The sequence below is a fragment of the Micromonospora sp. NPDC005413 genome (assembly GCF_040606435.1).
Classification (GTDB): Bacteria; Actinomycetota; Actinomycetes; order Mycobacteriales; family Micromonosporaceae; genus Micromonospora.
In genome coordinates, this window is record NZ_JBEXEV010000036.1 from 1 (window position 1) to 56,506 (window position 56,506).

The following is a 56,506-nucleotide window of genomic DNA, read 5'->3' on the forward strand; positions in this document are numbered from 1 at the left end:
GTGGCGCTGTTGCAGCAGGAAGAAGAGGACACCGGGCGCGTCCGGCGGACCGAGTTCCACCACGGGGTCGATCGCGGTGATGGCCTGCGCGGACGCCCCGGCGGCGGCGCGCTCGCCGAGCAGGGTGTCGACCGCCTCGCTCAGCCAGGTCTCGGCGATCGCCGAACGGCCACCGGCGTCCAGGGCCGCACTCACGTAGGCGGGGGCGTCGGGCTGCACGAGCAGGAACGGGCGCAGCGCGGTCAGCTCCGCCATCGCCTCGTCGTCCTGACCGCCGGCCCGGAACAGCGCCCGGGCCCGCAGAGCCCGGGCGAACCCGGCTCGGGGATCATCTCCGGACGGGTACGCCGCCAGAGCCTGCTCCGCGTACCGCAGAGCGGCATCTGGTCTTGCCCGGATCTCGGCGATCTCGGCGGCCAGGGTCAGGGCGTCCCCGGCGTCGTCCGGATCCTCCAGCCGGCCCTGCTCCGCCGCCTCGGCGAGATCGGCGGCGATACCGAGCGGGTTGGCCGTTCCGAGCGCCGAGCGGCGAAGTTCGGCGAGGTCAGCCTTGGTGAGTACGTCTTTCGTCGACACGACCTCACGGTACGTCGGCGGGCTCCCGGCATGCCGGCAGATCACGTGTTACGCCGCTCTCATGGCCGGCCGACCAGGACCGTTTCGGTGGTGCCTTGCCACTCGGTGCCCCAACCGGAGCGGCCTCTGGTTCGTCCAAGATGCTGAGGACAACACCGAGGGGACCCCTGTTGTGGCCGGTTGGGAGCGAGTGCTGACGGATCTCGTCAGCACCAGAGGCGTGGCGCTGAAACGCTATGCCTTCCTGCTGTGCGGCAATGACAGCGATGCCGAAGACCTGGTGCAGGACGCGTTGGTGCGGGCGTTCACCCGGCCGCGACGCGACGAGATTGACAACCCGGAGCAGTACGTTCGCAAGGCCGTACTCAACCTCTACCTCGACCGGGTCCGCCGGCGCGGCGTGTGGCGGCGGGTGATGCCGCTCGCGGCCGCACCGGACCGGACCGACGACGACTCACGTGCCGTCGACGCCCGCCACGACCTCCGGGCGGCGCTCCTGGCGCTCACCCCGCAACAACGGGCGTGTGTCGTCCTCTATTACCACGTCGATCTACCCATTCCAGAAATCGCCGCGCAACTCGGCTGCGGCGCCGGCACGGTGAAACGCCACCTGCACGACGGGAGACGCCGCCTGGCCGGGCTGCTGCACGACGACACCAGGGAGGACGACCGTGCCGTCCGATGATCGTCTTTGGCGGGAACGTCTGGCAACCCTGGCAGACCGGGCTGCTCCGCCGTCGTTCGCCACCGATCGCCTGCGCGCACGTGTCCGGCGACGGCGCAATCTCCTAGCGTCCGGAACCGGTGCGGCGTCGATCATGGTGGTCTTGCTGGTGACGGTCGCTGCGGCCGGGATCGTCGGCGGCGGTGATCCAAGCACCGGCACGGGTGCGACGCCGGGGCCGTCGGCTCCCACCGGGCCCACCGCCACCACCGGGAAAGAGCCTGAGGTGTACGTCTGCGGCGACCGCTACGACCACCCTGGTTCACCTCCGGGAGGCATCCTCACGGCGGAGGTGTCCTCGGTAGCCAAGGTGAATGGCGACTCCGGTCCCGCAGTAACGGTGACATTCGCTGCCACGCGGGCGGTCCATGTGGCCTCCAGTCCTCCATCGCTCCTTCAGGTCCTCTATCTGAAGGACGGCGTCATTGTCGGCGGAGGGCCGATGGTCAACAAGCCGGGCGACACCAGCGCCCAGGGTGTCGACGCGATCCGTGATGGGTTCGATCTCGCTCCCGGCAAACCTCACGAACAGCAGCTCGGTCCGCGCGAAATGTTGTGCCCGTCCCTGACCTGGTCCGCGATCTGGGCCAGGCCAGACCGCTACGAGGTCGCGTTGGTGCTCGGCCCGGTCGAAGACCGCAGGGAGGAGCTCGTTCTCGGTGTTCCGCTCCCGCCCACTGTCGCCTCGCTGGTGGTGACAGGGGCACTGCCGAGCTGAAACGACGCTCTCCCCGCGCAGCCCTGACCGCAGGGCCCCGCGGGGCCGGCGCCGGATGTGCCGGTGAGCGTCATGACTCACAGGCATATTGATACCTCAGAGTCATCACGCTCGTCACGGCGTCCGCTGCTCCGCATCTTCAGGCCGTGCTGCCAACAGAGCAGGTCGGGTTGGTCAGAACTCCTCGTACACCGCCGGGTCCTGGTCCGCGAGCCGCCCGTCGGGGCGGCCCAACGCCGTGATCGCTTCGACCTCGCCGTCGGTGAGCTTGATGCCGAAGACGTCCAGGTTCTCGATCTGCCGCTGCGGGGAGGCGGCCTTGGGCAGCGGGATCACCTGGCGGGCCACGTGCCAGGCGAGGAGGGTCTGCGCCGGGCTGACGCTATGCGCGGTCGCGATCTCCACCACGACGGGGTGCTCCTGCAGGTCGTTGCCACGGCCGAGCGGGCTCCAGCCCTGCACGAGGATCCCCTGCTCCCGGTGGTAGTCGATCGCCTCCTGCTGTGGGAAGTACGGATGCACCTCGATCTGGTTGACCACCGGAGCGACCCCGGTCTCGGCCACCAGCCGATCGATGTGCTCGGGCAGGAAGTTGGAGAGGCCGATGTGCGTGACCAGACCACGCTCGCGGGCCTCGATCAGCGCCCGCCACGCCTGCACGTACAGGTCGACCTTGGGGTTCGGCCAGTGGATCAGATACAGGTCGACCCGGTCGAGGCCGGTGCGGAACACGCTCTCCTCGATGGTGGTCAACGCCTCGTCGTAGCGGTGGTGCCGTCCCGGCAGCTTCGAGGTGACGACCAGCTCATCCCGTACGTCGCCGGCCGAACGGGCGGCCCGACCCACCGCGCCCTCGTTCTCGTAGTTCACCGCGGAGTCGATCAACCGGTAGCCCGCCCGGATCGCCTGACCGATCGCGTCGACACCCGCCGAGCCGCTCAGCCGGTACGTGCCGAGGCCGATCGCCGGCAAGGCGGTGCCGTCAGCGGCCGTCAGGTGGGGAATCGTCATGAATGGGACCCTACCCGTACGAGCTGCGCGCCGACGAAGGCTCGATACTGAACGCCCTGCGGTTACCGGGTGATCGCCCGCTCCGTCGAGGAGTCGCTGCCTAGCAGCGGGTCGGTACGCCGCTCGGTTTCGGGTAGATCCATCGCCGCGGCCAGGAGATTGGCGAGCCGGCGGGCGTCGTCCAACCCTTGCCCCTTACCAGCCCAGTCGTCGAAGGTGAGCCTGATGTTCTCGTCGGTGGTGATGACGTCCAGAACGGGGCCTCGCTTGTCCCTCTCGCGGAACCGCACGTAGCGAACGTCCGCGAGAGGGAATTCGCGCTCGATCGTGCCTTGTTTGCGAACTGAGCTTTGTGTCGAGATGAAGAGACGTGCGGGTGTCACTCCGAGGTAGGCGTCCTCGCCGACGAGGCGGTCAAGATTGACGTCGGCGATGGCCAGCAAGGGTTCCTCGCCAGGCACGACCCACCGGAGGATTCGCAGCACCTCATCTGGCACAGCCTCGGCGAATACTGTGAGAGGCGGATCCAGCGGAGCGGGTTGCGTGCGAACACGGTTGCGAAGGGCCGCCACCCGCTCGGCCAACGCCTCGGCCATGCCAACGGCGTCTCGGATATTCTGACGCTTGGTGGTGAACGGCAGACTGCGTTCGGCCGGGAGTTCGGCCATCAAACGGCACTGACGTTCAAGGCCGGCGAGGAGATCGCCCACGTCGTCCATGGCTCGACTGTGTTCGCGCTGAGTCTCGGCGACCAACTCGGCCAGCAGTCGTTCGTTCTCGGCAGCATTCGCCTCGTCGCGGTTGATGTGACCAGCGCGCAACACCTGATAGCGATACCAGGACCACTCCGCCATGAGCATGCCGTGAGCGTCGGCGACAACCTGCTCGACGTTCTGCTGAATGTAGGCGCGACGGCTCTGTCCGTCGGTATCGAGCGCTGTGATGTGCCCGCGGACGAGCGACGTGAAGAGGAGCCGCTGCTTGCGCAGATCAGCATCCCTGCTCGCAATGGAGGCGAAGACGTGGTCGTTGACGCTACCGACCGCCTGGGACTCACGCACAGCACGCATCGTCGTCTCGTGCAGGCCGAGCAGCGTCGCCCACTGATCCTCGTGCAGGGCCCGAAGAACGTCACGAGTTAGTTGGACGTTCTCGTCTATACGACGCGAGATCGACGCCAGCTGTACCTGCAGCGCCAGGAGCGCGGCGGCCGGCCCGAGAGCGGTGAGTATGGATGCGGTCTGCGCCCCAGTCACAGGTGCCCAGCGCACCAAGTTCGAGATCTTCCCGTTGCTCGTGACGAGCGCACCCAGGTTCCAGCCGCCCGACGTCATCGGTTGCGCCGTCTTGAGCGCCTGCAACGTCTCGGGCGCCAAACGCACCAGCCCCTGCACGGTGGTCGCACCCTGTGCGCCCTGCGCCGCGAGATTGCCGATGCCCGAGGCCATCGCGAGCTTGTCGGTCAGGCCTTGGCTTGCTTGAGCACTCATCATTTCGAAAGGGATCAAGTCGAAGCCGTCGGGCGGCTGGTCCGCGAAGAGCACGGCCACTCCCGGCTCGATCTCGACCAGGCTGATGGTCGGCTCATCGTCAGGGGGCACAGTGGCGTCGAGGGTGCCGTCGTCAACGGGTGTGGAGAGTTCGTTCTCGGATCCCTCGGCCTCAGGTGCCATCTCAAATCCTTCATGATCGACAGCGGGAGCATCACAGTAGGTGTCAACGTGATCACCCCGGCTCATCCGGAGCGGCACCTCATCGCGCGTATTGTCCAAACGCGAGTGGCTGAACAGATTGAGCGTGTGGTGCGAGCGGGTCGGGTCGCCACAGTGACGGGCGCCGGCCGCTGTACTCACGGGGTCGACGTCGGCGTCGGAGTTGCCGCGCCGATTACACCGCCGAAGAAGACCAGGACCGTGAGCGCGATCATCGGGCCGACGAAGACGTAGCCGAGGATCAGGCCCGTCACGGCCATGCCCCGCCCGGACTTCCGGCCGTCTCGAGTCTCGTGCAGGCCGATGTGGCCGAGGATGACCGCGAGGACGCAGGGCAGCCCGAACAGGCACCAGCCGCCGAGGAAGCCGAGGATGCCGAGGACCATCGACGCGGTGGCGAGGTCGGACGAGGGCGCGGCTTGTACGACCATCTGGGGCGGCAGCGGCTGGTACTGAATCGGCGGGTAGAGGCCGGCGGGCACGGCGGAAATCGGCGGCTGCGGGCGGGTCGGGTCGTATCCGGGCTGGTAGGACAAGGTGGTATCCCTCTTGGGTGGTTGAGTCATCTGTCGGGGGTCAGTTCGTGGTGCTGGCGGTCGGCTGGAGTCGTGCGAGCAGGGCGCTCACCTCGGTGTGCAGGCGTCGCAGTTCCGCCGCCGTGGGGGCCAGTTCGTAGCAGTGGTGGTGCGTGGCGGTGGAGAGCGTCGCCCAGGCGAACGCCACCCGGCGGGCGGTTTCGGTGCCCGGGCCGAGCCGGCCACGCAGCATCAACTGCTTCGCGCGACCCTGCCGGCACGCCGCCACGGTCGGCTTCACCCGCTGCCAGTAGCCGTCGATGCCACCTTCCAGGGCGAGCCGGATCAGGCAGGCGCAGGCCCGAGGCCACCAACCGCCGGTCACGGCGACGGCTCCCAGCAGACCGGCCCCGCGCAGCAGCTGATCGGCCGCCGCCAGGCAGCGCTGCGGCGTCGGCGCGGTCATCGCAGCGCCTCGGCCAGCAAGTGGGCGTCCGCGACCAGGCCCGGCAGGTCCGCCAGGTATGCACCGTGCACGCCTTCCCGGCACGCCTGGTACGCGTTCACCGCCCGTCGTCCGTGCCTGCGGCCGAGCCAACCGAGCACGTCACCGCCCTTCTCGGCGTCGTCGAACGCCGCCAGGGCGACGGTGGTGGCGACCCGCCGGGACGCGTCGTCGATCGCCTTCTCGATGTCGGCGTGCGGAACGCCGCGCGCCACCCGGTTCCGCCACACCGACCGGTGGCAGGCCGCCTCCACCGCAGAGCGGCACAGCTCAGCGACCACCGGCCCGCGCACCTCCGCGGGGATGTCCTCGTTGCGGGCCAGCGCGGACGCGTCGTCCAGGTAGCGGGTCACCGGATCGGAACCGGGCCGCAACGTCACCACCGACCTCTCCGCCCGGTGCGCCTCGATGATGCGGGCGTCGCCGAGGCCGAGCCGGGTGACCGCGTCGGGCAGGCGCGTGTCGTGGGTGAAGACGACCACCTGCCGCTGCTCGGCCAACTCGGCGAGGACCCGCGCGAGACCGTCCACCTTCGATGGATCCATGCTCTGCACCGGGTCGTCGACCACGATGAACCGGAACGGGCTCTCCGGGGCACAGCTGCGCGGCAGGAACGTCGCCAACCCGAGCGCCTGCATCTCACCCTGGCTCATCACCCCCAGCGCGGTGCCGTTGTCGGCGCCGTCCACGCTGACCGGGAAGACGACCCGTCGCCGGGTGTTCGCGCCTTCGAGCGTCATCGCCCCCAGCTCGACGTTGCTCTCCTGCCGCAGCTGAGCCCAGATCCGCTGCGAGTGCCCGGCGAACGGCGCGACCCGCTCGCTGCGGATCTCCGTACCGGCGTCCCTCAGCCAGCCGCGCGCGGCCTTCAACCGGGTCAGGGCCGCCTCCCGCGCCGGCATCCCGCCGGCGGCGGCCACCCACTCGCGCACGTCGGCCGCCGCCGCCCGCCAGCCGGTGTCGCGCTGCCGCAGAAACCCTTCGGCGTACGCGCGGGCCGCGTCCGCCGCCTCCACCACCGCCGGGTACCGCGCGGCCAGGTGGTCGGCCAGGTCGGCAGGCTTCCCGGGTACGCGTCGCAGCGCGGACACGGCGTCGCGCAGCACCCCGACCGGCGGCTCCGACCCGGGCCCCTCGGGCACCGCGAGGTCGTCGATCAGGTGGTGCGTCTGCCGCAGTAGAGCCGTCAGCCGGGTCCCCGCCGTCTGAGCGGCGACGCTGCGCTGCCGGAGGTCGGTCAGCGCCTCCGCGGCAGCGGTACGCCACCCACCGTCCAGAGTGCCGGTTGCGCAGACCGGGCAAGGCCCGTCGCCGTCGTCCTCGTGGTGTTCGAGGGCGAGGCGGAGCAGTTCGGCGCTGCGCAGCGCGGCCCGGGACCGGCCACCGTCGTACCGCAGAGCCTCGGCCGCCGCCTCCCGCAGCTGACCCGCCAGCCGGGTCACCTCGTCGACCGGCGGCGGCGCCAAAGCGGCGAGTTCCCGGCAGAGCAGCACCTCCCGGTCAGTGGTCGCCTCGTCCGGCTCATCGAGGATCGCGGTCACCGCGCCGAGGTTGACCCCGCCTCGCCCGCTCAGCAGTGCGGCGGTCCGCCGGGCCCGGTCGTCGGCGATCTCCCCAAGCGCGTTGGCCAGGGCGGTGCGCTGTGCGCGTACCTCCTTGATGGTCGTGTCGTGCGGCCGGGCGGCGCGCAGCAGACGCTGGTCGGCGTCGGTGAGCGCGTCCAGCCCGAGGATCGCGAAGAGCGCGTCGAAGAGCTGGCTCTGCGTGCCGGCGGCGAGCTTGCCCAGCTCGGCGGCGGTGAGGAACGGCCGGTACAGCTCCAGCGGGCGGGCCAGACCCAGCTCAGAGAGGCCACTGTGCCGGTCCCGGGCGCTGCTGACGGTCACCTCCGCGTCGGCCAGCTCGGCCCCGACCGGCCAGGCCCGGGTCACCCGGGTCGGCGTGCTCACCCCGTCGACGCGCAGCTCCACGCCGACCCAGCACGGATCCTGGGTGTGCAGGTTGCGCCACCCCGTACGCCAGACACTGGTCTTGTCGGCCCACCGGGCGCTGTCACCGGTGAGGGCGAGCTCGACGGCCTCGGCGAAGCTGGACTTGCCGGAGCCGTTGCGGCCGACGACCAGGGTCAGGCCCGGACCGGGGTCGACCTGGAGGGTCCGCTCCGGGCCGACGCCGCGGAACCCGGCGACGGTCACCGACTTCAACCAGATCTGCTCCGGTGGACCGTCGCCGGTCGGGGAGCGGGGGTCGAGCCGGGTGGGGGTGCCGGCGAGCGCGGCGGTCAGATCGTCCTCGCTGGTCAGGGCGGCGAGGACGAGCTCGGCGGTCTCGGTCGGGACGTCGTTGTCGGCGGCCAGCCGGTCGAAGATCAGCTCGATCAGGGGCGTGGTGGGCTGCGGAGGCTGGGTCATGGTCGTCTCCAGGCGTGTGGTGTCCGCGGGCCGACGGGTCGTCGGCCCGCCCGGGATGAGCGGTGGAAGTGGGGAGGCCGCTGACGGCCGGGCTGGGGCAAGCAGCGGAGTCGGGAGGGTGGTGGCCGTCGGACGCTGTAGAGCTGATGTCGCAAACGAATCAGTGGCTCAACGTCGGCTGCCTTAGCTATGGGCGCCCCGGCGAGCGGTCAGTGCGTGGCGTTCGCGTGCCAGTCGTGCAGGAACGCGTCGACCAGGGCGTGCGCCCGAGGACGCAGGTCGAAGGACTCCTCTCGCCGCCGGCGGGCCATGCGCGACAGGCCGTCGGCGGCCTCGTTGAGGGCGTGGCCGCTGTGCCCCTTGACGTGCGCGAACGTCAGGTCGGGACGGCGAGCCACCTGCTCGGCGAGCCGGACCAGGGTGGGCTGGTTAGACCAGCGGCGCTCCCTCAGGCTGTAGCCGGCCGGCATCGCACCGGTCTCGCCGGCTTGCCAGCGGTGTAGGTACCGCACGGCCGTCAGGCTGTCGAGCAGCACGGTCACGCCCGCTGGCACCTCGTCGTACCCGGTGAGCAGGTAGTCGACCGCGCGCAGCTCGTTGATCAGCACCCGGGAGACGCCGGTCGGGTCGAGCCGGCCAGTGCCCCGGCCAAGCAGGCCGTAGTGGCCGTCGCTGACGACGTACCCGATGCCGCCGACGCGGCCCTTCCAGCTGGCGTCGGTCGCGGCGACCAGCGGCGCGGACGTGGTCGCCCAGCGGACCACCCGGCCGCGACCGCGCTGCTGGTCGTCGCCGGACCGGCGGTGGATGCCGTGGTCGGCGGCCAGCCGCTCGGCGGTGTCGAGCAGCTCGCCGGCGGAGGTCAGCTCGTCGTAGTGGGTGGCGGTGAGGGCCAAGCGAACGGCGTCGCCGATGCGCTGGCAGTCGTCGCAGCGGGTGGGATGGGTGAAGGCGCGCAGGTTGAGGGCGCGGTCGTGCAACGGAGGGGGAAGCAGGGCCAGGGTGCGGAGGAACTCATCGGGACGCACGACGCCTCCTGACGTCTTGTGATGGGGACACGCTCACGGAGTTCTCACAGCTCCGACACGTCGGTTACGACGGCGGTCAGCTTGTCGCCGGAACGCTTCGTGCTGGCCGTCTCCTCCTGCTGGACCGAGGCGGAGTCACCGGTCACCTCGAAGGTGTTGATGACCGGGTCCTCGGCGCCCTTGACCTCGTACGTCACCTCGTACGTGCGGGACGGGTCGAGGCCATCACCGGTGTAGGTCACGTCGATCCGGTAGGTGATGTTGCAACCGGCGCTGCCGAAGCACTGCTTCCGCAGGGTCTTGACCTTGAGCTTGAAGTCGCCCTTCGCCGGGGTGTCGTAGGCCGGAGCAGCAGGTGCCGTCGTCGCTGCCGCAGTGGGCGGCGCTGCGGCACTGGTGGGGGTGGACGCGCTGGGGCCGGACGTGGTGGGCGCGGCCTTGCCCTGCTCGGGCTGCTGCCCGCCGTTCGTCGTGGCCAGCAGCACGCCGCAGCCGCCGAAGCAGAGCAGCACCACCAGGACGGTGCCGGCGACGATCCACCGGAGTGGGAACCTCGTTCGGGTGACGGGCTGCGGGCTGGTGATGCCCAGGATCTGGGGTTGAGCCGGCGGCTCGGTCTGCTGGTCCGGCTCGTGCTGGGGCTCGGTCACGGTGTACTCCTCTTCGAGCGGCGGTGGGACAGCTGGTCCGGGGATGCTGTGGAGCTGATGTCGTGAACGGATCAAGCCGACGGGATGCCGACGACCTCGACCTCGATGCCCTCGTTGCGCAGGGACTTCATCGCCCGGTAGAGCGCGACCTGGGCGAAGGTGAAGAGCGAGTCCACGGTGAGCGGCTTGCCGGAGCCGAGGGCGATCGCGTAGATGACCTTGCGGGGCTGGAAGTTCAGGTCGACGACTCGCCCCGACGGCTGCCGCTTGACCATCTCGACGAGCGCGTTGCGGGCGTCAGCCTCGTACCGCAGTGCGTCCACCGACACCGCGCCCTGCGCGAAGAGGTGGCTCAAGGCGGCGCTGCCCTTGGCCCGTTTGACGTGAATCAGCTCGTTGTCGGGTCCGAGTAGGTCGCAGGCCTCGATACGGCGCGGGTGCTGGTTCGTCTGCAGCAGCTTCCGGTCCAGCAGGGTCAGACCGCAGACCTCCGCGGCGTGGACGTTGTACTTCGCCTCGTCCGTCAGGTCGGCGGTCCAGGCCGGGAGTGCGAAGCTGGCCGGGCCGGCCAGGATCTGCTCGATCTCGTCGCGGAGGAACCTCCGGTGCTGGTCGCCGATCTCGTACCAGCCGCCCTCGTGCAGCAGGAGCTGACTCTCGCCGTGCGCGAGTTGCGCGGTGACCCACCGCGACGCGGCCGTGGAGCCGACCTCCTCGTAGCCCGCCGCGTCCGCGTAGAGGGTGACGCGCCCGGTGCAGAGCGACGTCCACCGCTCGCCATCGGGGACGGCCTTGGTCTGCATGAGCACGTCCGCCAACGTGAGCTCCGGCAGGCGTGCCGGAGGCAGGCTGGACTTCGGCACCCGAAGCTTGTACGCCTGGATCCGCTCGATCTCGCCGAGGAGCCGGCCCGGCACGGCTAGCCCGACCTCCGCCGGATCCGGTGACGCGAGGAGGCGGTCCAGCTGCTCCTCCACCTTCGACAGGCGGGGGTCGCGGGCCGGCACCGGGCGGATCTGGGTGATGAACTCCAGGTCGGCGAAGGGTGCTTCCTGCTTGCAGACCCGGTTGATCTCCCGCAGGTCAGCGAGCAGGCTCGCGGGTTCGACGCCGAGATGGATACGCAGGGTGTCGCTGCCCTCGACCGGGGTGGCCTTACCCGTGGACCGGCAGACGGTCAGGGTCGGGTTGAAGGTTCGCCCGCAGACCTGCCCGACGATCTCGCCCCACTTGTCGATGCCGTACATCCGGATGTGCTGACCGCCTGGGACCATGTTGCGGTCGACCCGGCCGGTAGTGCCGAACACCCGCCGACGTACCTGCTTGATCTCGTCGGGGGCGAGCGAGCGCACCGCGAAGCCGATCCCGAAGCCCGAGTTGGCAAGGTCCAGATCGACCATGTGGCGGCCGACGGTGCCGTAGGCGAGCGCGTAGACGTGGTCGTCGACCGCGACGAGCAGCGCCGCGCCGCCGCTGCTGAACCCCAGATCGATCGTCTCCCCGGTCACCGAGGCCAGCACATCGCACCAGTCGGCGCGCGAACGCGGCACCGTCCCGTGCACCAGCAGCGCCGGCGAGCCGGCCACCATGCGCTCGTCGACCATGAAGTCGTGCTGTCGCACGTACCGGTGGTTGACCGCGTCGTGCAGACCGTCGGCGGTCGGCGCCACCCGTTCGAGCTGGTAGACCGACGTCAGGTAGGTGCCCTCCGGGCGCTCGGGCAGGTCGAGGTCGAAGAGGGTAGGTGCGTCATACGGCGGACGGGTGACGTCCTTGTGGACGACACGGCGGTTGGTTGGTCTGGTCGTGGTCGGCTGGCTCGCACGGCGCACGTCGATCTCCTCGCGTTGAGAATCGGGGTGGCGGTGGTGCGGGGGAGGGGTACGCCGAGGGCGAGCTTCGCGGGACCCGCCCTCGGCGCGAGCGGTCAGCTCAGCGCGACGGTGACGCCGCCGGAGAACATCGAGTCGTGCAGCTCAAGCTTGGTGAGCTTGACGTTCTTCGGGATGTCGAAGACGACGACGCCGTTGACCTGGTTGCCGGGGTTGATGTCGTTGAGGAACGTCTCGGCGTTCTTGTTCGCGTAGATGGCGGCGCCGGTGTCGGCGGAGTACTCGGTGCCGTCGGCCGCGTACGCCTTCTGGCTGCTGCCGTCGAACATCTGCGCTTCCTTACCGATGTTCTTCACGTTGAGCGTGACTAGGCAGAACTGGCCCTGCGCCTTCTGGTCGAGCGGGGCGCTGCCGACCTTGGCGACGCCGCACTTGGACGACTTCACCGTGAACTCGAACTTGCCGTCCCGGGCCGGCTGGCCGATCTTGGCGGTCTTCGGCTTGTCCTCACCCTTGGCGGCGCCCTCGCTGCCGCCGGAGCTGCTGGCGTTGTCGCTGGCACCGGAGCCGCAGCCCAGCGCGACGAGGGCGGTGGCGATCAGGGCGAGGGTGGTGGTCTTGCGCATTCTGTTCTCCTTGACGTGTCTGATGGCGTCGGCTGGGGCTGGGGCTGGCGCTGGTGGCCGCCCCGGTGCCGCATCTCATAAGAGCGGCAGGCCCGCAGACACGCGACAACATGTCGTGAGAAGCCCAGCTATCAGCGCTTCTGCAGCGAGGTCAGATAACCCCCCTTATCACCGAGCGGGGCTTGCTCAAGTTCGTCCTTCGTCGGTAGTGTCGCGGCGCGGACAACCGGACGGGTGGGAGGAGGTGGGGACAAATGTCGTCGACGGTCACGCTGGGGCAGATCGCCAGGTTTGCCCAGGTGCGCCGCCCGAGCGTCAGCAACTGGAGGCGCCGACATCCTGACTTTCCTGACCCGATAGGCGGTCCGTCTGGGCAGCCACTCTTTGACTCGGATGAAGTAGCCCGGTGGCTGGACCATCGGCCGGTGCCGGCTCCGCGTGAGGGTGGCTCAGCGGCTATCACCTACGGAGACAGATTCCGGGCAAGCATGGACCGTGGTGGCAGTCTCGATCAGACCCAGCTCGATCCCGACACATTTGCCGACGTCGCGCTCGAGCTGATCGCGCTGCGAGTGGCCCATCAACGCCCACTGCCCGCCGACCTCGCCGCTCTCGCGGAGCTGTGCGTCAAAGCCGAGGCTGAGCACCCCGATCTCGTCGGCCTGCTTAGCCATGTCGGCGCTCGAGGCCAAAGCGCGTTGTCGATACTTGATGATGTCGAGCGTCTGGTGTCAGAGCTTGGCGCGGCGAACGCGGCCGAGGAGGTGCTTTCCGCAGCTGGTCGTCGTGGCTGGTCCGGTGGCCCGGTTGAGACACCCGCCGAGATCTGCGACCTGATCCTGCACTTGGCGAAGGAAATGCTGGGAGATCTCACCGAGCTTGCCGTAGCTGATCTCGCGGCCGGCCCAGGGAAGATGCTCACCGCCATGATGGCCGCCGGTCGCCCACGCAAGATCCGGTGCGCCGAGGCAGACCCGGTGACGGCAAGGTGGCTGCGTCTGAGGCTCTTCTGCCACGGCCACCACACGGTCACGGTCCTCACAGACGGCCAGGAGACGGGCAGCCTCTCGGGTTCGGACCTTGTCTTTGTCGACCCGCCATTCCAGCCCGGCGAGCAAGAACACCATGAGGAACACCCGCTGTCCTGGGCCTCTCGAGTCGCGGAGTGCCTCAGCGACGAGGGCATTGGGTTCGCCGTCGTGCCGGAATGGACGCTGACGCGCACGGGGACGTCGCGTCGACTTCCGGTGACGTGGGTACGCGAGCAACTCGTGCGTCGAGGCTGCGTCCGCGCGATCATCCAACTGCCCCGCCACATTCACCGCTTCATCGGCGGCACGGACCTTGTGCTGCTGGTGCTGGCACCCGACGAGGGCGACACGACGCGAGACGTCGTTGTCTGCGACGCCGATCAGGTCCGGTTCCGGTACGGCAGGTCATGGATCGAACAGACAACGCGGCTCGTGTGCGGGTCGCGAGAGTCGCGCGAAGCTGAGCCATTCGCGGCGATTCCCGTGTCCGAGCTAATGGGCAGGCGGTCGCTCCTGCCGTCACATCTGTTGGCACCCAACGCGGCACCTGAGGACCTCGTAGTGGAGGCGGTGCGGGCACGTGAGTCCGCGGCGGCAACCTTCAAGATGGGCGCGGATGACGCGATCACCACGCTGGAACGGATCGGGGTGACCACCCGCGCACAGGGCATGGCATACCGCACGGTCGGCGAACTGCTACGCGGCCGGCAGCTCATCCGTCTGTCGGGCCATCGCATACCCGATGCTGATCTGGGTCGCAGCGGACAACGGATTCTGGGTCGCGAAGAGCTGCTCGGGGAGGTGCGCGTCGGCGAGCGTCGCATCGACGTTCTGACACTCGGACAGTACGCCGCAGCCGCGATCACCGAACCGGGCGATGTGGTTGTCATGGCCGGCGACCAGCTTCGCGTCATGGTCGACGCTATCGGCGGCAGTGTCCTGCTCACCCCCGTACAGGGCTTGCGCATCCCTGGCTACGTCAAACACTCGTCGCTCTACCGTGACGAGCCCCAGCAGGCATGGATTGGGCCACACGCGCTGGCGGCCCTGCTCGGCGCGGCGCGCAACGCCGCACGCACCGGTCCACGCGTGCGCAGCGTGACCCTGCACCAGCTGGAGATCCCCGTGCTGACCGCCGTCGATTACGGCCACCTCGATCAGGCGTCCATGATGCTCAACGACCTGGCAGAGCAAGCCCGCAACCAGGCTGGGGCGTTGGATCTGGTCCGTCAGCGTATCGCCGCCGGCGTCGCCGACGGGGCGATGAACCTGCGCTTCAAGCCCAAGACGTCGAACACGAATATCTGAGGAGACGAGATAGTGCCCCCACGCGCGCGCAAGCCGGTAGAGCCGCAATCGGCCGACCTGAAAGGCACCCTGTGGAAGTCGGCCGACAAGCTGCGCGGCAGCATGGACGCCGCCGAGTACAAGCACTTCGTGCTCGGTCTCATCTTCCTCAAGTACACCTCGGACGCGTTCGACGAGCGGCGGGCGCAGATCGAAGCTGAGCTGGAGGCAGAGGGCATTCCCGAGGCGAACCGGCCCGCGCTGCTGGAGGACCAGGACGAGTACGCCGGCCGCGGCGTCTTCTGGGTGCCGCAAGCCGCGCGCTGGGAGTCTCTCGCGCATCGCGCCAAGACCGCCGCCGGTCAGACCAGCATCGGCCAACTCCTCGACGGCGCGATGAAGGCCGTCGGCGACGCCAACCCGGACCTCAAAGGTGCCCTGCCGCAGGGCCTCTACAACGGCCGAGGTGTCGATGAGCGGCGCCTCGGCGAACTCGTCGACCTGATCCACAAGCTCCGTTTCCGCGACCAGTTCGACGCTGACGGCAAGCGCCGCAGCGCCCGCGATGTTCTCGGCGAGGTCTACGAATACTGTCTGGAGAAGTTCGCGCTGGCCGAGGGCCGGCGCGGTGGCGAGTACTTCACGCCGAAGAGCATCGTCAAGCTCATCGTCGAGATCCTCGAACCGCAACCAGGCGAGCGGGTCTACGACCCGGCCTGCGGCTCCGGCGGCATGTTCGTCCAAGCCGAGAAGTTCATCGAGACCCACGGTGGCAAGGCGTTTGATATCTCGGTCTTCGGCCAGGAGCTCAACCAGAACACCTGGCGGCTGGCGAAGATGAACCTCGCCATCCACGGCATCGAAACCAACCTCAGCACGAGGTGGGCCGACAGCTTCCACGAGGATCAGCACCCCGACCTGCGCGCCGACGTCGTGATGGCCAACCCCCCGTTCAACATTTCCGACTGGGGAGGCGACAGACTCGTCATGGACCCCCGCTGGGAGTACGGCATCCCGCCGGTCGGCAACGCCAACTACGCCTGGCTGCAGCACATGGCCCACAAGCTCTCCCCGAAGGGGCGCGCCGGCATCGTCCTCGCCAACGGCTCCATGTCTAGCAAGCAGTCCGGCGAGGGCGACATCCGTCGCGCCATGGTGGAAGGCGACCTCGTCGCGTGCATGGTCGCGCTCCCCGGTCAGCTCTTCCGCTCGACCCAGATCCCGGCCTGTCTATGGTTCCTCGCCCGAGACAAGAGCCCACAGGGATCGAAGCGGCTCGCCAACCGCACCAACCAGGTTCTCTTTATCGATGCCCGCAATATGGGCGTGATGGTGAACCGCACCGAGCGCGAACTCACCGGCGACGACCTTCGCCGCATCGCGGTTATCTACCACGCCTGGCGCGGGACCGACAAAACAGTCGAGTACGCCGACGTACCAGGCTTATGTAAGTCAGCCACTGTGGACGAGATCCGCGAACACGACTTCATCCTCACGCCTGGCCGCTACGTCGGCGCAGCCGAAGTCGACACCACTGGCGACGAGCCGACCGAGGAGAGGATTGCTTGCCTGGCGAAAGAACTCCTCGCGCACTTCGACGAGTCGGCCCGTCTCGAGGCAATTGTCCGTCAACAGCTCGGGCGGCTCTGATGCATCTCATCCGCAGTCTGCCAGAGTGGCCTGCTGTCCCGATTCGAGACCTTTGTTCAAAGGTCACGAGCGGCGGAACCCCGAGCCGCAAGGAACCGTTCTTCTATTCGACCTCCGGCGTCCCATGGCTTAAGACTCAGGAGATCCGCGACGAGATCATCTGGGATGCCGAAGAACACATCACCGAGGCTGGATTGGCCCGATCCTCGGCCAAGCTCCTCCCGGCCAACACAGTGCTTGTCGCCATGTATGGGGCGACGGCGGGCAAGCTCGCAATTCTTGGCTCGCCAATGGCATGTAATCAGGCGTGTTGCGCACTGATCGTTGATCCGAGTCGGGCAGACTATCGATTCCTGTACTATAGTCTCCTAGCTGGCCGCGATGCTCTGATCTCGCTCGCTAATGGTGCTGCACAGCAGAATCTAAGCGTGGGTGTCATCGCGAATGCATCTATTCCTGTGCCCTCGCTGGTCGAGCAAAAAGCGATCACGGCGTTGCTTGGTGGGCTCGACGACAAGATCGCGGTCAACGGGCGGGTCGCAAGAACAGCAGAGCAGATTCTGCGTATGAATTTCGCAGCTGTTTCCTCGGCAGCGCCAGACACCATTCGGATTGACGAGTTAGGCGTGCAAGTGCGTGATGGGGTCAACCCATCGGCTATCAACGGAACAGAACCGTACGTAGGCCTTGAGCATGTGCCGCGCAAAAGTATCTGGCTGGACTCCTGGGGCAATGCGAGCGAAGTTAGCAGTGTCAAGACGTCATTCCGCGCGGGCGATTTCCTTTTCGGAAAGCTTCGGCCGTACTTCCACAAGGTTGTTTTGGCGCCAGTCGATGGGGTCTGCTCGACCGACATTATCGTGGTGCGCGCGGTTAAAGAAACCGTGGGAACCTGGGTGTTGATGTCTTTGTCTAGTGATGAGGTCGTGGCCCATGCAACGGCTCGCAGCGATGGTACCCGCATGCCGCGCACCAAATGGGCAGACCTGGCTGAATATGAGATTTCGTGGCCCGGCGAAAAGGCGGCAGAGGAATTTCACGGCGTGGCTCAACCTCTGGTCAACAGGGTCCAGGCGGCATCGAGCGAGAGTCGCCGTTTGGCAGAGCTTCGAGACATGCTGCTGCCAAAGCTGATTTCTGGAGAGCTGCGGATCAAGGATGCGGAGCAGTTGGTCTCCGACGCGGTCTGACACATTCGCCCAGCACTGAACGACCTTTCCGCCGCGCGCCACCCGCTCTTTTGAGGAGCCATGATCTTGTCAGACAATCCGACCTACCCACACGACGAGTCCGAGGCCGAGTGGGAGCACCACGTCAAGGATCAACTTGGCGAGTGGTGGCAGCCCATGACCGGGGCTGAACTGGCGCCGTCGCGCAAGGGTGATGGCACGCGGAAGTCCTGGGGTGACCTGGTTCTGTACGGCCACCTGCGCGAGGCGGTCGCGCGGATCAATCCGCAGTTGCCGCCGGACGCCGTGGACGAGGTGGCTGCCGAGTTCGAGAAGCGGACGTCGGCCGACGCGTTCACGGAGCGGTATCGCCTTCACTCACTGCTCACGCGTGGGGTAAAGGTCCGCTACGTCGATCCGGCGTCGGGGGAGATTCGCACCGACACGGCCTGGGTGATCGACTTTCTCGACCCGTACGGCAATGATCTGATCGCGGCCAACCAGGTCACAATCAAGGACTCCCGGCGCAAGCGCCGGCTGGATGTGGTGGCCTATGTGAACGGTCTGCCGTTGGCGGTGTTCGAGCTCAAGAAGGCCGGCGCGACCGACGGCACCCGCGAGGCGTACGACCAGCTCATGACCTATCGGCGTGAGTTCGGGGCGACGGCCCTCGCGGTGCCGGTCTTCGCGGTCGCCAGTGATGGCATCACCGCTAGGATCGGCACGTTGTTCACCGCATGGGAACACATGGCTCCATGGGACATCGACGAGCGCGGCGAGCCGGTTGACGTCACTGACGGCCGCGCGCTGGAGACTCTGGTCGGTGGGGCGTTCGACCCAAAGCTCTTCTTGGACCTGCTGGTCAACTTCACCGCCTTCTCGCGAGAGCGGGGTGGCGCGATCGACACGGTGCGGCTGGCGAAAGCCCACCAGATGTTCGCGGTCAACACCGCGGTCGACAAGACGATCACCGCGGTGGGCGGCGACGGCAAGATCGGCGTCGTCTGGCACACCCAGGGCTCAGGCAAGAGCATGGAGATGGCGTACTACACGGCGAAGGTGATGAAGGAGCCTGCGCTGCGTAACCCCACAGTCGTGGTGCTCACCGACCGGATCGATCTGGACAGTCAGCTCTTCCTCACCTTTGCGGCCAGCGAGTTGCTCCCGGAGACGCCTGTGCAGGCGGACACGAAGGAGCAGTTGATGCGCCTGCTGGATCGGCCGTCCGGCGGGATCATCTTCACCACCCTACAGAAGTTCAACCGCTCGAAGGCGGACAAGGAAGCGAACATCGACTTCCCGCTGCTGTCGAAGCGGCGCAACGTGGTCGTGGTCGTGGACGAGGCGCACCGCAGCCACTACGACTTCCTCGACGGCTACGCCAAGAACCTGCACGACGCGTTGCCCAACGCGGCGTTCATCGCCTTTACCGGCACGCCGATCTCACGGGCCGAGGCAAATACCCGGGCTGTCTTCGGCGACTACATCGACGTATACGACCTGACTCGGGCGGTCCGCGACGGTGCCACGGTGAGGGTCTACTACGAGAACAGACACATTCCGGTGCACCTCCCCGAGGGCGTCAACCCGGTGGAGTTGGACGAGGAGGCCGAGGACCTGACGGTCGACCTCGACGAGGAGGAGATCAAGCGCGTCCGGCGGGCATTCGCGCAGTATGAGGATGTCGTGGGCCACGCCGACCGAGTAGGGACGCTCGCCACGGACATCGTCGAGCACTGGGAACGGCGCCGGACCGAGATGGTCAAGCTGACCGGTAAACCCGGCAAGGGCATAATCGTCTGCTACTCCCGCAAAGTCGCAGCTGATCTTTATAAGGAGATCATCGAGCTCCGCTCGGAGTGGCACGACGAAGAGGACGACGAAGGCCTGATCAAGGTCGTTTACACCGGCAGCGCCAAGGATCAGGAGCCGATCGCCACCCACGTCCGATCGACCAGCGCGCTGAAGAAGATTCAGCGACGAGCCACGGATGCTGACGACCCGCTGGAGTTGGTGATCGTCCAGTCGCTGTGGCTAACCGGGTTCGACTCGCCGCCGCTGCACACCATGTACCTGGACAAGCCGATGCGTGGGGCAGCGTTGATGCAGGCACTCGCCCGAGTCAACCGTCGATGGGGCGAGAAGCCCAGCGGTCTGGTGGTGGACTTCCTTGGCATCGCCGACGACCTCACCAAGGCGCTCGCCGAGTACACCCGGACCGACATCGATGAGAAGCCGATCGGAAAGGACATCAGTGCGGCCGTCGACATGGTGGTTGAGCTGCACGGCGTGATTGGCAGCCAGCTTCACGGCATCAACTGGAAGGCCAAGCGCGACTCGGGCAGACCGCGTGCCTTCTACCATGCCGCGCTCGACGTCGTGGATTACCTCCGCAGCCCTGAACCAGACCTGGAAGTGGGCAAGCCGACCCTCGCCGATCGCTACGCCGACACCGCCCGCAAGATCGCTCGCGCCTACAGCAACTGCCCGCGTGAGGACAAGCTTCGGCCACTACGGACGGATTTGGAATTCTTCGAAGCCGTGCGCCTCTATCTGGCCAAGCTGAGGGCCGAGGAGCGGGCGGAGCGAGGGCTCGCGACGGCGGCGGACGTGGAGTTGGCGATCCGACAGCTTACGGCGAGCGCGATCGCGGTGGATGAGGTGGTCGACATCTATGAGGCGGCTGGTATCCAGCGCCCCGATCTGTCGCACTTGGACGAAGACTTTATGCGTCGAATGCGCGAGAGCCAGCGCCCTAACCTGGCCATCGAGGCGCTGCGTCGAGCGATCGAGCGCGAGGTCAGGTTGGCGCACCCCCACAACGTCGTCGCCCAGGAAGGGTTCACCGCGAAACTGCTCAAGACGATGCAGCGCTACACCTCGGGCGGGCTGACAGCCGCCGAGATCATCGCGGAGCTGGTCGCGCTGGCCAAGGAGGTTTCGGCCGATCGCGGTAAGGCTGCCGAGATGGGCCTGACCGAGGACGAGTACGCCTTCTACACCGCTGTCGCGCAGAATGAGTCGGCGAAGGAATTGCTTGGCGACGGAGTGCTGGGGCAGATCGCCAGGGACCTCGTTAAGGAGCTTCAGGACCTGCCGGTCGACTGGTGGATCCGGGAGCAGGCCCAGGCTCTGGTTCGCAGCAAGGTCAAGCGACTGCTGGCCCGGTACGGCTACCCGCCCGACGCCCGGGTGGAGGCTGTCGATCTGGTGCTCAAGCAGACCCGCACCTACGCGGAAGACCAAGCGTAGTGCCGCGACGTCTGCAGGCATCCGGCGGCGCACGTCTGAGGGGCCTCAGCTTATTGTCCACAAACGGTGCTTGAACAGATCTTCAATTGGACCACGCGATGTGGTCTTCTCGTCTTGTGCCAGTGGCGGAGAGGTTGCTGCCCGGCGGGCTGGCGCGGTCTCGCCCTCGCCGGCACGATGACCTGGCGGACGGTCAGCTGAAGTGGGGCGTTGGTGAGCAGGGTGAACGGGTGATTGAACTACATGACGCGGTCAAGCAGTGCGCCGACCTGTTGGAGCGCCACCGGCGGCGCGCGCAGCGGATCGGTGAGCAGAACACCAAGGCAGGCTTGATCGAGCCCGTCATCGGCGCCTTGGGATGGGACTTGTTCGACCCCGATGAGGTGCACCGTGAGTACCGACGTCGTGGCACCGACAACCCGGTCGACTACGCCCTTCTACTACTACGCACGCCGCGGCTGTTCATCGAGGCGAAAGGGCTTGGCGAGAACCTTGACGATCCGCGGTGGGCAAACCAGACGATCGCCTACGCCGCCGTTGCTGGCGTCGAGTGGGTGGCGCTCACGGACGGATCGGAGTGGCGGGTCTACAACGCGCACGCGCCAGTGCCGGTTGAACAGAAGCTCTTCCGCGCAGTCCGACTTGAGGACGACGTAGAAGCGGTAGTCGAGCTGTTGAGCCTGCTCAGTAAGGACAACATGCGGGACAACCGGATTGAGGAGCTGTGGAAGGGCTTCTTCGTCGACCGACAGGTACACGCCGAGCTCGTGGAGCTGTTCGCCGGCGGGGAGCCTGCCGTCGACCTTGTGGCGCTGCTCGACCGTCGGCTGTCCAAGCTCACCCGGGAGGACATCCGCTCCAGTCTCGTGCGAGCGCGCGCGACCTTCGACTTCCCCGCGGCGGCCACGCCGCTGGCCTCCCGACCAGCTCCAGCGGCCTCCGTGCCGCTGAAAGCTCAGAGGCAAGAGAGCAGCATTGAAGCTCCGCGAGTCGTCCCGGTCGCGGAGGTTCAATCAAGGTTGAGCTCCAGCGCTGGCAATCGCCGACCCGGTAAGCCTCGGGTCAGCCCAGAAGAGCGCAGGCTTCATCTTCCCGACATGATCGACGTAGGCCGGCTGCGGCCGGGCTGCACGCTTGTTGCCAGCTACTTCGGCAAGCAGCACCAAGCCGAACTCTTGGCCGACGGCACCATCCGATATCGCGGACAGGTTTACAACTCGCCGTCCGGGGCGGGGGAGGCGGTGAAGATCGTCGTGCATGGTCCGAGTGTTTCGGCCACCACGAAGGCGACCGATGGCCTGGACTTCTGGCACGCCGAGGACGCACGCACCGGGAAAATGGTGTCCCTCAAGGAAATCCGCCGCCGGGCTCTGGCGGATCTGTCCGCTTGACACCTACTGCGCCCCGGACGGCATCTGCGTAGACGCCATAGACCAGCGAGAGGTTGATGATGAGCTGCCGAGGCCTGAATCTTGCAGTACTGCTCCGAGTTCTGGCAGATCCGCGGTCCGTGGCAGACCTACGGCGATACTTTGGCGTTGGACTGCCGAATGGCTTGCCAGCCTTCACCGGAGGCCGGTTTGAGCAGCTTGGAGGCGGCGGTGATCACCCTGCTGTAAGAGACAGGGTTACCTCGGACGACTTGATCGCGGTCGAGTTGCTCAGCGTGCATGTGCCTGCGCGCGTCGCCCTTGATCTGCTCGAAGGTGCTCTCGGACGAGAGGTCGCGACGGAATTACGGTGCATCCCGACGGACGTCTCCCTTGCTGACAATGAGGCCCCGCAGTACATCACGGATGGTGGTCCCGCCGACCGAGCCTGGCGTTTGCTGAAGAACAACGGCGGCGTTGGCTGGGTAACTGCAGGGAAGCTGCTTGCACGAAAGCGACCCCGCCTCGTGCCCGTGTATGACGAGGTCGTGCGCTGCGCCTATCGCACCGGCGGCGGCTTCTGGAGTTGTCTGCATGAGCGCCTCCATGAGGACGGGGGTGTTCTCGTGGACCGCCTCACTCGGCTGCAGGCGGAGGCGGAGTTACCGCCGGAGATCACCACGTTGCGAGTGCTCGACGTGGTGTTTTGGATGCGGCACCGCGACGGCCACACCGGATATCGGTGCCGTGGCCTGGATGGATAGCGGGCAGGAGACTCCGAGCCCGGTGGGCAACGTTTCCACCGCACCTGAAATCGCCTCCGCTCGGGTCGGTTAGTACAGGCGCTCGTCGACCTGTTCGCCCGGCCTGACCTGCCCCGTGGCCCGACTGACCGGACTCTCGGCCCATACCGCCGCACACTCGGTCCATCGTTCTGACCGTCGAGGGCGGTGCGCCGAAGGACGTCCCGGTAGCCTGACCGCACCGTCAACCGATCGTTCCGGGGAGCATCGTGGGGTTCCAGACGCCGCAGTACAAGTTGTCCAAGCTTCTGGAACAGGCCAGCAGTGGCAGGATCCAGCTGCCGGACTTCCAGCGCGGCTACAAGTGGGACGAGGAGCGCATCAGGTCTCTGCTCGTCACGGTGACTCTGGGCCACCCGCTCGGCGTGCTTATGCTGCTCCAAACCGGCAACGACCAGGTGCGGTTCAAGCCGAAGGCAATCGAGGGAACGCCCCCGGAGTCCGGCAAGGCAGAGCCGGACCTGCTCCTGCTCGACGGGCAGCAGCGCCTGACGTCGCTATACCAGTCACTGACCAGCTCGGGGGTGGTCGACACCGAGGACGCTCGGAAGAAGCAGGTTCAGCGGCGCTTCTACATCGACATCGCCCGAGCCCTCGAGGACCCGGCCCGCCGGGACGAGGCGGTGGTGGTACTGCCGGGCGACGGGGTCGAGCGGACCAACTTCGGCAAGGACATCCGCCTCGACGTGTCCACTCCAGAGAAGGAGCGCGAACACGGCTACTTTCCGTTTCGGTTGATCTACGACTCGCCCGGTCAGCTCGACTGGTTGTGGAACTTCCCAGATGAGACGGGGGACGCGACCGCGCGGAGAGCGCTCATCCAACGCTTTCAGGGCGAGATCCTCACGCCGATGCAGAGCTACGAGATTCCAGCCATTGAGCTGGATAAGTCTACTACCAAGGGCGCGGTCGCCACGGTCTTCGAGAAGGTCAACACCGGCGGACTTCCCCTCAACGTCTTCGAGTTGTTGACCGCTACCTTCGCTGGTGATGCCGCCTATTTCGACCAGCACGGCGACGACTTCCGCCTGAAGGACGACTGGCAACTCACCGAGCAGATCATTTCCGCTCATCCCGTCCTGCGGGGCATCCGTAATACGGACTTCCTCCAAGCGGTCAGCCTGCTCGTGACCGCTCACGGGCCGTCGTTCACTTCGGCCCGGAAGGAGGACGTGCTGCGGCTCGAACTCAGTCAGTACCTGGCATGGGCTGAGAAGGTGAGGGAGGCGCTGGTGTGGGTGGCGCAGTTTCTCCGGGACGAACACATCCACCGGGCGCGCGACATCCCGTACCCGACGCAACTGGTGCCTTTGGCGGTGATCCGCGTGATCCTCGGCGAGGCTGCGACCATCTATGGGGTTCGAAATCGCCTTCGTCAGTGGTTCTGGTGCGGCATCCTCGGCGAACTCTACGGCGGGCTACGGAAACCCGCTTTGCGCGCGACGTCGACCAGGTCCCGGCCTGGGCGCGCGCCGTAACGTCCCCGGACAACACGATCCAGCTCCCGGGCACCGTGTCGGGAGCGACGTTCGCTGAGTCCCGGCTGCTGTCGCTGCGAACCCGGCAGTCCGCCGCGTACAAGGGCCTGCACGCACTCCTGATGGCGGAGGGTGCCAAGGACTGGAGATTCCACCAGACCTTCGACCACACGCAGTACGTCGCTCTCGATGTCGACATCCACCACGTCTTTCCGAAGAAATGGTGCGACGACAACAAGATTCCGCGCAATCTCCGCGAGAGCATCATCAACAAGACGCCGTTGGCCGCGAAGACCAACCGTTTGATCGGTGGAGCTTCTCCTGCAGCGTACGTGCCGAAGCTCGAAGGTGCCGCCGCCATCAGCTCCGATGAGCTTGACGCCATCATCGGTGCTCACCTGATCGACACCAAGGCGCTGCGGGCGGCGGACTTCGACGCGTTCTTCCTCGCTCGCCGGCGGGCGCTGCTGGAGTTGGTGGAGAAGGCCATGGGCAAGCAGGCGCAGCGAGACGTTGATGCGGGAGAGTTGACCGGGGGTGAGGAGGCGCCCGAAGCGTTTGCAGAGGAATACGACGATCCACAGGACCCCGACGACGTCACGAACGAGGACGAAAGCTAACCATCGTCCGCTGGGTGTCCCTGGATGGCGGCGAGGCCTTTTCTACTTAATCCGCCGCCCACTCCGGATGTGCGGATCGGTTCGCCGGTTGCGGCTCAACTCTCGGTCGGGCGCATTAGCTCGACCTGATCGCCGGGTTTGACCTCCACCTCGCCCTTGCCGTGGCGGATCTCCAGCACCGGGACGCCCTCGTCCAGGTGCAGCTCGTTCCGTTCTCGGCCGGTCGGCATTCGAGCGACGACCGACGCGCCGGCCGGCAGTTCTACCTGTTGCCGCTCGGGCGTGCTTCGCACCCGTGTTCCGTGACCGCGAACGGTGCTGACCAGCCCCTCGGACCGCAGTATCGACATCGCCATCCGGACGGCCTCACGGCCGATGCCGTACTCCTGGGTCAGCCGGGCTTCGCTCGGCAGCGATACCCCGGGCGCCAGCTCACCGGATTCGATCCGCCGCCGCAGTATGTCGGCTACCTGCAGGTAGACGGGTGTGTGTGAGCGCGGATCGACGGTCATACCTAACAAGCCTTGTCCCCCCGTGGGCCACACTGGTTGTGCCGCTGTGCCCCTGTCTGTATATTTACAGAGGCGGCGATGCCCCAGGGCGGGAGCTGGATCTATAGCCCGGTCGAGTGACGCCATATACCAGTCCTGGTGCCGTTCCCCTGATCGAAGCTGCGGCGTCGGGGTGGGACGGGACTGCGCGAACGGTATGAGCGGGGCCGCACCCCTTTCACCAAAGAGAGGCAGGTCGAGCAAGATGAGCGTCCGCAACAAACGACCGGCACGGGAAAGCGGGGCGACGTATCGTTCCTCGACGTACACCAGTCTGCTGCCCTGGCAGGTGAGCGAGCGTCGGTTCGCGCCGACCGGGCTGGGACGTCGCGGCCTGAATCCCGACGACGTGTACGACTTCCTCGACCGGGTCGCCGTCGACATGGCCACCCTCCACGCCGCCTTAGCTGAGAGCCGCCGGGAGATCGCACGGATCAAGCTCGCGCTGCGCACCTGGCAGTCCGACCACGCTGGCACCGACCGGGACCGGGCCCGATGAGCCAGCGGTACGTCATCCACCTGCCCGTGGTCGCCACCGACCTGCCCGCCGCGCAACGCCTGGCACGGGTCATCGGCCGCTGGATGCTGGTGCTGCCGATGGCTGACCCGGGGGAGACCACCGTCTCCGAAGAGGACCAGCAGTTCCTCCGCCACCGGGTCTTCTGCGACCTGCGGCTGCCCGGTGGCCGCCGCTGCCTCCTCCGCGACGGCCACGACGGCCCCTGCGCCCGCCGGCTGCGCAAGGATCTGCCGGCCCTCTAGGGCGGGGCGAGTGTTCGCCACGCCTGCATCGCTGACACAACCAGATGATGCGTCATCTGAACTGCCCGTTGGGCCGAGTGCAGTCTTGATCAAAACGCCGCTAACGTGCGCAGCACGGGAGGTGGCGGGGATGGTTGCTCGACGTTGGGACGCCTGGTTCGAGGAGGAGCACCTTGTCCTCCGGCATTGGCGGTTGCTGCCGTGGCCGAAGTCCTACGTCAGGCGGATACCGCTGGCCGCGATCCTCGGTATCGGGTCACTCACCGCAGCCGGCCATGCGAAGCGACGCGCGCAACTCACAGTTCAGGACCTGTCGGCACCACACCTGACCGAGGTCATCCCGGTCAGGTTCACACCGGAGCAGTGGCAATTTGCCGGCTGGTTCGTGGGGGAACGGCGAGCGGGCCCGACCGAGCCGCCGCAACCCGGCGCGGGAACGTCGTCGGGAGGGACGGCCTCGCCCCGCCCGACTGTCGACGTCCCGGCACAGTCGCGGCGACGAGTGCAGCGGCCGGACGCTCTGCAAGCCCACCTCTCGGCGAAGCCGGCCTCGTCCACGCCGTCGTCCGGACCAGCTACCCCGTCCACAACTGCTGTGATGCGGGCCGGCGATGGCAAGCGGCCGGTGTGGTTGTGGCCCCAGAACGGGAAGATCCACGCCTCCCTCGTGCCGGTAGCGAACGCCTCGCAACACCGGCTGAGCCCCGCCGACGCCGCTCATCTCCTGCTCGCAGACGCGACCAGGGCTATGCCGGCCATCCGTGCGTTGACCGGCATCGCCGACAGCCAGCAAGCTCTGGCTCGCCTACGGAGCTGGCAGCGGTCAGACCGGGTCGTCGTCGATCTGAGTGCCTCCGACCTGGCCGGGAGGCGGGTGACAGAGGCCCAACAAAAGCCGGGCCGGAGCAACCCGGACGGCAGCGTGCGGACCGTGTCCGGTGGCCTTCCGAGTCTCAACAAGCGCCGCCGGTAGTAACGAGCCAGGAGGATGCGGCTCGCGCCCGGCGGGCGATCTCCGCCGATCCTCGGGCGTGAGGACGTCTCAGCTGGCTAGCGAGCCCAGGCTAAAGCCGTCGAGCAGGTTGATGAGCTCGTCGTCGCGGGTCACCTCGTAGCCGCGCCCGCGCAGCTCCGCCACCAGCTCGGTCTCGCAGGCGAGTGGAACCTCGAGGTACTTACCGGTGTGAACCGTGAGCACGAGTTTGCCGTACCGGTTCCGCAGGTCCTGCGGCAGCACGTCGAGCGCGCGCGTCGTGACCATCGGGGGCCAGTACCCTTCCACGACCGCGCCCACCTCAGTGATGTCGAAGGGCTCGTCGTCGCCGTACCCGTCCTCCGGCTCGTAGCAGTCGGGGCCGGCGGGGTGCGACAGGTGGGTCATCTGGACCTGTCGGGCCTCGCCCCAGGTCCGCGCGGTGGCGAGTGCCCTGATCTCCGCGGCCTCCCCGGCGGCAATGCGGGCGTCGATGAAGGCGAGGCAGTCGTGATTGGTGACGTGGCCGTAGACCAGGTGCTGGCGGTGCGTTGTCATGGCGCACATCCTGCCCCAGGGGACGCCAACCAAGATCAGCCTAGTGCCCGGGGAGGGCTCCGGTACGGGCTGCACGTGGCCGTGACGAGCGGTGGGCTCCGCTTCGACTCGGCCACCCAGTACTGCATCAGTGGTATCCGAGGATCCGACTCGCTTCCTCGCCGGCCAGCCGGAGCTGATCTCCTCGGAGATCGGGCACCCGGTAGTCATTGCCGCGCACTGTCTCCAGGAATTCCGTGGGCAGGCGCACGTGGTAGGTGGCGAGGTAGAAGCGCAGGTCGTCGCGCCACAACCATTCGCCGTCTGTCAGGACCGATGCGCCCCCGACGAGATGCCGGCCGCTACCGAGGACGTCGATCTCCGCGCCCATGACGTCGATGAGGCCATGCCCGTGGCGTAGATAGTCTCCGACCCGGAGAGCGTCGGGGAGCGGCTCCGCGTTGACGTGCGCGTGGATGCTCTCCACGTAGACCTCGGTCTGGTTGGGTCCTAGTTCTCGAAAGAACCCGACGGTGTTCATCAGTGCCCCCTCGCTCGCGGTACGAAGACCTCCCAGGAGCCGCCGCCCTCGACGACTGGCGGCTGGGGTTCTGCGGCCCATCGCTGAGTCCCCACCCGGGCCGTCGGCGCGACCACGCTGACCCCGAGTTCGTCGGCGACCTGTTGACCGAGGGGTACCGCGTCAAGGTCGGACTTGACGGTGCCGGCATAACAGGAGACCAAACGAAGGGGTTCGCCGTTGTAGGCGGGATTCTCCCGAACCGCGGCGGCGATCTGCGCCGCGTTGGTGGCATTCCCGTCCATGTGCGCTCCGTTTGCTGAAACCTTGCCCGGGACGAAGTATCCCTCGTCGGTGCCGTGCACGATGACGTCATGGTGCCCCTCCAGCGGTCGCATCTTGTCGAGGTTCCGCATCGTCAAATCGTCGTAACCGATGCCCGTCGAACGATCAGAGTGGTAGACGGGGTCTCCAGCGGATAGATAGGAGTCGGGGGCCCGGCCCGGAGGCACCGGCCGATCCCTCGGATCAGCCCAGTCACGTCGTTGTCCCATCCGGTCGGCAGGCCCGAGCCGCCCCAACGCCTGCTTGAGCTTCTCGATGAGGTCGCCGAGCCGGCGGATCTCCGGGATCAGCCGTCGCAGGCTGGCCAGCAGTCCGCGCAGCAGCCGCGCGATCCGCGCTCCCCACGACGCGACCGTCGTCGTCACCTGTTCCACGACCAGCGGTGCGGCCAGCCCGCCGGTGACGAGGAGTTCGCCCGCGTACACGATGAGGCGGGAGACGCAGGTGGCGATGGCGTCGCGGACCAGGAGCCGGACGGCGGCCACCAGACCGGCGGCGCCTTCGGTGATCGCGGCCATGGTGTCGGCGCCCTTGGCGAGGCCGGTGATGGCCTGTTGCTGTTCGGCGGTCCAGGCGCGGTAGGCGGGGCCGGCGCTGCCGCCCCAGGTGGCGACATCGGTGCGGACGGCGCGCGCCAGCGTGGCGGCCTCGTCGCGTAGCGACCCGGCCACATTGCGCCAGGTCTGTGCGTGTGCGGTGATCTGCGCCGGGTCGCCGGCGAGCCAGTCGAGGGCTTCACTGAGTGGCTTGACGTGTTCGATGAGCCAGGCGATGCCGTACTGGAGCAGGGCGCTGACCGGGTCGGAGACGAAGGCGAGGGCGTCCAGGCCGGCGCTGACGACGCCGAGGCTCCCGTCGATCCAGCTGCCCGTGCGTACGCCCTGCGCGATGAGCTCGATGTCCTCGCAGATCCACACGCCCGCCCAGGCGCTGGGCGGGGTGTCCGCTGCGGTGGCGACGAGTGGGTTGGAGGTCACCGGCGCTGCCGCACCCCGTCGAGCAGTTGCTTGGCGTGGGCGTCGGAGGTTCGGTAGCGGTCTGCGCCGGTTCGCAGCTTCCCGGCGGTGTCGCGCACCGATCCGGCGGCCGTGCCGATGCCGTCGACCAGGGCCCGTTGCAGGCCGTCGAGCAGCGTCGGCATCATCGCGCAGAGCTGACCGTAGGCGTCGGTGCCCAACCGGACGTGCTGGCCTGCCTGCTGGGCGGTGTCGAGGTTGCCGGCGCAGCGGTCGAGGCGTGCGGCGTGGGTGGTCAGGTCGGCCGGGTCGACCTGGATGCCGTCATCGGCGGGCATCGCTTGGCCCCTGGTCCCGGAACAGCCGGCTGCGGTACGAGTCGATGATGGCCTGGGCGCTCGCGTCGTCGCCGAGGGACTCCGTGGTGACCTCGCTGAGCTGCGTCAGCAGGTGGGCGTGGGCGGCCCGGGTGGTCGCCAGGATCTGCCGGGCGGTGCTCGCAGCCGGATGGTGCCGGACGCGCTCGTCGAGCCACAGGTCGATCAGCAGGCCAGCTGAGTCGACGGTGACCTCGACTGTCCGGTCAGGGCTGCGGGCGGTGCCGGTCAGAGCCTGCACCCTCGCCGACAGCGTCTTCGCCCGCTCCGCGCGTTCGGCGAGCGACGACTCCCACTCGTCGAGCCGGCGTCCCGCCGCGTCGAGCGCCGCGTCGTCCGCCCACATGCCGACCCTCCCCAGGGGACCACTGCCGGCGGTGGCCGGCGAGATCACCGGTACGCTACCAACCGGTGGCGCTGTGTGCATGCCCCGATGGCTGCGCAGACCAGGCGGGATGCGGCACCCCGGTCGCTGTGTGCGCGAATCCGAACCCGGTGGCGATCAGGTCGGGGAGGATTGTCCCCGTGACGAGCAGCAATCCACGCCGGGGATGGTCCGCCCGGACCGCCTGGGAGGGCCGGGTCAACGCTCCGCTGCGCGCGTTCCTGCGTACCGAGACCGGCGGCGCACGGGTGGTGCTGGTCGCTGCGGTGGCGGCGCTCCTGTGGGCCAACCTGCACCTGTCGTCGTACGAGTCGCTCTGGAGCACGCCCTTCTCCGTCCAGTTCGGCGACTGGCGCGTGTCACACGACCTGCGGTTCTGGATCAACAGCGGCCTCATGACGTTCTTCTTTCTGGTCGCCGGGCTGGAGTTGCGCCGCGAATTCGACATCGGTGAGCTGCGGGAACGACGGCGCCTGGCGTTGCCGATGTTGGCCGGGCTCGGCGGCATGCTCCTGCCGATCGGGATCTATCTCGCGATCAACGCCGGGCACCCCACCGTCGCGGGCTGGGGAGCGGTGATGGCCACGGACACGGCGCTCGCGCTCGGCGCGCTGGCCGTTTTCGGACCACGCTTCTCGGATCGGTTGCGGGGTTTCCTGCTGACGGTCTCCGTCATCGACGACCTGGTCGCGATCGCGGTGCTGGCGATCGCCTACCCGGAACATCCCTCGTCGACGGCGCTGTTCGTCGCGGCGGGAATCTTCGGCGTCGTCCTGCTCGTCCGGGCGTGGGGCGTGCGGTTCGGGCCGGTCTTTGCGCTGCTGGGGGTGGCGGCCTGGGTCGCGGTTTCGGAGTCCGGTGTCGACCCGGTCCTGGTGGGCCTGGTGATGGGGTTGCTGACCTACGCCTACGCCCCCGGCCGCAACGAACTGCAGCGGGCGAGCGACCAGTTCCGGCTCTTCCGGGAACAGCCCACCCCGCAGCTCGCCCGTATGGCCCAGGCCGGGCTCACCTCGGCATTGTCGCCCAACGAGCGTTTGCAGACCCTCTACCATCCGTTGGCGAGCTACGTGGTGGTGCCGCTCTTCGCGCTGGCGAACGTCGGGATCGTGATCGACGGCGAGCTCCTGGCCAGGGCCGTGACCTCCCCGGTCACGCTTGGCGTCGTGGCGGCGTACGTCATCGGCAAGCCGGCCGGAATCGTTGCCACCTCGTGGCTGGTCGCGCGTCTGAGCGGCAACCGATTCCGGCCGCCGGTCGGCTGGGTCGCCGTCGCCGGGGTGGGCACGGTCTCCGGCATCGGGTTCACCGTCGCCCTGCTCATCGCCACCCATGCCCTGAGCGGTTCGGCCCTGGACGAGGCGAAGCTCGGCATCCTCGTCGCGACGGTTGGTGCGTCCGTCATCACCTGGCTGGTTTTCCGCGCTGCCGCGCGGCTCCCGCCGGCGCGGCGTGCGCGGGCGCTGCTGGGCGTCGCCGAGGGGATCGTCGACCTGATGCTTCCGGTCGATCCGGAGCGCGACCACCTGCGCGGGCCGAGCGAGGCGCCGGTGACGGTCGTCGAGTACGGGGATTTCGAGTGTCCCTACTGCGGGCAGGCCGAGCCGGCGGTTCGGGAGTTGTTGGCCGACTTCGCGAACGTCCGGTACGTCTGGCGGCACCTGCCGCTCACCGATGTCCATCCGCAGGCCCAGCTCGCCGCCGAGGCTGCGGAGGCGGCGAGTGAGCAGGGCGCGTTCTGGGAGATGCACGACCTGCTTCTCACACACCAGGTCGCGCTCAATCCCACGGATGTGCTCGGTTACGCCGAACAGCTCGGCCTGGAGCTGGACCGGTTCCGGGAGCACATGGTCGAGCGGATGGGCGTCGACCGGATCGCCGAGGACGTCGACTCCGCCGACCTCAGCGGCGTCACCGGCACCCCGACCTTCTTCATCAACGGCCGGCGACATCACGGCGCGTACGACATCACCGCGCTCTCGGCAGCGGTGAAGGCGGCCTTCGCGAGCGCGAAGCTTCGCCCCGAGTATCACCGTCGGGATTCCGGGGGCCCGGAAGGCGGACCGGCGAGCTGACCGCGGGGCGTGTAGTTGTCTCGACGATCCCCGGCGCGCGGACCGAGCCCTACCGCGCGACCTGCTGACACGGCGCCGGCAGCGCTGCGGACGCGTTTGTGCACGGCCGGCGCTGTGTCTGGCCTGACTGATTCGCTTCAAGGTCGCGCCGGTGGGGATGTGCTGGTGGGTGCCTTTGGAGCTGAATCGTTTGTGACATCACCGCGTGCCGATGCCGATGCTGTCGCCGGGTGCCGGGTGCCGGGTGCCGGGTTCTGAACTGCGGGCTCCGGACGGGAGGCGCCAGCCAGCAGGTCTGAATCGTTTACGACATCAGCTCCAAAGGCAGCGTGCCCAACCCCCGCCGGCCGCCCGCGGGCGCTGGTGGTTTTCGTGGCCTTCGCCGGTGCCGCGTTCGGTCAGCTGCTGACCCGCGTCCTGTCCTCGCGTGCGGCGCTGGCCAGCGCCTGCGTCGGCCTGATCGTGGGGGCCGGCCTGCTCGCGTTCAGCATGTGGATGGCCGTGCTGGGGACGCTGATCGCCAACGCGACGATCGTCGGGGTCGCGTCCGGGGTGGCGACGGCATCGCAACGATCACGATGAAGACCGCGCTGCGGCAGCAGGCCGAGGTGGGGTCGACCTTCTTCGCCATCCTGTTCGCCATGCTGGGCGTGCCGGCGGTGCTCGCTCTGGTCGTCCTGGTCAGCCTTTTCCGGGGTGGCCGGGCCGGGCCTGTCGGCTGATCCCGGGCTGGATTTGTCCAAGGTGCTCAGGCATGCGCGGGGTGCCCGAGAGTCATCCACGGAGGTCTTGCGGCGGTCATCGTATACAACATACGCTCCCCGAATCGTCCACTCGAGGAGCTCTCCATGACGAACCTCTCCGTCAGCGAAACGAGCCTGCCCCGCCGCCGTGTGCTCCGGGCCGCGGTGGCGGCGGCCGCTGTCGTCTGCACGGTTGTTGCCTGCTCACCGGTCTCGAACAGCGGGAGCGGCGACCAGTCCGGCGACAACCCGTCGGCCGGCCAGGATTCCTTCGGTACGCCGGCGGACCCCGCCGCCGTCAAGCAGGGCGGCAAGCTGGTCATCGCCCTCTCCGCAGAACCCGACGCGCTGGATCCGACGCTGTCGAGAAGCCTCTACTCCCGCTATGTCTTCCAGGCGATGTGCCAGAAGCTCTACGACGTCAACGAGCAGGCGCAGGTCGTACCGCAGCTCGCGACCGCCCTGCCCACCACGAGCAGCGACGGCCGGACGGTGACGATTGCGCTGCGTCAGGGCGTGCGCTTCGCGGACGGGACGCCGTTCGACTCCGCCGCGGTGAAGGCCACCCTGCAGCGCCACCTCACCAACGCTCGGTCGGCGCGCAAGAGCGAGCTCGGTCCCATCGACGGCGTCGACACCCCTGACGCCCAGACCGTCGTCCTCCGGCTGAAGCAGCCGTTCGCGCCCCTGCTCGGCGCCCTCGCCGACCGGGCCGGCATGGTCATGAGCGCCAAGGCGCTGCAGAGCCTGGGCGACGACTTCGCCTCGGCGCCGGTCTGCGTCGGCCCCTTCAAGTTCGCCAAACGGGTGCCGCAGAACTCGATCGAAGTCGTGAAGGACCCGAACTACTACGAGGCTGACAAGGTCCACCTCGACGCCATCTCGTGGCGCATCCTCAGCGACGCGAGCATCCGCGCCGCCAACCTGCGCTCCGGCGACGCCCAGGTCGCCGACAGCGTCTCCACCCAGGACGTCGCCTCCCTGCGGCAGGAGTCCTCCGTCTCCGTCCTCCAGTCGCAGTCGCTCGGCTACCAGGGCCTCACCATCAACATCGGCAACGTCGACGGTGTCGGCACCGCACCCAAGCCCATCAACCGCCCCCTCGCACAGAACGCCAAGGTGCGGCAGGCCTTCGAGCACGCCATCGACCGGAAGGCGCTCGTCGACGCCGTCTTCAACGGCATCCACGCCGCCGCGTGCTCACCCATCTCGCCCGCGAGCACGTTCTCGTCACCGGAAGCGCAGACCTGCCCGGCGCACGACCCCGCCAAGGCCAAGCAACTGCTCACCGAGGCGGGCGTGCAGACGCCGTACACGGTGACGATGCTCGCGTCGAACACGCCCGACACGCTGCGCCTCGCGCAGGCGTTGCAGTCCATGGTCAAGGACGGCGGGTTCGACCTGAAAATCAACCCGGTGGAATACTCGTCGCTCCTCGACGAGCAGGACCGCGGCAACTTCGAGCTGTTGCAGCTCGGCTGGAGCGGGCGGATCGACCCGGACGCCAACATCACGAACTTCGTCGGCACCGGCGCGAGCCAGAACGTCTCCGGCTACAGCAACCCCCAGCTCGACGCACTGCTGACCCAGGCCCGCCAGTCCGGCGACATCGAGGAGCGCAAGAAGCTGTACGGGCAGGCCGTGACCCTGCTGCAGCAGGACGACGCGCTGATCTACCTCTACCGGCAGCGGAACCTCACCGCCGTCAGCAAGCAGATCCAGGGCCTGCAGGTGTTCCCGGACGGCGTGATCCGCGCGGCCTTCGCCGGCTTCACCAAGTAGGTCGCCGTGGCCCGATATCTCCTCACCCGCGCCTGGCAGTCGGCGCTGACCCTGCTGTTGTCGACGGTCGTGGTCTTCGTCGGTGTGCGGGCGCTCCCCGGTGACCCGGCCCTCGCGCTGGCCGGCGAGGACCGGTCGCCGGAGGCACTGGAGGCCATCCGTCGGCACTACGGGCTGGACCAGCCGCTGCCAGTCCAGTTCGCGCAGTACCTGGAGCGCATGGCGCAGGGCGACTTCGGGGTGTCGATCCGCACCGGTACGCCGGTCTCGTCGATGCTCACGACCGCCCTGCCGGTCACCGTCGAGCTGTCCGTCCTGGCGATCCTCATCGCCACGGCGCTCGGCGTCGGCGCCGGGGTGCTCGCGGCCGTACGCCGCGGGCGCCCGGCGGAGTGGCTCGCCAACGGCCTGGCCCTGATCGGTCTGTCGGTGCCGCATTTCTGGCTCGGGCTGCTCGCGATCCTCTACCTGTCCGTGGCCACCGGGCTGTTCCCCGCCTCCGGGTTCGTGCCGTTCCTGGAGGATCCCGTGGACAACCTGCACCACATCGTCCTGCCGGCCGTGATCCTCGGGACCGGCCTCGCCGCCATCATCATGCGGCAGACCCGGTCGGCGATGCTGGACTCGCTCTCCTCCGACTACGTACGGACGGCGAAGGCGAAGGGCCTCCGGCCGCGAGCCGTCATCACCCAGCACGCCCTGCGGAACAGCCTCATCGTGGTGGTGACCGTCGTGGGTCTTCAACTCGGCGGACTGATCTCGGGCGCGGTCGTCACCGAGCAGATCTTCGGGCTGCCGGGCTTCGGCAAGATGACCATCGACGCGGTGTTCCAACGGGACTACCCGGTGATCCAGGCCGTCGTCCTGCTCACCGCGGCGGCCTACATCGTGATCAACCTTCTCGTGGATCTGCTCTACTCGGTGATCGACCCACGGATTCGGGTGACGGGAGATCCGGCATGACCGTCCTCACCGTACCGATGGCGGAGACCGGCGGCGCCAGCATCACCCGGCGTACGCGCGTGCTGCGGCGGTTGCGTCGCAACCCGCTCGCTGTCGTGAGCTTCGTCGTGCTCGCGCTCGCGGCTGTCATCGCGCTGCTCTCGCCGTGGATCGCGCCCTACTCCGTCGACCAGACCGACTTCGCCCGTACGTTCGCACCTCCCGGCAGCCCCGGGCACGTGCTCGGCACCGACGACCTCGGTCGGGATGTCCTGTCCCGCATCATGCTCGGTGCGCGAGCATCGCTGCAGGTGGGGCTCCTGGCGGTGGCCACCTCCCTGGTCATCGGGGTGCCGCTCGGGCTCGCGGCCGGTTACTTCCGGGCCTGGGACGCGGTGATCTCGCGCTTCACCGACCTGCTGCTCGCATTTCCGTTCCTGATCATGGCGGTGGGGCTGGCGGCCATCCGGGGTGCCAGCCTCGGCAACGCCGCCGTGGCCATCGGCATCGCCCAGATCCCCGGGGTGATCCGGGTCGTCCGCTCGGACACGCTGCGCCTCAAGTCGCTGGACTTCGTCGCGGCAGCCGTCGTGGACGGGGCGAGTGACCTGTGGGTGCTGGCCCGGCACATCCTGCCGAACGCGACGTCGGTGATCCTGGTGCAGGCCACGGTCGCGATCCCGGCCGCGATCCTCGGCGAGGCGGTGCTGTCGTTCCTCGGCCTCGGCATCCAACCCCCGGCACCCAGCCTGGGCACGATGCTGGCCACCGCCCAGCAGTTCGCCGCCCGAGCACCGTGGGCCGCAGTCCTCCCCGGTGTTGTGATCATGGGTCTCGCGCTGGCGTTCAACGTCTTCGGCGATGCCCTGCGCGACGCCCTCGACCCGAAGGGAGACCGCCGATGACCACTGTCGAACGGGCCGTCGCGCCCGTCCTGGAGATACGCGAACTCTCGGTGTCGTTTCCGACCGAGACCGGCACCGTCTCGGCGGTCGACGGTGTCAGTCTGGATCTCGCACCCGGCGAGATCGTCGGGATGGTGGGGGAGTCGGGGTGCGGAAAGAGCGTCACCGCGATGAGCATCGCCGGCCTGCTGCCCGGCAGCGCCCGGATCACCGGCTCCGTACGCCTCAACGGCACCGAGCTGGTCGGCGCCCGCGAGTCGGCGCTGCGCCGCGTACGCGGCCAGGAGATCGCCTACATCTTCCAGGAGCCGATGACCTCCTTGAACCCGGTGCTCACCGTCGGGCGTCAGATCGGGGAGGTGCTCCAGGTCCACGAGCGGATGTCCCGACGGGCGGCACGGGCTCGCGCCGTCGAGCTGCTGACGCTCGTCGGGATCCCGTCCGCGGCCCAACGGGTCGACACCTACCCGCACCAGCTCTCCGGCGGGATGCGCCAGCGCGTGATGATCGCGATGGCGGTGGCGTGTGGCCCGAAGGTGCTGGTGGCCGACGAGCCGACCACGGCGCTGGACGTCACCGTCCAGGCCGGCATCCTCCAGGTGCTGCGGGACCTGCGGGACCGGCTCGGCACGAGCGTCCTCATCATCACGCACGATCTCGGCGTGATCGCCGACATCGCGGACCGCGTCGTCGTCATGTACGCGGGGCGGGTGGTCGAGCGGGCACCGGTCCTCGACCTGTTCGCGTACCCGCGGCACCGTTACACGGCCGGGCTCCTGTCGGCGTCACCGCAGCCGGGCCGGCACGCCGGCACGGATCGGTTGACGGAGATCCCCGGGCTGGTGCCCGTCCTGTCGATCCAACCCGACCTGTGCACCTTCGCGGACCGCTGCCCGGCCGCCGACGCGCAGTGCCGCGACGCCGCACCGCCCCTGGAGGGGGTCGGTGGCACGGACCACCTCGCGGCCTGTTGGCACCCCTGCTCCATGGCACCCCAGGAGGCGAACCGATGACGCCGCAGCCGAACGCCCTGGAGATCGAGGATCTGGTCATGCACTTCGGCCCGGTCCGCGCCGTGGACGGGGTGTCCCTCACCATTCCGAGAGGCCGGGTCACGGCCCTGGTGGGGGAGAGCGGTTCCGGCAAGTCGACAGTGGGTCGATGCGTGGTGCGGCTCGTCGAGCCGACCGCCGGGACGGTCCGGATCGCCGGGACGGACGTCACCCATCTGTCCCGACGGCGGCTGCGCCCACACCGTGGCGCGGTGTCGATCGTGTTCCAGGACCCAGCCGCGTCACTGGACCCACGCATGCTGGTGGGCGAGATCGTGGCCGAGCCCCTGCGGCTGGCCGGCACACGGATCTCCCGGCGCGACCGGGACGCCCGCGTCGCTCCGCAACTGGAGCGGGTGGGCCTGCGCGCCGAGGTGGCGCGTCGCTATCCCCACGAGCTGTCCGGTGGGCAACGCCAACGGGTCAGCATCGCCCGGGCACTGATCTCCGAACCCATGCTGCTCATCGCGGACGAACCCACCAGCGCACTCGACGTGTCCGTCCAGGCGTCGGTGCTCAACCTCCTCGCCGACCTGCAACGCGACATCGGGTTCGCCTGCCTCTTCATCACCCATGACCTGTCCGCCGTCGAGTATCTGGCCGACGACATCGCCGTCATGTACCTGGGCCAACTCGTCGAGAAGGGCACCCGCGAGCGGATCTTCGCCCGGCCCGCCCACCCGTACACGCAGGCACTGCTGTCCGCCGCGCCGGTGGCGGACCCGGTGCGCCAACGGCAGCGTCAGCCGGTGCTGCTCGGCGATGACCTGCCGTCCGCGTTCGATCCGCCGTCCGGCTGCCGGTTCCGTACCCGGTGCCCGCTCGCGTTCGACAGGTGCGCGACGGAGGTGCCGGCGCAGACGGCGATCGGCGACGGCATGGCCGCGTGCCACCTGGTCCAGCCCGACGGCACCGGTCCCGACGTTCGCACCGTAGATCCGAGTGAGGTTTCGTCATGACGTTCACCACCCGACCGACGCTGCAGGGCACCTTCGGCATGGTGTCCTCGACGCACTGGCTCGCCAGTCAGGCGGCGATGGGAATCCTCGAACGCGGGGGCAACGCCTTCGACGCCGCGGTCACCGCCGGTTTCGTCCTGCACGTGGTCGAACCGCACCTGAACGGTCCGGGCGGCGAGGTGCCGGCGATCGTGGCCACCGCGCAGGACCCGAGGCCGAAGGTGCTGTGCGGGCAGGGGCCCGCCCCGGCCGGTGCCACCATCGCCCATTTCCGGTCGCTCGGGATGGACCTCATCCCGGGAGCCGGACCGCTCGCGGCCGCCGTGCCCGGCGCCGTGGACGCCTGGCTCCTGCTGCTGCGCGAGCACGGCACGCTCACCCTCGCCGAGGTGCTGGAGCCGGCGATCGGCTATGCCGGTGCCGGCCACCCACTGATCGGCCGGGTCGGTGACACCGTGGCAGCCGTGCGGTCGTTGTTCGAGGAACACTGGCCCACCTCCGCCCAGCTCTGGCTGCGCGGAGGCCGACCACCGGCCGCGGGGGAGATGTTCGCCAACCCGGCGTACGCGGGCACCCTGCGCAGGCTGGTCGAGGCGGGGCAGGCGGCCGGCGCCGACCGGGAGGCGCAGATCGAGGCCGCCCGCCGAGCCTGGAGTACGGGTTTCGTCGCCGAGGCGATCGATCGGTTCAGCAGGCAGCCGTTCCAGGACTCCAGTGGTCGACCGAATGCCGGGCTCGTCACCGGCGACGACCTGGCCGCGTACTCGGCGACCTGGGAGGCGCCCGCCACCCTCGACTGGCACGGCTACTCGGTGTCGAAGACCGGTTTCTGGGGCCAGGGGCCGGTGCTGCTGGAGGCGCTGTCCGTCCTCGACGCGCTCGACGACCCCGGCGCGTACGACTCGGGGACCGCGACCGGCGTCCACGCTCAGGTCGAGGCGCTCAAGCTCGCCTTCGCCGACCGGGAGGCCTGGTACGGCGACGACGCCGATGTGCCCGCCAAGGCGCTGCTCTCCCGGGAGTACGCGCGGGAGCGCGCCGCCCTGATCGGCGATCGCGCGTCGGCGGAGTTGCGGCCGGGGCGTCCCGACGGGGCACAGCCGCGCCTGCCGGCCCACGTCCGGCCCGGTGCCGTGCGGCGTGCCGACCCTACGGATCCCACGACGGGGGAGCCGACGGTGCAGGCCGACGGGGTGACCCGTGGCGACACCTGTCACGTGGACGTCGTCGACCGCTGGGGCAACATGATCTCGGCGACCCCGAGTGGTGGCTGGTTGCAGAGTTCTCCCACCATTCCGGAACTCGGCTTTCCGCTGGGCAGCAGGCTGCAGATGTTCTGGCTGGAGGAGGGTCTCGCCTCGTCGTTGGCGCCGGGTCGTCGCCCGCGTACGACCTTGAGCCCGACGATGGTGCACCGCGACGGGGAGCCGGTGCTGGCGTGCGGCACACCCGGTGGCGATCAGCAGGACCAGTGGCAGCTGCCGTTCCTGCTGCGGCATCTCGTCGGCGGCCAGTCCCTGCAGGAGGCCATCGACGCGCCCGCGTGGCACACGGTCAGCCTGCCGGGGTCGTTCTATCCACGCGACATGGAGCCCGGCGTCCTGGTGGTGGAGGACCGGCTCGACGAGGGTGTGCTGGCGGCCCTGCGGGCGTACGGGCACGAGGTGCGGGTCACCGACGGGTGGAGCCTCGGGCGGCTCTGCGCCGTGACCCGCGACCCGGCGACGGGCGTGCTCTCCGCGGGTGCGAACCCCCGAGGGATGCAGGGCTACGCGTGCGGCCGTTAGCGGGCGCCGTATCCGCCCTCGGCGTTCTCGTAGGCGGCGGCGGATGCCGCGTCGAGGTGGGCGAGCGCGGCCTGCTCGGCGCGGTCACCGTCACCTGACTCGATGGCGTCGACGAGCTGGATGTGCTCGGCCCACGAGTGTGGTGCGCGTTGCGCCGCCCCGAGCCGGAAGACCCACTGGACATGGAGGTAGAGCGACTTGGCGATCGACGACAGCCAGGGGTTTCCGCTGATCTGGAGGATGCGCAGGTGCAGTGTGCTGTTCAGTTCGGCGACCCGGGCCAGGTCCTGCCGCTGCGTCGCCTCGCGGCCCTGGTCGAGCAGGGCACGCAGGGCCGCCACGTCCGTTGCGGTCGCCCGCTCGGCGGCCAGCCGGGCGGCCAGCGTCTCCAGCCGCTCGCGGACGGCGAACATGTCGGTGATGGTGCCGCTGCTCGGCGAGGCGACGACCGCGCCCCGGCGGGGAAGGACCACGACGAAGCCTTCCGCCTCGGCGACGCGCAGAGCCTCCCGGACGGGGTTGCGGGAGACGCCGAAGTCCTCAGCCAGCCGGTCCTCGGTCAGCCGTTCTCCGGGAAGGTAGTCGCCGTCGATGATGGCGGTCCGTAGTGCGGCGAGGACCTGATCGCGTAGCGGCAGGTGTTGCGCGCCGAGCTTGTCCCGCAGGTCTTCCGCCACCTGGTCGCCTCTCCGTGAACGTGTATCCGGACAAAGTGTATACGAAGAACAATCTCTGGAGGGTAGCCGACAGTGTCGAGCACAGTGCCCCACGTCATCCACCCCCGCGTCGCGGGTCAGGGGGACCAGCACCTCCTACGGCGACGGCAGGCGCTCGTCGTCGTGCTCACCTTCCTGACCGGGAGCGCCGACGCCATCGGGTTCCTCTCCCTCGGCGGCGCCTTCGCCAGCGTCATGACCGGCAACATGGTCCTGCTCGGACTCTCGGCGGGCAGAGGTGACGCCGAGCTGGCCCTCACGTCGGGCTGCGCCATCATCAGCTTCATCGTCGGCGTCCTCGCGGGCGCCCGCGTCGTCGGCTCGGCACAACCGGACGATCCGGTCTGGCCACGGCGGGTCACCTGGGCGCTGGTCCTGGAGCTGGCGGTGTTCGTCGTGTTCCTCGTCGTCTGGGAGGCCACGCTCGGGGCCCCCGACGCCCACGTCCATCTCGCGCTGCTGATGCTGTCCGCGGTGGCGCTGGGCGTGCAGAGCAGTGCGATCCAACGGTTCGGCGTGTCCGGCCTGTCCTCCACGTACCTGACCGGCACGCTCACGAGCCTGATCGCCGGCGTCGCCGGACGCAGCCCGTGGAGCACGCTGCGCCCCAAGGCTCAGGTGTTGCTGGCCCTCATGGTCGGCGCCGCGGTCGGCGCCCTGGTCGCCCTGCACCTACCGGTCGTCGCCCCGGCACTGCTGATCGTGCCGCTGGTGCTCGTCATCGTCGTGTCCGCGCGGATGAGGGCCTGACCTTCAGACACCGCGAGCGAACAGGGCGAGGCGTACCCGGTTGGGGCTGTCGGTCTTGGTCATCAGGCTGGTGATGTGGGTCTTGACCGTGGTGACACCGATGTGGAGCCGGTCGCCGATCTCGGTGTTGGAGAGGCCCTCGGCGACGAGGTTCAGCACGTCCCGTTCCCGGGCGGTCAGACCCTGCACCGGCCGTGGTGTCTCGGCACGGGCGTGCACCGCGCGCTGCACGAGGCGTCGCAGCACCTCCGGGCTGAACGGGCTGTCCCCGACGGCGGCCCGGCGAATGCCGTCCAGCAGCTCGGTCGGGGGCGCGTCCTTGAGCAGGAACCCACAGGCCCCGGCGGTCAGGGCGGGGTAGAGGTGGTCGTCGTCGCCGAACGTCGTCAGCACCAGGATGCGGGTGGCGGGACGTTCGGCGAGGATCCGGCTGGTCGCGGTGATCCCGTCGACCCCGGGCATGCGCAGATCCATGACGACGACGTCGGGGAGGAGCCGCGCGGCGAGCGGGATCGCCTCGCGGCCGTTGTCGGCCTCCCCGACGACCTCGATGTCGGGCTGGGCTTCACAGAGCATGCGCAGCCCCGCCCGGATGAGGTGCTGGTCGTCGACCAGCAGCACCCGGATCACGCCGGCTCCGGCGTGGGTGACCCGGCCGGGGCCTCGCGCTCGCGCGGCACCGACACGACCGGCGTCCCGGCGGGGACCACGGTCGGGAGCACGGTTCGTACCCGCCACCCGGTGCCGGTCGGGCCCGCCTCCAGCCGGCCGCCGAGGACCTCGACGCGTTCGCGCATTCCGATGATGCCGTGACCGCCACCGGCCGGCGCGCCCGCCGGCACCCCGGCGCGGCCGTTGTCGGCGACCTCCCAGTGCACGGCCCCGTCGCGGACGGCGACCACGAGGTGCGCCAGCGCGGACGTTCCCGCGTGTTTGGCCACGTTGGTGAGTGCCTCCTGGGTCAGGCGCAGCACCGCCAGGCCGCGCACCGCGTCGAGCGAGCCGATCGCCGGGTCGAGGTCGGCCTCCACGGTGATACCGGCCTGACGGGCCCGGTCGACCGCCGCACCGATCGCCGCCGGCAGCGCGGACGGCTCGATCGCGGTCAGGGCCGCGTCGCCGCGTACCCCATCGGGGTCGCGCAGCACCGCGACCAGCCGGCGCAGCTCCGCCAGGGCCGCCGTGCCCGTGCCGTGCACGTCGTCGAACACCTCGCCCACCCGGGGTTCCAGGTCGGTGAGCACGTGCCGGGCCACGCCGACCCGCAGCACCATCGACGCCACGTGGTGCGCGATGACGTCGTGCAGCTCGCGGGCGATGGCGCTGCGTTCGTCGGCGCGCGCCGCCCGGCTCTCCGACTCGCGCCGGCGCTGCTCCGCGGCCGCCCGCTCCACGGCCTGCAGACCGAGCTCCCGGTTGGTGCGGATGACCAGCCCGAGCAGCACGGGAACGCCGACCTCCAGGGCCAGCCCGACGACGCCGGAGGCGACCCGGCCGGCCGGGTCGCCGATCGAGTCGGTCAAATCGACCACGACCAGCAGCGCGGCGGCCAGCCAGATGGTGTGGCCGCGACGCGCCCGCATGGTGACCTCGAGCAGAGCCCAGCTCGCGCCCACCTGGTTGATCATGATGTCGTCGACCAGGCAGATCGCGACCGCCAGCAGCGCCGCCTGCGCCACCAGGTTGACCACCGGCCGGCGGTGCAACACCAGGGCGACCGCGAACGCGACCACCGCGAGAATCCACTGTGTCACCGTCGGCTCGCGACCTGCCTGGGTGCCGAAGACCAGGTAGCCCACCCCGCTGAGGTCGAGCAGCACCGTCCGCACGAGCGTGTCCCGCGCGTCGAACAACCGTCCCGCCCACCCCACCGGGTCAGCCTAGGTGCTGCTGCGGCTCGACGGCACGAGCGCCCCGCCACCGGGGCCGCACGGCCAGGTAGGCGGCCAGGCCGAGTGGTCCGAGCAGGATGGTCAGCACCAGCACCGGAGCCATGACCAGCGCCGGCACCCCCCGTTCCCGGCTGTCCAGCCACGCCCACCGGCCGACGAACAGATCGAACGCGATCATGTGCGCCCAGCCCGCCGCCGCGCCGTCGGAGGTGCCGAGCAGGTCGCGCACCCCCTCCAGAGTCGGTGACGTCACGGCCGGCAGCACGTCGCCGAACGCCGGGATCACCAGCAGCCCGTAGATCACCACGACCGGCAGCACGATCAGCGGCGACGAGATGATCCGAGCGGTCCACGACCAGCGCGGCAGCAGGATCATCAGCGCCCAGAACGGCGCGGCCACCGCGAACGTCAGGGTGAACAGCGTCGCGGTCATGCGGCCAGCGCCAGTTCCGGCCGGGTCCGGCGAGCCAGCACCGCCGCGGTGGCGGTCGCGGTCGCGACCACCAGGGCCGCGACGGCGGCCAGCGTGAGGGCGTCCGGGCGCAGCAGCGGCTGCCCGCGCAGGGCCTGCCAGGTCAACAGCAGCGTGAGTACGCCGTACGCGCCACCCGCGACGACCACGAGCCGGGCGCGGGTGTGCTCGTCCAGCCGGGTGCCGATGAACCGGGTCAGCAGGATCGCCAGGATCGGCAGTGCCTGCAGGGCGTGCAGGCCCACGAAGTGCCCGATCCGCAGGTCCCCACCGGTGGTGCTCCAGCCAACCAGCGGCAACCCGGGCCCGCCGTCGAGGACGCCGACACTGTGCGCCCCGCTGATGCCCTCGATCCCCGGCTCCTGCATGGGCAGCACCATCGGCACCGCCGCCAGCATGCCCAGCAGGGACAGGCCGATGCCCCATCCGACAGCGCTGGCGGCGACCCGGTCGGGGATCCGCCGGATCAACACCACGATCCCGATGACGAGGTGCGCGACGAACAGCACCATGATCGCCGCGCCCATCGCCGAGAAGAGAGCGGCGTTGAGAGGCGTCGTGCCGTTGAAGTGGCTGGTCGTGCCCCGGATGACCTGCCAGACGATCACCACCAGCTCGATCACCGACACGGCGACGATGACCGTGGCCGCCCACTCGGCGACCCGGCTCCGTCGTGGCAGCAGCGAGAGCATCCAGGCGAGGGTGAGGCCATACAGCACGAAGGACACCGCGAACTTGAACGGCTTGAGCCAGATCGGCGATCCGGTGAGGACCCGCGAGTCGACGACGATGCCGACCGCGCAGACGACGGTGAGCGCCGCCATCGCGGCGACGAAGAGCATGAGTGGGCGGTGCCAGTGTGCCGCCCGGCGCAGATCGATTGCCATGTCTGTAGATGCTCGCGACCGTGTCCGCCGGTCGCGTCCGACCGCGAGCCCCGGTTGCGGCCGGCGGTCTGAGCGGCGCCTCCTCCCTGGGTAGGAGACGAAACCCGTCGGAACGCGTCGCCGGTGCTGGCACAATGGCCGACCTGCCGACGGGACCGGGAGTGACCATGACGACCAATGAGGACCGTGTCCAGCCGAACGAGACCACGGTGCCACTGCTGCCCTGCCCGGCGCCGGCGGAGACCCTGGCGTTCTGGCGGGCACTCGGGTTCGAGGTGACCTACGAGCAACACAAGCCGTACGTGTATCTGGCCTTCGCGTGGAGTGGTTTCCACCTGCATTACGGCCCCGCACCGAAAGGCCTGGACCCGGCGAAGGAGACGTCCGGCGGCTGCCTGGTGATGGTCGACGCGGTCGCGCCGTACCACGCGGCGTTCACCGAGGCGATGCGCCGTACGTACGGCAAGGTGCTGGTCAAGGGTCTGCCCCGGATGACCCGCTACCGTGCCGGGGCGTCGCGGTTCAGCATCGTCGACCCGTCGGGCAACACCATCATCTTCATCCGGCGGGACGAACCGGAGAAGCTGGAGTACGGCGGGTCGACGGAGTTGCAGGGCCTCGCGCGGGTGCTCGACAACGCTCGAATCCTGCGCGAGTTCAAGACCGACGACCGGGCGGCCTACCGGGCGCTCGACTCGGGGATGCGCCGCCGCGAGGAGGACGCTCCGGTGGTCGAGCAGGCGATGGCGCTCGCCGCGCTGATCGAGCTGTCGGTCGCGTTGGAGAAGGCGGAGCGCGTCTCCGAGTGGGGCGCCCGCCTTCGCGCGCTGACGTTGACCGAGCCAGAGAGGAAGCAGGTGGAGCAGTACGTCGCCGACCCGGCCGTCCTCACGCCGTGGCTGCCCGACCCGAGCTGATCTCCCGATGGCCGCTGGCCGCCGCCCGAACCGGGCGCGGTGTCGTTCAAGCGTTATGACTCTGAGTCATATTGATACCTCAGCGTCATAACGCTCGTTGCCGACCACCCGGTTCCTCGCCTGACCGACGGATCTGCGGCGAGCTGTGGTCGGCCTCAACTCCTTCGACGAGGATCACCTCACCGGCGAGGTGCCTCGTCCGCAAGGGTTTGATCTCCTGGTAGGCGCTGGAGCGGTACCAGGAGCGGCCCGCGGCCAGGTCGGGAAACTCGATGATGACCACATCGCCCGGCCAGTCGCCTTCCAACACCTCGACGGGCCCACCGTGGACGATGAACCGGCCACCGAAGGGCACGAGGGTGGACTGGATGCGCTCCAGGTATTCCAGCACGTCGGCGTGGATGGGCGCCTTTCGCAGGTGAGCGATCCCGTACGCGTTGGCCATGAGTCTCTCCTCCAGGTGGGGATGGGGGGCGTTTCCTCCGAAGAGATGATTTCGGGTGCTCGGGCGCGCTGTCGATTACGTCGCAGGTAATGGCTCTGCCTCCGGCGCGGTCATTAGGGTCGGGGCGTGACGACCATGACCATGCCGGGGCGACCGGTCGGGGAGCTGCTGCGCGACTGGCGCCGAACTCGCGGCATGAGTCAGCTCGACCTGTCGATCGAGGCGGGCGTGTCGGCCCGGCATCTGAGCTTCGTCGAGACCGGGCGATCTCGGCCGAGCCCCGAGTTGATCCTGCGGCTGGCGGAGCAACTTGACATGCCCCTGGCTGAGCGCAACACGATGCTGCTCGCGGGCGGATACGCCCCCGCCTACCCCCGCCACGAGCTGAACGACCCGGAGTTGGCTCCCGTACGTGCCGCCGTACGGCAGATCCTCGACGGGCACAACCCGTACCCCGCAGTGCTCATCGACGAGCACTGGCAACTCGTCGAGGCCAACGCTGCCCTCGCGCTGTTCACCGCCGGTGTCGAGGCTCATCTACTGGCCCCACCGGTCAACGTGCTGCGCCTCAGCCTGCACCCCGGCGGCATGGCCCCGCGAATCCTCAACCTGCCCGAGTGGCGCGCCCATCTGCTCAAGCGACTGCGCCACCAGGCCGCGACGACCAACGACCCAGCGCTGTCCGCGCTGCATGAGGAGCTTCGCGGCTATCCCAGCGGCACCGACGTCGCGGCGCCGATCAGCGACGCCGTTTCGCGTATCGTCATCCCGCTCCGGTACCGCCACGGGGACCAGGAGCTGTCCTTCTTCAGCACCACCACCCTCTTCGGCACCCCGCTGGACGTCACCGTGTCCGGGCTGGCCGTCGAGGCGTTCTTTCCCGCGGACCCGGCGACCACTGCGGCGCTCCACGCCCTCGCCAAGCCGGCAGCCGGATCGGGCTGAACTCCGCACGTGCGGCCGGGACTGACCGCACCCCTCCGCTGGCTCGCGTTTCGGAATGAACCGATCGGTCATATTTTCCGTGTTGCCGGTCAGGGTCACACACCAGAGCCACGGAGGCACGATGTCAGGGGTTCGAACTGGTCCGGTCATCGGACTGATCGTGCAGATCGTCGTGCTGGCGGTGCTCGCGGGAACGGTCGGTCTGGGCGCGGCGGGGTGGTTGGCGGGGCTGGCGTACGGGGTGGTCCTGTGCATCCTGCTCAGCCGGGGGATGTCCCGGTCGGGTGCGCGTGGTCTGAGTCCGGCCGACCAGGTGACCCTGAGCCGGGCGATCCTCGTCGGCGGCGTGACGGCCCTGGCAGCGGATTCGTTGGCCCGGCCGGCACCTGTCGCGTTGATGGTCGCCCTGACCACCGTGGCGCTGGCCCTCGACGCGGTCGACGGGTACACGGCCCGACGCACCGGGACCACCAGCGAGCTCGGCGCGCGCTTCGACATGGAGATCGACTCTTTCCTGGTGCTGGTGCTCTGCCTCCACGTGGCACCCTCGGTGGGCGGCTGGGTGCTCGCGATCGGTGCGATGCGGTACGTCTTCGTCGCCGCGAGCTGGGTGTTGGGGTGGATGCGCGGACCTCTGCCGCCGCGCTACTGGCGTAAGGTCGTCGCGGCGGTCCAGGGCGTGTTGCTGACCGTGGCGATGGGTGACGTGCTGCCCGGGCCGCTGACGACCGTCGTGCTGATGGTGTCCCTGGCGTTGCTGATCGAGTCGTTCGGGCGTGACGTCACCTGGCTGTGGGTGACCCGTCACCTCCGCCGCGACTCCATCGTCGAGGACACCCCGGGCATGAGGGGCGTGTTGGTCCACCCGAGCGGTCAGGCGAGCCACAGCACCCAGTGCGCCGACTCTCCGCTGGGCGGGCTGGGCGCGGGGAAGACGGATGGGCTGCCCTGGCAGGCGCGCCCGACGGTCGCTGTGGCCCGAAGTGAAATCGCCCGGGTCTGAGCCGGACGCGTGCCGTACTCACCAGTGATCATGGAAGGATGCCCGGGTTGTCGCTCTTGACACGAGTACGTCAGCTGCCGAGCCAGGGACGGAGGGCGATGAGGGGTGAACGCTCGGGCGCTCCCGCCAACGGCGGCACCGACGGTGAGGTTCGGACGAAACGCTCCGTCCTCGCCTGGCTGACGACCGTCCTGGCCGCGCTGCTCGCGCTGCTCGTGCTCACCGCGCCGTACGACTTCGGCCAGCTCACCCCGGCGGGGTTCGTGCGGATCCCCTTGGAGGCGCTGCTGTTCGTTGCCCTCCTGGTCGCGCTGCCGTCCCGGGGGAGTCGGCTGGTCGCGACGGTCGCCGGCGTGGCCCTCGGCCTGCTCGGCATGCTGAAGCTGCTCGATCTGGGGTTCTCCGCCTCCCTCGGTCGGGCGTTCGACCCGGTGCTCGACTGGGCGTTGCTCGATGACGCGTTCGCCTTCCTCAGCGAGTCGTACGGTCGGCCCGGGGCTATCGGCGCCGCAATCGTCGTGGCGGTGGTGGCGGTCGGCCTGCCCGTCCTGGTCACGCTCTCGGTGCGGCGGCTGAGTCGGCTGGTGATCCGGCACCGCGCCGGTACCACCCGGATCATGGCGGCGCTGGTGGTCGTCTGGGTGGTCTGCGCCGCGTTCAACGTGCGGGTGCTGCCGGGCGTACCGGTTGCCGATACGTCCGCGACCACCCTGGCCAACGGTCACGGGTTCCAGGTGCGCCTGCGTCTCAACGACCGGAAGACGTTCTCCACCCTGGTCGACGCCGACAGGTTCCGTGACACTCCGGGCGACCAACTACTGACCGCGCTGCGCGGGAAGAACGTGGTCATCTCCTTCGTGGAGAGCTACGGCCGGGACGCCGTCGAGGATCCGGAGTTCGCCCCGCAGGTCGGCGCGGTCCTCGACAGCGGAACCAGCCGGCTGGGCGCGGCGGGCTTCGCCGCGCAGAGCGGCTTCCTCACCTCACCGACGTTCGGCGGCGGCAGTTGGCTCGCGCACGCCACGCTGCTCTCCGGCCTCTGGATCGACAATGATCAGCGTCACCGCACCCTGCTGGCGAGCGACCGGATGACCCTCAACGGTGCCTTTCGACGAGCCAACTGGCAGACCGTGGGCGTGATGCCCGCCGTCACCAGGGCGTGGCCGGAGGGCTCGTTCTTCGGCTACGACCGGTTCTACAACGCCAAGACGCTCGATTACCACGGCCCGAAGTTCAGCTTCGGCACCATGCCCGACCAATACACCCTGTCGAGTTGGCAGGGCCTGGAGCAGGCGAAGCAGGACGGCAGACCAACGATGACGGAACTCGCGCTGGTGTCGAGCCACGCGCCCTGGACGCCCGTTCCGCGGCTGATCGACTGGACCACCGTCGGCGACGGCGCGACCTTCCACGACGCCGCAGCCGGTGGCGGTGCGGCGGACGAGGGGCGTCGCACCACCGCCCAGATCCGAGCGGACTACCGGCATTCCATCGAGTACACGCTGAGCACGCTCATCTCCTACGTGGAGACCTACGGCGACGACGATCTCGTGTTCATCGTCCTCGGCGACCACCAGCCCGCCACGGTCGTCACCGGCGAGAACGCCAGCCACGACGTCCCGATCACGATCATCACCCGAGACCGGGCCGTACTGGACCGGATCTCCGGGTGGGGTTGGCAGGACGGGCTCAAGCCTGGTCCCCAGGCCCCGGTCTGGCCGATGGACACCTTCCGGGACCGGTTCCTGACCGCCTTCGGGCCGTAGTCCCGGCCCCGCTCGCGCCCCTCTCACGGACGGGAACAGATAGATGACGGATACCATCGGCAGCAGGGTCGCGGCGCTCAGGACCGATCCGGCCATGTCTCTCCTGCACCGCTCGTTGACCGTCTACTACGGCGACGCCGAGCGCGACGCGAGAATGGACGCCTTCTATTCCCGGTTCGTCACGGGTGGGGATCTCGTCTTCGACATCGGCTCCCACGTGGGTGACCACATCGGCAGCTTCCGACGCCTCGGGGCCCGGGTCGTCGCCGTGGAGCCGCAGCCGCTGTGCATACGCGCCCTGCGTGCGATCTACGCCGACGATGACCAGGTGACTCTGGTCGAAGCGGCGTGTGGCGCGGTCGCCGGGAGCGTGCGGTTCCACGTCAACTCGACCAACCCCACCGTGTCGACCGCCTCGTCCGACTTCGTGCAGGCGGCGAAGGGCGCGGGCGGATGGGAGGGCGAGGTGTGGGACGCGGCCATCGAGGTCCCGGTGGTCACCTTCGACGCGCTGATCGACCGGTACGGCGTGCCGGCCTTCACCAAGATCGACGTGGAGGGTTTCGAGGACGAGGTGCTGGCTGGCCTGAGCCGCCCGCTGCCCGCCCTCTCCTTCGAGTTCACCACGATCGCGCGCCCGGTCGCCTACCGGTGTCTGGATCGCCTGACCGCGCTCGGCTTCGACGGCTTCGACGTCGCGCTGGGCGACGACAAGTCGATGACGTTCGAGAGCTGGATACCCGCGAACGACATGGCAGCGCACCTGCTCGCCCTCCCGCACCAGGCGAATGCCGGCGATGTGTACTGCGTGTCCGCCAACGGGGTGGTCAGCAGCACCACCGCGTGACGATCGGTCGATCAGGTGCTGGCGGCGGGGCCGATCAGCGGGGCATGATCGTGGTTCGTCTCGACGGAGAGCCGAACCACGCGATCGGGCGGAAGAGGGTGACGCCGATGACCCCGACGCAACTTCGCGCGTACGTCGCCGTGGTCCGGCTGGGCTCCGTCAAGCAGGCTGCCGGGGAGCTTCAGGTCTCCGAGTCGGCGGTGTCGCTCCACATCGCACAGTTGCGCAAGGAGTTCGGCGACAAACTGTTCATCCGGACGGCGGCGGGGCTCGCGTTCACCCCGGGTGGGCTTCGGCTGGCCAGTCGGGCGGCCGAGCTGCTGGGCCTGCAGGACCGCACGATGCTGGAGGTGAGCGCCGCGAAGCGTGGCCGCCGATTGCTGCGGGTCGCCACGTCCAGCCTGTTTGCCGAGTTCGCCGCGCCGGGGCTGATCGAGTTGTTCGCGAAGCGGGCTGCTGACCTGGACGTCGAGTTGAGCGTGCGCAACCCGGGCACGTTCGGGTCGCTGTTGCTGACCCGCGCCGCGGACATCGCGATCGGACCGCAGCCACCGGTCGTCGACCCCGCGATCACCTGCCGGCCGGTGATGAACTACCGCCTCGTCCTCGTCGTCGGCCCTGATCACCCGTTCGCCGGTGTGCCGGCGTCTCCCGGGCAACTGCGGGAGCAGACCTGGCTGCTTGGGCCGTCGGCCACCTCAGAGCTGGGTGGGGTGCCGGCGATGCTGCGCCGCTTCGCCGTGCCGGACGACCGGCAGCAGATCTTCCAGAGCCACGCGGCGGCGCTGGGGGAGGCCAAGCGGGGCAAGGGCGTCTCACCGGCGCTCGCGTTCACCGTCGCGCCGGACGTCCGCCAGGGCCACCTGGTGCAGGTGGCGGGGCCGCACGCGACGATGGAAGCGGTGTGGCATTCGCAGGTGCTCACCAGCCCCGGCTCGATGTCGGCCGCCGACGAGCTGTGCCGCTTCTCGTCGACCCCGAGGGCGATTCAGGCGATGATGCGCGGCGCGGGCGTCAGCGTCGGCCACTTCCGGCCGTCGGTGCACGTGACGCTCTGGAGCTGACGGGCGACGACCAGCAGGTCCTGGAAGGTGCCGGCCGGCAGCATCCGGTCGCAGTAGGGGAGAGCGGCGGCCATGCCGCCGACCCGGGGGGCGAAGCCGGGTGTGCCGGCGCGGGGATTCAACCAGACGATCCGGTACGCGCGGCGGCTCAACCGGGCCATCACCGCGGCCAGCTCGTCGGGCGGATCGCTGTCCCAGCCGTCCGAGCCGATCACCACCACCGCCCCGCGTACGGCGTCCGCGTGGTGGGAGGTGAGCAGGGCGCGCAGGTTCGTGGCGATCCGGGTGCCCCCGTACCGGTCGGTCACGGCGGCACTCGCCTGGGCGACCGCCTCGGCCGCCGAGGTGTGTCGCAGCACCACGGTGAGTCGGGTCAGCGTCGTCGCGAACGCGAAGACCTCCGCGTCGGCGACCACCGCGAACGCCCGCATCAGATGCAGGTACGCGGTCGCCTGCGCCCGCATCGACTCGCTCACGTCGCAGAGCAGCACGACCCGGCGTGGTCGCCTCACCGGCCGCTCGCGGACGACCTCGACGGGTTCCCAGCCGGTGCGGCGGGCCCGGGCGATGGTGGGTCGCAGCGCGATCCGGGGACCGGTCGGGCCGGCGGTGTGTCGCCGGGTGCGCCGGGTCGGCCAGCCGGCGACGGCCGCGCGTAGGGCGTCGCCGAGCTGCGTGACCTGCGCGGCGTCGAGTTCGTCGAACGGGCGGTCGGCGAGCCCGGCGAGGGCGCTGGGGCGCCGCTCGGGCAGCCGCAGTGCGGTGTCGTGTTCCGTCGCGTTTGCGACGGCTGGCGGCAGGGTGGCCCACGGCAGGCCGCCGCCCGAGCCCACGTCGTCGGTGTCGGCGGGCACCCGGACGTACACGTCGTCGTGACCCTCCGTCGGAGGCGCGGACCGCGACGGCCGGGGCAGTGGCGGGGGATCCGCGAAGATCGCCGCGAAGACGCGGTCGAACGCGGCGAGGTCGGTGTGCCGTCGGACCAGGCTGATCCGGGCGGTCCAGTAGAGCGTGGACATCGAGTCGGGTGGGCTGGCGGCGAGTGCCCGGACGAAGTCGTCCACGTCGGTGAGCCCGGCCGGGATGCCAGCTCGTCGCAGCCGGCTGGCGAACGCCACCGCGAACGCGGCCCGGTCGACCCCGCGCAGCACGGCCGGGCTCACCGGCGTGCGACCAGCCAGGCGATCACCGCACCGGCCGCGACAAGACCGACGGCCAGCGGTACGAGCCGCTTGGTGATCGAACCGCCAGCGATGCTGAGCAGGTCGAGCGCCTCCGGCTCGGCGGTCGGCGTGGCCCGCATGCCGGCGGCCGGCGGCTCGACAGGCGACGGCTCCATCGGCGACGACCTGACGGGCGGCGACCCGACGGCCGGCAGCTCGGTCGGCGACGGCTTCATCGGCGGCGACCCGACGCCTGGCGACCCGGCGGCGGATGGCTCGGCGGCCGGCTGCCCGGTCGGCGGCGGCTCGGCGGACGAGGGGGCGAGCGGCGACGGCTCGACCGGGGAGGGCGCGACAGCGGTGGTGGTGGGCGTGGTCGCGACCGCCGCGGCGGACGCGGCCGGGGCGAGCCCTGGTTCGGGTTGCGCCGCGGACGTGACGGCATCGGACCCGGTCCGGGCGGCGGGCACTGGCGTAGCGGCCCCGACGGTGGCTGACGTCGGCTGGTCGGCTGCGATCTTGGCTTCCAGGTTGGCGACGAACTGGGCCAGCAACCTGCCCGACACCTCCTTGATCATGCCGCTGCCGAACTGGGCCAGCTTGCCGGAGATCTTCAGGTCGGTGTCCACGGTGACCAGCGTCCGGTCGCCGTCCGGGCGCAGTCGGGCGGTGACCAGCGCGGACGCGTTCCCGGTGGACCGGGCGTCGCGGCCCTTCGCGTCGATCACCCCGTGGTAGGCCGTGTCGTCCTTCTCGACGAACCGGGCGGTGCCCGCGAACTCCGAGATGACCGGCCCGACCTTGACCTTCACCCGTCCCCGGTAGACGTCGCCGTCGACACCGGTCAACTGGGCGCCCGGCAGGCAGGGCGCGATTCCCTCCAGGTCGGTGAGCACCGCCCACGCCCGCTCGATCGGGACGGTGACGGTGAACTCATTGGTGATCTTCATGGTTGACTCTCCTGGTAGGCGCCGAGCGCGGCGGCGACCACGGCGCGATCGTCGGGGGTCTTGGCGATGGTGCCGATGGTCTGCGCGACGTTGTCGGCGGCCAGGTCGGCGGCGCCCAGCACCGCCAGCGCCCCGACCCAGTCGATGGTTTCCGCCATCCCGGGCGCCTTCTCCAACTCCCGGTCGCGTACGCCGCCGATGAACTGGACCGCCGTGCGGATCAGCGGCTCGGTGGCGCCCGGTACGGCCCGGCGGACGATCTCCACGGCGCGGGCCGGCTCGGGGAAGTCGATCCAGTGGTACAGGCAGCGGCGGCGTAGCGCGTCGTGCAGTTCCCGGCTGCGGTTGGAGGTGAGCACCACGACGGGCGGCGTGCGGGCGGTGAACGTGCCGAGTTCCGGGATCGTGATGCCGGCCTCACCGAGGAACTCGAACAGCAGCGCCTCGAACTCGTCGTCGGCCCGGTCGATCTCGTCGATCAGCAGCACCGGTGGGACCGGCCCCCGGTGGCGTACGGCCCGCAGGATCGGCCGTTCCTGGAGGAACTCGGCGCTGAACAGGTCGGCATCGGTGAGCCGGGCATGGTTCGCCTCGGCGAGCCGGATCGCCAGCAGTTGTCGCTGGTAGTTCCACTCGTAGAGCGCCTCGCCTGCGGTCAGCCCCTCGTAGCACTGCAACCGGATCAGCGGCGTCTCCAGCGCGCGGGCCAACGCCTTCGCCGCAGCGGTCTTGCCGACACCCGGCTCACCCTCCAGCAGCAGGGGCCGGCCGAGGCGCAACGCCAGGAACAGGGCCATCGCCATGCCGTCGTCGACCAGGTAGTCGACGGCGTCGAGGCGGTGCCGCACGGTCAGGGCGTCCTTCATGCCTCGCCCGCCAACAGGCGCTCGTAGTCCGCTCGGGTGTCCACGTCGATCGGCACCGGCCCGTCGACGGGCACCTCGGTCACCGGGTGGCGACCGGAGTGCAGCAGCTTCCACACGGCCTTGTCGCCGTGCAGGTCGTACAGCTCGGGAAGGACCGCGCGGCCGAAGCGGAACGGATGGCCGAGCCCGTCGGCGTACCGGCACACGGCCAGCGGGGTGGCCGCCCCGGCGACCCGGCGGACGTCCTCGGCGCGGACGCCGGGTTGGTCGCCGAGGAGCAGCACGAGCGCGTCGGCGCGCGGGTCCACCGCCCGCGCGGCCGTGCTGACCGACGACCCGCAGCCGCTGCTGAACGCCGAGTTCTCCACGACCTGGCAGCCGGTCAGGTCCACCCGGCCGCGGATCTCGCCCGCAGCGCCGCCCAGGGCGACGAGCAGTTGGTCGAAGTCGCACGAGCGGGCCAGGTCGAGGGTGGCGTCGAGCAGCGTCCGCCCCTGGTACGGGAGCAGTTGCTTCGCCTCGCCAAGCCGCACCGACGCGCCCGCGGCGAGCACCAGGCCGGTCAGGAACACGGGCTACGCCGCCGTGTAACTCGCGAGGCAGCCGGCGCAGCAGAACCAGAGGTCCTGCCCGTCGACTCGGGCGTGCGGGGTCTCCGAGCCGACCAGCACGGTCATTCCGCACACCGGGTCGACGGCCTGCTGCGGCCGGGCGACCGGCGCGCCCGAGGACGGGGTCAGCCCGTCCACCCGGATTGCCCGCACGATCTCGGACATGATCGACAGGGCGATCTCCGGTGGCGTCTGCGCGCCGATGTCCACCCCGGCCGGTGAGTGGACGCGGGCCCGTTCGGCGTCGGTCAGGCCCAGCTCGTCGAGCAGAGCCGCGCCGCGTTTGCCACTGGCGACGAGCGCGATGAACCCCACGCCGGCGTCCAGCGCGGCCCGGATCGCCTCCTGCTCGCCCTTGCCGAGCCCGGCCACCACGACGGCGGTGCAGCCGGTGCAGTCGTCGGCCGTGACGACGTCGAAGTCGAGGAACGCGGCGAGGGTCGCCACCGCGGCGCTGATCGGCGTGCTGCCGACCACCCGCAGCGCCGGCGCCGGCAGCATCGGTCGAAGGAAGACCTCGATCGCGCCGCCGGAGTGGCAGGGGTTGACCACCACCCGCGCCCCCGGTGTCTCCGGGAACGGGGCTGCGCCGT

52 protein-coding genes and 3 pseudogenes (1 of these 55 cut by a window edge) are annotated in these 56,506 nt (G+C 69.2%); 28 read left to right on the forward strand and 27 right to left on the reverse strand.

Features of this window, described 5'->3' with window-relative positions:
- Window positions 1–576, reverse strand: a pseudogene (locus tag ABZS37_RS27540) (hypothetical protein); the annotation flags it as partial.
- Window positions 577–796: 220 nt separating this feature from the next.
- On the opposite strand from ABZS37_RS27540, the gene ABZS37_RS27545 reads away from it, so the two are divergent.
- Both ABZS37_RS27545 and ABZS37_RS27550 read left to right on the forward strand, forming a co-directional pair.
- On the forward strand, window positions 797–1,261 hold the full coding sequence (locus ABZS37_RS27545) for a sigma-70 family RNA polymerase sigma factor (protein ID WP_355173622.1): 465 nt from the start codon (window positions 797–799) through the stop codon (window positions 1,259–1,261).
- Window positions 1,248–2,018, forward strand: coding sequence for a hypothetical protein (locus tag ABZS37_RS27550; RefSeq protein ID WP_355173624.1), 771 nt, complete (start codon window positions 1,248–1,250; stop codon window positions 2,016–2,018). Before ABZS37_RS27545 ends, ABZS37_RS27550 begins: the two co-directional genes overlap by 14 nt.
- Before the next feature lie 174 nt (window positions 2,019–2,192).
- On the opposite strand, the gene ABZS37_RS27555 is transcribed toward ABZS37_RS27550, so the two are convergent.
- From ABZS37_RS27555 to ABZS37_RS27595, 9 genes are all read right to left on the reverse strand, one after another.
- The gene (locus tag ABZS37_RS27555) at window positions 2,193–3,029 is read right to left on the reverse strand and encodes an aldo/keto reductase (protein WP_355173626.1); all 837 of its coding nucleotides are present in this window, start codon (window positions 3,027–3,029) and stop codon (window positions 2,193–2,195) included.
- 62 nt (window positions 3,030–3,091) lie between these two features.
- On the reverse strand, window positions 3,092–4,702 hold the full coding sequence (locus ABZS37_RS27560; RefSeq protein ID WP_355173628.1) for a hypothetical protein: 1,611 nt from the start codon (window positions 4,700–4,702) through the stop codon (window positions 3,092–3,094).
- Between the two features lie 176 nt (window positions 4,703–4,878).
- Entirely contained in the window at window positions 4,879–5,277 is a 399-nt protein-coding gene (locus tag ABZS37_RS27565) for a DUF4190 domain-containing protein (protein ID WP_355173630.1), read from the reverse strand.
- A gap of 40 nt (window positions 5,278–5,317) precedes the next feature.
- A complete protein-coding gene (locus ABZS37_RS27570; protein WP_355173632.1) occupies window positions 5,318–5,722 on the reverse strand; it encodes a hypothetical protein in 405 nt (134 codons plus the stop codon).
- A complete protein-coding gene (locus ABZS37_RS27575; protein ID WP_355173634.1) occupies window positions 5,719–8,172 on the reverse strand; it encodes an AAA family ATPase in 2,454 nt (817 codons plus the stop codon). The genes ABZS37_RS27570 and ABZS37_RS27575 overlap by 4 nt, the downstream gene beginning before the upstream one ends.
- 209 nt (window positions 8,173–8,381) lie before the next feature.
- Window positions 8,382–9,200, reverse strand: coding sequence for an RNase H family protein (locus ABZS37_RS27580; RefSeq protein WP_355173636.1), 819 nt, complete (start codon window positions 9,198–9,200; stop codon window positions 8,382–8,384).
- 44 nt (window positions 9,201–9,244) lie between these two features.
- Window positions 9,245–9,850 (reverse strand): hypothetical protein, encoded by a 606-nt coding sequence (locus ABZS37_RS27585; RefSeq protein ID WP_355173638.1) that lies wholly within the window; start codon window positions 9,848–9,850, stop codon window positions 9,245–9,247.
- Between the two features lie 71 nt (window positions 9,851–9,921).
- On the reverse strand, window positions 9,922–11,682 hold the full coding sequence (locus ABZS37_RS27590) for a DUF6119 family protein (RefSeq protein WP_355173640.1): 1,761 nt from the start codon (window positions 11,680–11,682) through the stop codon (window positions 9,922–9,924).
- 95 nt (window positions 11,683–11,777) lie between these two features.
- Complete coding sequence (locus tag ABZS37_RS27595) at window positions 11,778–12,308, reverse strand: DUF4352 domain-containing protein (protein WP_355173642.1); 531 nt, start codon at window positions 12,306–12,308, stop codon at window positions 11,778–11,780.
- A 488-nt stretch (window positions 12,309–12,796) separates the two neighbouring features.
- Between ABZS37_RS27595 and ABZS37_RS27600 the strand changes: the two genes are divergently transcribed.
- From ABZS37_RS27600 to ABZS37_RS27635, 8 genes are all read left to right on the forward strand, one after another.
- Window positions 12,797–14,647, forward strand: a complete 1,851-nt coding sequence (locus ABZS37_RS27600) for a hypothetical protein (protein WP_355173644.1) — start codon at window positions 12,797–12,799, stop codon at window positions 14,645–14,647.
- A 12-nt stretch (window positions 14,648–14,659) separates the two neighbouring features.
- Window positions 14,660–16,276, forward strand: coding sequence for a class I SAM-dependent DNA methyltransferase (locus ABZS37_RS27605; protein WP_355173646.1), 1,617 nt, complete (start codon window positions 14,660–14,662; stop codon window positions 16,274–16,276).
- Entirely contained in the window at window positions 16,276–17,466 is a 1,191-nt protein-coding gene (locus ABZS37_RS27610; protein WP_355173648.1) for a restriction endonuclease subunit S, read from the forward strand. Before ABZS37_RS27605 ends, ABZS37_RS27610 begins: the two co-directional genes overlap by 1 nt.
- Before the next feature lie 60 nt (window positions 17,467–17,526).
- Window positions 17,527–20,697, forward strand: coding sequence for a type I restriction endonuclease subunit R (locus tag ABZS37_RS27615; protein ID WP_355173650.1), 3,171 nt, complete (start codon window positions 17,527–17,529; stop codon window positions 20,695–20,697).
- A gap of 230 nt (window positions 20,698–20,927) precedes the next feature.
- Window positions 20,928–22,088 carry a hypothetical protein gene (locus ABZS37_RS27620; RefSeq protein ID WP_355173652.1) on the forward strand — a complete coding sequence of 387 codons (1,161 nt, stop codon included), beginning with the start codon at window positions 20,928–20,930 and terminating at the stop codon, window positions 22,086–22,088.
- A gap of 59 nt (window positions 22,089–22,147) precedes the next feature.
- Window positions 22,148–22,831, forward strand: coding sequence for a DUF6308 family protein (locus tag ABZS37_RS27625; RefSeq protein ID WP_355173736.1), 684 nt, complete (start codon window positions 22,148–22,150; stop codon window positions 22,829–22,831).
- 248 nt (window positions 22,832–23,079) lie between these two features.
- Window positions 23,080–24,348 (forward strand): DUF262 domain-containing protein, encoded by a 1,269-nt coding sequence (locus tag ABZS37_RS27630; RefSeq protein ID WP_355173654.1) that lies wholly within the window; start codon window positions 23,080–23,082, stop codon window positions 24,346–24,348.
- Between the two features lie 35 nt (window positions 24,349–24,383).
- Window positions 24,384–24,968: a hypothetical protein gene (locus tag ABZS37_RS27635; protein ID WP_355173656.1), complete on the forward strand. Its 585-nt coding sequence runs from the start codon at window positions 24,384–24,386 to the stop codon at window positions 24,966–24,968.
- Window positions 24,969–25,063: 95 nt separating this feature from the next.
- Here the strand turns inward: ABZS37_RS27635 and ABZS37_RS27640 are convergent, their stop codons facing one another.
- Window positions 25,064–25,480 (reverse strand): winged helix-turn-helix domain-containing protein, encoded by a 417-nt coding sequence (locus ABZS37_RS27640; protein ID WP_355173658.1) that lies wholly within the window; start codon window positions 25,478–25,480, stop codon window positions 25,064–25,066.
- A gap of 244 nt (window positions 25,481–25,724) precedes the next feature.
- Between ABZS37_RS27640 and ABZS37_RS27645 the strand changes: the two genes are divergently transcribed.
- Window positions 25,725–26,018: a DivIVA domain-containing protein gene (locus ABZS37_RS27645; RefSeq protein WP_355173660.1), complete on the forward strand. Its 294-nt coding sequence runs from the start codon at window positions 25,725–25,727 to the stop codon at window positions 26,016–26,018.
- Window positions 26,015–26,281: a hypothetical protein gene (locus ABZS37_RS27650; RefSeq protein WP_355173662.1), complete on the forward strand. Its 267-nt coding sequence runs from the start codon at window positions 26,015–26,017 to the stop codon at window positions 26,279–26,281. Before ABZS37_RS27645 ends, ABZS37_RS27650 begins: the two co-directional genes overlap by 4 nt.
- A gap of 1,042 nt (window positions 26,282–27,323) precedes the next feature.
- Here the strand turns inward: ABZS37_RS27650 and ABZS37_RS27655 are convergent.
- The 5 genes from ABZS37_RS27655 to ABZS37_RS27675 form a co-directional block, all read right to left on the reverse strand.
- Window positions 27,324–27,812 carry a hypothetical protein gene (locus ABZS37_RS27655; protein WP_355173664.1) on the reverse strand — a complete coding sequence of 163 codons (489 nt, stop codon included), beginning with the start codon at window positions 27,810–27,812 and terminating at the stop codon, window positions 27,324–27,326.
- 127 nt (window positions 27,813–27,939) lie between these two features.
- On the reverse strand, window positions 27,940–28,332 hold the full coding sequence (locus ABZS37_RS27660; protein ID WP_355173666.1) for a hypothetical protein: 393 nt from the start codon (window positions 28,330–28,332) through the stop codon (window positions 27,940–27,942).
- Window positions 28,332–29,633, reverse strand: coding sequence for a WXG100 family type VII secretion target (locus ABZS37_RS27665; protein WP_355173668.1), 1,302 nt, complete (start codon window positions 29,631–29,633; stop codon window positions 28,332–28,334). The genes ABZS37_RS27660 and ABZS37_RS27665 overlap by 1 nt, the downstream gene beginning before the upstream one ends.
- Window positions 29,630–29,950: a type VII secretion target gene (locus tag ABZS37_RS27670; RefSeq protein ID WP_355173670.1), complete on the reverse strand. Its 321-nt coding sequence runs from the start codon at window positions 29,948–29,950 to the stop codon at window positions 29,630–29,632. The genes ABZS37_RS27665 and ABZS37_RS27670 overlap by 4 nt, the downstream gene beginning before the upstream one ends.
- Window positions 29,937–30,335, reverse strand: a complete 399-nt coding sequence (locus tag ABZS37_RS27675) for a YbaB/EbfC family DNA-binding protein (RefSeq protein ID WP_355173671.1) — start codon at window positions 30,333–30,335, stop codon at window positions 29,937–29,939. The genes ABZS37_RS27670 and ABZS37_RS27675 overlap by 14 nt, the downstream gene beginning before the upstream one ends.
- A 179-nt stretch (window positions 30,336–30,514) precedes the next feature.
- On the opposite strand from ABZS37_RS27675, the pseudogene nhaA reads away from it, so the two are divergent.
- The 9 genes and pseudogenes from nhaA to ABZS37_RS27720 form a co-directional block, all read left to right on the forward strand.
- A pseudogene (nhaA, locus tag ABZS37_RS27680) lies at window positions 30,515–32,401 on the forward strand (Na+/H+ antiporter NhaA); the annotation flags it as partial.
- 420 nt (window positions 32,402–32,821) lie between these two features.
- Window positions 32,822–33,031 carry a hypothetical protein gene (locus ABZS37_RS27685; RefSeq protein ID WP_355173672.1) on the forward strand — a complete coding sequence of 70 codons (210 nt, stop codon included), beginning with the start codon at window positions 32,822–32,824 and terminating at the stop codon, window positions 33,029–33,031.
- Complete coding sequence (locus ABZS37_RS27690) at window positions 33,028–33,171, forward strand: hypothetical protein (RefSeq protein WP_355173674.1); 144 nt, start codon at window positions 33,028–33,030, stop codon at window positions 33,169–33,171. The genes ABZS37_RS27685 and ABZS37_RS27690 overlap by 4 nt, the downstream gene beginning before the upstream one ends.
- Window positions 33,172–33,297: 126 nt before the next feature.
- Window positions 33,298–34,974 (forward strand): ABC transporter substrate-binding protein, encoded by a 1,677-nt coding sequence (locus tag ABZS37_RS27695; protein ID WP_355173676.1) that lies wholly within the window; start codon window positions 33,298–33,300, stop codon window positions 34,972–34,974.
- A 6-nt stretch (window positions 34,975–34,980) separates the two neighbouring features.
- On the forward strand, window positions 34,981–35,937 hold the full coding sequence (locus ABZS37_RS27700; protein ID WP_355173678.1) for an ABC transporter permease: 957 nt from the start codon (window positions 34,981–34,983) through the stop codon (window positions 35,935–35,937).
- Window positions 35,934–36,821: an ABC transporter permease gene (locus tag ABZS37_RS27705; RefSeq protein ID WP_355173680.1), complete on the forward strand. Its 888-nt coding sequence runs from the start codon at window positions 35,934–35,936 to the stop codon at window positions 36,819–36,821. Before ABZS37_RS27700 ends, ABZS37_RS27705 begins: the two co-directional genes overlap by 4 nt.
- Window positions 36,818–37,834 (forward strand): ABC transporter ATP-binding protein, encoded by a 1,017-nt coding sequence (locus ABZS37_RS27710; RefSeq protein WP_355173682.1) that lies wholly within the window; start codon window positions 36,818–36,820, stop codon window positions 37,832–37,834. Before ABZS37_RS27705 ends, ABZS37_RS27710 begins: the two co-directional genes overlap by 4 nt.
- Complete coding sequence (locus ABZS37_RS27715; protein ID WP_355173684.1) at window positions 37,831–38,832, forward strand: oligopeptide/dipeptide ABC transporter ATP-binding protein; 1,002 nt, start codon at window positions 37,831–37,833, stop codon at window positions 38,830–38,832. The genes ABZS37_RS27710 and ABZS37_RS27715 overlap by 4 nt, the downstream gene beginning before the upstream one ends.
- A complete protein-coding gene (locus tag ABZS37_RS27720) occupies window positions 38,829–40,619 on the forward strand; it encodes a gamma-glutamyltransferase family protein (RefSeq protein ID WP_355173686.1) in 1,791 nt (596 codons plus the stop codon). Before ABZS37_RS27715 ends, ABZS37_RS27720 begins: the two co-directional genes overlap by 4 nt.
- On the opposite strand, the gene ABZS37_RS27725 is transcribed toward ABZS37_RS27720, so the two are convergent.
- Window positions 40,616–41,296: a GntR family transcriptional regulator gene (locus ABZS37_RS27725; RefSeq protein WP_354991996.1), complete on the reverse strand. Its 681-nt coding sequence runs from the start codon at window positions 41,294–41,296 to the stop codon at window positions 40,616–40,618. The genes ABZS37_RS27720 and ABZS37_RS27725 overlap by 4 nt on opposite strands.
- Window positions 41,297–41,368: 72 nt before the next feature.
- Here ABZS37_RS27725 and ABZS37_RS27730 point away from each other — a divergent pair, with 72 nt between their 5' ends.
- On the forward strand, window positions 41,369–42,085 hold the full coding sequence (locus ABZS37_RS27730; RefSeq protein ID WP_355173688.1) for a YoaK family protein: 717 nt from the start codon (window positions 41,369–41,371) through the stop codon (window positions 42,083–42,085).
- A gap of 3 nt (window positions 42,086–42,088) precedes the next feature.
- On the opposite strand, the gene ABZS37_RS27735 is transcribed toward ABZS37_RS27730, so the two are convergent.
- Genes ABZS37_RS27735 through ABZS37_RS27750 form a run of 4 tightly spaced genes read right to left on the reverse strand, consistent with a single transcriptional unit; the run spans window position 42,089 to window position 45,336 of the window.
- A complete protein-coding gene (locus ABZS37_RS27735; RefSeq protein WP_355173690.1) occupies window positions 42,089–42,715 on the reverse strand; it encodes a response regulator transcription factor in 627 nt (208 codons plus the stop codon).
- Complete coding sequence (locus tag ABZS37_RS27740; protein ID WP_355173692.1) at window positions 42,712–43,956, reverse strand: histidine kinase; 1,245 nt, start codon at window positions 43,954–43,956, stop codon at window positions 42,712–42,714. Before ABZS37_RS27740 ends, ABZS37_RS27735 begins: the two co-directional genes overlap by 4 nt.
- A 4-nt stretch (window positions 43,957–43,960) precedes the next feature.
- Window positions 43,961–44,410 carry an ABA4-like family protein gene (locus ABZS37_RS27745; protein ID WP_355173694.1) on the reverse strand — a complete coding sequence of 150 codons (450 nt, stop codon included), beginning with the start codon at window positions 44,408–44,410 and terminating at the stop codon, window positions 43,961–43,963.
- Window positions 44,407–45,336, reverse strand: coding sequence for a hypothetical protein (locus ABZS37_RS27750; RefSeq protein ID WP_355173696.1), 930 nt, complete (start codon window positions 45,334–45,336; stop codon window positions 44,407–44,409). Before ABZS37_RS27750 ends, ABZS37_RS27745 begins: the two co-directional genes overlap by 4 nt.
- Window positions 45,337–45,503: 167 nt before the next feature.
- Here ABZS37_RS27750 and ABZS37_RS27755 point away from each other — a divergent pair, with 167 nt between their 5' ends.
- Entirely contained in the window at window positions 45,504–46,253 is a 750-nt protein-coding gene (locus ABZS37_RS27755) for a glyoxalase (protein WP_355173698.1), read from the forward strand.
- Window positions 46,254–46,338: 85 nt separating this feature from the next.
- On the opposite strand, the gene ABZS37_RS27760 is transcribed toward ABZS37_RS27755, so the two are convergent.
- Window positions 46,339–46,698 carry a DUF1330 domain-containing protein gene (locus tag ABZS37_RS27760; protein ID WP_355173700.1) on the reverse strand — a complete coding sequence of 120 codons (360 nt, stop codon included), beginning with the start codon at window positions 46,696–46,698 and terminating at the stop codon, window positions 46,339–46,341.
- 135 nt (window positions 46,699–46,833) lie between these two features.
- Here ABZS37_RS27760 and ABZS37_RS27765 point away from each other — a divergent pair, with 135 nt between their 5' ends.
- From ABZS37_RS27765 to ABZS37_RS27785, 5 genes and pseudogenes are all read left to right on the forward strand, one after another.
- Complete coding sequence (locus ABZS37_RS27765) at window positions 46,834–47,643, forward strand: helix-turn-helix transcriptional regulator (RefSeq protein ID WP_355173738.1); 810 nt, start codon at window positions 46,834–46,836, stop codon at window positions 47,641–47,643.
- 121 nt (window positions 47,644–47,764) lie between these two features.
- Window positions 47,765–48,439 (forward strand): annotated as a pseudogene (locus ABZS37_RS27770) (CDP-alcohol phosphatidyltransferase family protein); the annotation flags it as partial.
- 305 nt (window positions 48,440–48,744) lie between these two features.
- Window positions 48,745–50,412, forward strand: coding sequence for a sulfatase-like hydrolase/transferase (locus ABZS37_RS27775; RefSeq protein ID WP_355173702.1), 1,668 nt, complete (start codon window positions 48,745–48,747; stop codon window positions 50,410–50,412).
- 43 nt (window positions 50,413–50,455) lie between these two features.
- Window positions 50,456–51,259 carry an FkbM family methyltransferase gene (locus ABZS37_RS27780; protein ID WP_355173704.1) on the forward strand — a complete coding sequence of 268 codons (804 nt, stop codon included), beginning with the start codon at window positions 50,456–50,458 and terminating at the stop codon, window positions 51,257–51,259.
- Between the two features lie 107 nt (window positions 51,260–51,366).
- Window positions 51,367–52,323 (forward strand): LysR family transcriptional regulator, encoded by a 957-nt coding sequence (locus ABZS37_RS27785; RefSeq protein ID WP_355173706.1) that lies wholly within the window; start codon window positions 51,367–51,369, stop codon window positions 52,321–52,323.
- Here the strand turns inward: ABZS37_RS27785 and ABZS37_RS27790 are convergent.
- The 5 genes in view from ABZS37_RS27790 to ABZS37_RS27810 are tightly spaced (at most 3 nt apart) and all read right to left on the reverse strand, a layout consistent with a single transcriptional unit that may run on beyond the window.
- The gene (locus ABZS37_RS27790; protein WP_355173708.1) at window positions 52,248–53,486 is read right to left on the reverse strand and encodes a VWA domain-containing protein; all 1,239 of its coding nucleotides are present in this window, start codon (window positions 53,484–53,486) and stop codon (window positions 52,248–52,250) included. The genes ABZS37_RS27785 and ABZS37_RS27790 overlap by 76 nt on opposite strands.
- A complete protein-coding gene (locus ABZS37_RS27795) occupies window positions 53,483–54,436 on the reverse strand; it encodes an SRPBCC domain-containing protein (protein ID WP_355173710.1) in 954 nt (317 codons plus the stop codon). The genes ABZS37_RS27790 and ABZS37_RS27795 overlap by 4 nt, the downstream gene beginning before the upstream one ends.
- Entirely contained in the window at window positions 54,433–55,302 is an 870-nt protein-coding gene (locus ABZS37_RS27800) for a MoxR family ATPase (RefSeq protein WP_355173712.1), read from the reverse strand. Before ABZS37_RS27800 ends, ABZS37_RS27795 begins: the two co-directional genes overlap by 4 nt.
- Window positions 55,299–55,874, reverse strand: a complete 576-nt coding sequence (locus tag ABZS37_RS27805; protein ID WP_355173714.1) for a nucleotidyltransferase family protein — start codon at window positions 55,872–55,874, stop codon at window positions 55,299–55,301. The genes ABZS37_RS27800 and ABZS37_RS27805 overlap by 4 nt, the downstream gene beginning before the upstream one ends.
- A gap of 3 nt (window positions 55,875–55,877) precedes the next feature.
- A protein-coding gene (locus ABZS37_RS27810) for an XdhC family protein (RefSeq protein ID WP_355173716.1) crosses the window boundary here: on the reverse strand, window positions 55,878–56,506 show its 3' portion. The gene runs 238 nt beyond the window's last position; only the last 629 of its 867 coding nucleotides appear in the window; the start codon falls outside the window, past its right edge; the stop codon is at window positions 55,878–55,880.

What these genes read in the sequence shown, in the direction of transcription:
- ABZS37_RS27555 (WP_355173626.1), bottom strand. Translation starts at nt 3,029, where the DNA reads ATGACGATTCCCCACCTGACGGCCGCTGACGGCACCGCCTTGCCGGCG.
- ABZS37_RS27560 (WP_355173628.1), bottom strand. Translation starts at nt 4,702, where the DNA reads ATGGCACCTGAGGCCGAGGGATCCGAGAACGAACTCTCCACACCCGTT.
- ABZS37_RS27570 (WP_355173632.1), bottom strand. Translation starts at nt 5,722, where the DNA reads ATGACCGCGCCGACGCCGCAGCGCTGCCTGGCGGCGGCCGATCAGCTG.
- ABZS37_RS27575 (WP_355173634.1), bottom strand. Translation starts at nt 8,172, where the DNA reads ATGACCCAGCCTCCGCAGCCCACCACGCCCCTGATCGAGCTGATCTTC.
- ABZS37_RS27595 (WP_355173642.1), bottom strand. Translation starts at nt 12,308, where the DNA reads ATGCGCAAGACCACCACCCTCGCCCTGATCGCCACCGCCCTCGTCGCG.
- ABZS37_RS27600 (WP_355173644.1), top strand. Translation starts at nt 12,797, where the DNA reads ATGGACCGTGGTGGCAGTCTCGATCAGACCCAGCTCGATCCCGACACA.
- ABZS37_RS27610 (WP_355173648.1), top strand. Translation starts at nt 16,276, where the DNA reads ATGCATCTCATCCGCAGTCTGCCAGAGTGGCCTGCTGTCCCGATTCGA.
- ABZS37_RS27615 (WP_355173650.1), top strand. Translation starts at nt 17,527, where the DNA reads ATGATCTTGTCAGACAATCCGACCTACCCACACGACGAGTCCGAGGCC.
- ABZS37_RS27625 (WP_355173736.1), top strand. Translation starts at nt 22,148, where the DNA reads ATGAGCTGCCGAGGCCTGAATCTTGCAGTACTGCTCCGAGTTCTGGCA.
- ABZS37_RS27640 (WP_355173658.1), bottom strand. Translation starts at nt 25,480, where the DNA reads ATGACCGTCGATCCGCGCTCACACACACCCGTCTACCTGCAGGTAGCC.
- ABZS37_RS27645 (WP_355173660.1), top strand. Translation starts at nt 25,725, where the DNA reads ATGAGCGTCCGCAACAAACGACCGGCACGGGAAAGCGGGGCGACGTAT.
- ABZS37_RS27650 (WP_355173662.1), top strand. Translation starts at nt 26,015, where the DNA reads ATGAGCCAGCGGTACGTCATCCACCTGCCCGTGGTCGCCACCGACCTG.
- ABZS37_RS27655 (WP_355173664.1), bottom strand. Translation starts at nt 27,812, where the DNA reads ATGACAACGCACCGCCAGCACCTGGTCTACGGCCACGTCACCAATCAC.
- ABZS37_RS27660 (WP_355173666.1), bottom strand. Translation starts at nt 28,332, where the DNA reads ATGAACACCGTCGGGTTCTTTCGAGAACTAGGACCCAACCAGACCGAG.
- ABZS37_RS27670 (WP_355173670.1), bottom strand. Translation starts at nt 29,950, where the DNA reads ATGCCCGCCGATGACGGCATCCAGGTCGACCCGGCCGACCTGACCACC.
- ABZS37_RS27675 (WP_355173671.1), bottom strand. Translation starts at nt 30,335, where the DNA reads ATGTGGGCGGACGACGCGGCGCTCGACGCGGCGGGACGCCGGCTCGAC.
- ABZS37_RS27690 (WP_355173674.1), top strand. Translation starts at nt 33,028, where the DNA reads ATGAAGACCGCGCTGCGGCAGCAGGCCGAGGTGGGGTCGACCTTCTTC.
- ABZS37_RS27695 (WP_355173676.1), top strand. Translation starts at nt 33,298, where the DNA reads ATGACGAACCTCTCCGTCAGCGAAACGAGCCTGCCCCGCCGCCGTGTG.
- ABZS37_RS27705 (WP_355173680.1), top strand. Translation starts at nt 35,934, where the DNA reads ATGACCGTCCTCACCGTACCGATGGCGGAGACCGGCGGCGCCAGCATC.
- ABZS37_RS27710 (WP_355173682.1), top strand. Translation starts at nt 36,818, where the DNA reads ATGACCACTGTCGAACGGGCCGTCGCGCCCGTCCTGGAGATACGCGAA.
- ABZS37_RS27715 (WP_355173684.1), top strand. Translation starts at nt 37,831, where the DNA reads ATGACGCCGCAGCCGAACGCCCTGGAGATCGAGGATCTGGTCATGCAC.
- ABZS37_RS27720 (WP_355173686.1), top strand. Translation starts at nt 38,829, where the DNA reads ATGACGTTCACCACCCGACCGACGCTGCAGGGCACCTTCGGCATGGTG.
- ABZS37_RS27745 (WP_355173694.1), bottom strand. Translation starts at nt 44,410, where the DNA reads ATGACCGCGACGCTGTTCACCCTGACGTTCGCGGTGGCCGCGCCGTTC.
- ABZS37_RS27750 (WP_355173696.1), bottom strand. Translation starts at nt 45,336, where the DNA reads ATGGCAATCGATCTGCGCCGGGCGGCACACTGGCACCGCCCACTCATG.
- ABZS37_RS27755 (WP_355173698.1), top strand. Translation starts at nt 45,504, where the DNA reads ATGACGACCAATGAGGACCGTGTCCAGCCGAACGAGACCACGGTGCCA.
- ABZS37_RS27760 (WP_355173700.1), bottom strand. Translation starts at nt 46,698, where the DNA reads ATGGCCAACGCGTACGGGATCGCTCACCTGCGAAAGGCGCCCATCCAC.
- ABZS37_RS27765 (WP_355173738.1), top strand. Translation starts at nt 46,834, where the DNA reads ATGACCATGCCGGGGCGACCGGTCGGGGAGCTGCTGCGCGACTGGCGC.
- ABZS37_RS27775 (WP_355173702.1), top strand. Translation starts at nt 48,745, where the DNA reads ATGAGGGGTGAACGCTCGGGCGCTCCCGCCAACGGCGGCACCGACGGT.
- ABZS37_RS27780 (WP_355173704.1), top strand. Translation starts at nt 50,456, where the DNA reads ATGACGGATACCATCGGCAGCAGGGTCGCGGCGCTCAGGACCGATCCG.
- ABZS37_RS27785 (WP_355173706.1), top strand. Translation starts at nt 51,367, where the DNA reads ATGACCCCGACGCAACTTCGCGCGTACGTCGCCGTGGTCCGGCTGGGC.
- ABZS37_RS27795 (WP_355173710.1), bottom strand. Translation starts at nt 54,436, where the DNA reads ATGAAGATCACCAATGAGTTCACCGTCACCGTCCCGATCGAGCGGGCG.
- ABZS37_RS27800 (WP_355173712.1), bottom strand. Translation starts at nt 55,302, where the DNA reads ATGAAGGACGCCCTGACCGTGCGGCACCGCCTCGACGCCGTCGACTAC.